Annotated in this window: 51 protein-coding genes and 1 pseudogene (2 of these 52 cut by a window edge); 29 read left to right on the top strand and 23 right to left on the bottom strand. The window is 62.3% G+C overall.

The annotated features are described in order from the left end of the window. Both F8N82_RS02170 and F8N82_RS02165 read right to left on the bottom strand, forming a co-directional pair. Positions 1–316 carry the 5' portion of a tryptophan--tRNA ligase gene (locus F8N82_RS02170; protein WP_038998845.1) on the bottom strand. It extends 1034 nt beyond the left edge of the window, so the window shows 316 of its 1350 coding nt (coding positions 1–316); it begins with the start codon at positions 314–316; the stop codon falls past the left edge of the window. A 24-nt stretch (positions 317–340) separates the two neighbouring features. Continuing rightward, a complete protein-coding gene (locus tag F8N82_RS02165) occupies positions 341–973 on the bottom strand; it encodes an alpha/beta hydrolase (RefSeq protein WP_038998844.1) in 633 nt (210 codons plus the stop codon). Between the two features lie 138 nt (positions 974–1111). On the opposite strand from F8N82_RS02165, the gene F8N82_RS02160 reads away from it, so the two are divergent. Beyond that, positions 1112–1546, top strand: coding sequence for a YhcB family protein (locus F8N82_RS02160; protein WP_038998843.1), 435 nt, complete (start codon positions 1112–1114; stop codon positions 1544–1546). An 87-nt stretch (positions 1547–1633) separates the two neighbouring features. Here the strand turns inward: F8N82_RS02160 and mdeB are convergent, their stop codons facing one another. Together mdeB and F8N82_RS02150 are read right to left on the bottom strand one after the other, a co-directional pair. Beyond that, positions 1634–4330, bottom strand: coding sequence for an alpha-ketoglutarate dehydrogenase (gene mdeB, locus F8N82_RS02155; protein ID WP_052251632.1), 2697 nt, complete (start codon positions 4328–4330; stop codon positions 1634–1636). Between the two features lie 37 nt (positions 4331–4367). Beyond that, positions 4368–5564, bottom strand: coding sequence for a methionine gamma-lyase (locus tag F8N82_RS02150; protein WP_038998841.1), 1197 nt, complete (start codon positions 5562–5564; stop codon positions 4368–4370). Positions 5565–5692: 128 nt separating this feature from the next. Here F8N82_RS02150 and F8N82_RS02145 point away from each other — a divergent pair, with 128 nt between their 5' ends. Beyond that, a complete protein-coding gene (locus F8N82_RS02145; RefSeq protein WP_038998839.1) occupies positions 5693–6172 on the top strand; it encodes an Lrp/AsnC family transcriptional regulator in 480 nt (159 codons plus the stop codon). A gap of 56 nt (positions 6173–6228) precedes the next feature. Here F8N82_RS02145 and cysN read toward each other — a convergent pair whose 3' ends face one another. From cysN to F8N82_RS02125, 4 genes and pseudogenes are all read right to left on the bottom strand, one after another. Then, entirely contained in the window at positions 6229–8130 is a 1902-nt protein-coding gene (cysN, locus tag F8N82_RS02140) for a sulfate adenylyltransferase subunit CysN (protein WP_038998838.1), read from the bottom strand. 53 nt (positions 8131–8183) lie between these two features. Further along, positions 8184–8526: pseudogene (locus F8N82_RS02135) on the bottom strand (four helix bundle protein). A gap of 101 nt (positions 8527–8627) precedes the next feature. Then, positions 8628–9545: a sulfate adenylyltransferase subunit CysD gene (gene cysD, locus F8N82_RS02130; RefSeq protein ID WP_038998836.1), complete on the bottom strand. Its 918-nt coding sequence runs from the start codon at positions 9543–9545 to the stop codon at positions 8628–8630. A 136-nt stretch (positions 9546–9681) separates the two neighbouring features. Beyond that, positions 9682–10440: a Nif3-like dinuclear metal center hexameric protein gene (locus F8N82_RS02125; RefSeq protein ID WP_038998835.1), complete on the bottom strand. Its 759-nt coding sequence runs from the start codon at positions 10438–10440 to the stop codon at positions 9682–9684. A 229-nt stretch (positions 10441–10669) separates the two neighbouring features. Between F8N82_RS02125 and algW the strand changes: the two genes are divergently transcribed. After that, a complete protein-coding gene (gene algW, locus F8N82_RS02120) occupies positions 10670–11827 on the top strand; it encodes a Do family serine endopeptidase AlgW (protein ID WP_010220741.1) in 1158 nt (385 codons plus the stop codon). Positions 11828–11868: 41 nt separating this feature from the next. On the opposite strand, the gene F8N82_RS02115 is transcribed toward algW, so the two are convergent. The 4 genes from F8N82_RS02115 to F8N82_RS02100 form a co-directional block, all read right to left on the bottom strand. Further along, positions 11869–12633, bottom strand: a complete 765-nt coding sequence (locus tag F8N82_RS02115) for an amino acid ABC transporter ATP-binding protein (RefSeq protein ID WP_010220739.1) — start codon at positions 12631–12633, stop codon at positions 11869–11871. Positions 12634–12643: 10 nt separating this feature from the next. After that, positions 12644–13741 carry an amino acid ABC transporter permease gene (locus F8N82_RS02110; protein ID WP_038998834.1) on the bottom strand — a complete coding sequence of 366 codons (1098 nt, stop codon included), beginning with the start codon at positions 13739–13741 and terminating at the stop codon, positions 12644–12646. Positions 13742–13751: 10 nt separating this feature from the next. After that, positions 13752–14930 carry an amino acid ABC transporter permease gene (locus F8N82_RS02105; protein ID WP_038998833.1) on the bottom strand — a complete coding sequence of 393 codons (1179 nt, stop codon included), beginning with the start codon at positions 14928–14930 and terminating at the stop codon, positions 13752–13754. Positions 14931–14997: 67 nt separating this feature from the next. Then, positions 14998–16026, bottom strand: coding sequence for an amino acid ABC transporter substrate-binding protein (locus tag F8N82_RS02100; protein WP_038998832.1), 1029 nt, complete (start codon positions 16024–16026; stop codon positions 14998–15000). Between the two features lie 335 nt (positions 16027–16361). Between F8N82_RS02100 and F8N82_RS02095 the strand changes: the two genes are divergently transcribed. From F8N82_RS02095 to F8N82_RS02075, 5 genes are all read left to right on the top strand, one after another. After that, positions 16362–17018, top strand: a complete 657-nt coding sequence (locus tag F8N82_RS02095) for an alpha/beta hydrolase (RefSeq protein WP_038998831.1) — start codon at positions 16362–16364, stop codon at positions 17016–17018. A 102-nt stretch (positions 17019–17120) separates the two neighbouring features. Further along, positions 17121–18560: an ATP-dependent RNA helicase RhlB gene (gene rhlB / locus F8N82_RS02090; RefSeq protein ID WP_038999722.1), complete on the top strand. Its 1440-nt coding sequence runs from the start codon at positions 17121–17123 to the stop codon at positions 18558–18560. A 145-nt stretch (positions 18561–18705) separates the two neighbouring features. Further along, positions 18706–19656: an ornithine cyclodeaminase family protein gene (locus F8N82_RS02085; RefSeq protein ID WP_038998830.1), complete on the top strand. Its 951-nt coding sequence runs from the start codon at positions 18706–18708 to the stop codon at positions 19654–19656. A 10-nt stretch (positions 19657–19666) separates the two neighbouring features. Next, entirely contained in the window at positions 19667–20797 is a 1131-nt protein-coding gene (locus F8N82_RS02080) for an NAD(P)/FAD-dependent oxidoreductase (protein ID WP_038998829.1), read from the top strand. 74 nt (positions 20798–20871) lie between these two features. Next, positions 20872–21498: a helix-turn-helix transcriptional regulator gene (locus tag F8N82_RS02075; RefSeq protein WP_038998828.1), complete on the top strand. Its 627-nt coding sequence runs from the start codon at positions 20872–20874 to the stop codon at positions 21496–21498. Positions 21499–21527: 29 nt separating this feature from the next. On the opposite strand, the gene F8N82_RS02070 is transcribed toward F8N82_RS02075, so the two are convergent. From F8N82_RS02070 to F8N82_RS02045, 6 genes are all read right to left on the bottom strand, one after another. Beyond that, the gene (locus tag F8N82_RS02070; RefSeq protein ID WP_038998827.1) at positions 21528–22304 is read right to left on the bottom strand and encodes an ABC transporter substrate-binding protein; all 777 of its coding nucleotides are present in this window, start codon (positions 22302–22304) and stop codon (positions 21528–21530) included. Between the two features lie 217 nt (positions 22305–22521). Then, positions 22522–22968: a molybdopterin synthase catalytic subunit MoaE gene (gene moaE / locus F8N82_RS02065; RefSeq protein WP_038998826.1), complete on the bottom strand. Its 447-nt coding sequence runs from the start codon at positions 22966–22968 to the stop codon at positions 22522–22524. A gap of 2 nt (positions 22969–22970) precedes the next feature. Beyond that, positions 22971–23216 (bottom strand): molybdopterin converting factor subunit 1, encoded by a 246-nt coding sequence (gene moaD / locus F8N82_RS02060; RefSeq protein WP_038998825.1) that lies wholly within the window; start codon positions 23214–23216, stop codon positions 22971–22973. Next, on the bottom strand, positions 23213–23689 hold the full coding sequence (moaC, locus tag F8N82_RS02055; RefSeq protein ID WP_010220726.1) for a cyclic pyranopterin monophosphate synthase MoaC: 477 nt from the start codon (positions 23687–23689) through the stop codon (positions 23213–23215). The genes moaD and moaC overlap by 4 nt, the downstream gene beginning before the upstream one ends. Positions 23690–23783: 94 nt before the next feature. Then, on the bottom strand, positions 23784–25178 hold the full coding sequence (locus tag F8N82_RS02050) for a PhoH family protein (RefSeq protein WP_038998824.1): 1395 nt from the start codon (positions 25176–25178) through the stop codon (positions 23784–23786). A 340-nt stretch (positions 25179–25518) separates the two neighbouring features. Further along, positions 25519–26646 carry a polysaccharide deacetylase family protein gene (locus tag F8N82_RS02045; RefSeq protein WP_038998823.1) on the bottom strand — a complete coding sequence of 376 codons (1128 nt, stop codon included), beginning with the start codon at positions 26644–26646 and terminating at the stop codon, positions 25519–25521. Between the two features lie 134 nt (positions 26647–26780). Here F8N82_RS02045 and yaaA point away from each other — a divergent pair, with 134 nt between their 5' ends. The 17 genes from yaaA (at position 26781) to F8N82_RS01960 (ending at position 47249) form a co-directional block, all read left to right on the top strand. Continuing rightward, on the top strand, positions 26781–27560 hold the full coding sequence (gene yaaA / locus F8N82_RS02040) for a peroxide stress protein YaaA (RefSeq protein WP_038998822.1): 780 nt from the start codon (positions 26781–26783) through the stop codon (positions 27558–27560). Between the two features lie 781 nt (positions 27561–28341). Continuing rightward, positions 28342–29658: a nucleotide sugar dehydrogenase gene (locus tag F8N82_RS02035; RefSeq protein WP_038998821.1), complete on the top strand. Its 1317-nt coding sequence runs from the start codon at positions 28342–28344 to the stop codon at positions 29656–29658. 63 nt (positions 29659–29721) lie between these two features. Continuing rightward, positions 29722–31212 carry a mannuronan synthase gene (gene alg8, locus F8N82_RS02030; RefSeq protein WP_176470433.1) on the top strand — a complete coding sequence of 497 codons (1491 nt, stop codon included), beginning with the start codon at positions 29722–29724 and terminating at the stop codon, positions 31210–31212. Between the two features lie 37 nt (positions 31213–31249). Then, on the top strand, positions 31250–32416 hold the full coding sequence (locus F8N82_RS02025) for an alginate biosynthesis protein Alg44 (RefSeq protein WP_038998819.1): 1167 nt from the start codon (positions 31250–31252) through the stop codon (positions 32414–32416). A 12-nt stretch (positions 32417–32428) separates the two neighbouring features. Further along, positions 32429–33832, top strand: a complete 1404-nt coding sequence (gene algK, locus F8N82_RS02020) for an alginate biosynthesis TPR repeat lipoprotein AlgK (protein WP_038998818.1) — start codon at positions 32429–32431, stop codon at positions 33830–33832. Continuing rightward, positions 33829–35310 carry an alginate export family protein gene (locus tag F8N82_RS02015; protein ID WP_038998816.1) on the top strand — a complete coding sequence of 494 codons (1482 nt, stop codon included), beginning with the start codon at positions 33829–33831 and terminating at the stop codon, positions 35308–35310. Before algK ends, F8N82_RS02015 begins: the two co-directional genes overlap by 4 nt. 18 nt (positions 35311–35328) lie before the next feature. Then, complete coding sequence (gene algG / locus F8N82_RS02010; protein ID WP_038998815.1) at positions 35329–36894, top strand: mannuronan 5-epimerase AlgG; 1566 nt, start codon at positions 35329–35331, stop codon at positions 36892–36894. 13 nt (positions 36895–36907) lie between these two features. Beyond that, positions 36908–38359, top strand: a complete 1452-nt coding sequence (locus tag F8N82_RS02005) for an alginate O-acetyltransferase (RefSeq protein ID WP_038998814.1) — start codon at positions 36908–36910, stop codon at positions 38357–38359. An 8-nt stretch (positions 38360–38367) separates the two neighbouring features. Continuing rightward, complete coding sequence (locus tag F8N82_RS02000) at positions 38368–39474, top strand: mannuronate-specific alginate lyase (protein ID WP_038998813.1); 1107 nt, start codon at positions 38368–38370, stop codon at positions 39472–39474. Between the two features lie 125 nt (positions 39475–39599). Continuing rightward, positions 39600–41057, top strand: a complete 1458-nt coding sequence (locus F8N82_RS01995; RefSeq protein ID WP_038998810.1) for an MBOAT family O-acyltransferase — start codon at positions 39600–39602, stop codon at positions 41055–41057. An 11-nt stretch (positions 41058–41068) separates the two neighbouring features. Then, positions 41069–42226: an alginate O-acetyltransferase gene (locus F8N82_RS01990; RefSeq protein WP_038998809.1), complete on the top strand. Its 1158-nt coding sequence runs from the start codon at positions 41069–41071 to the stop codon at positions 42224–42226. 13 nt (positions 42227–42239) lie between these two features. Then, a complete protein-coding gene (locus F8N82_RS01985; RefSeq protein ID WP_038998807.1) occupies positions 42240–42896 on the top strand; it encodes an alginate O-acetyltransferase AlgF in 657 nt (218 codons plus the stop codon). A gap of 33 nt (positions 42897–42929) precedes the next feature. Next, positions 42930–44381: a mannose-1-phosphate guanylyltransferase/mannose-6-phosphate isomerase gene (locus F8N82_RS01980; RefSeq protein WP_038998806.1), complete on the top strand. Its 1452-nt coding sequence runs from the start codon at positions 42930–42932 to the stop codon at positions 44379–44381. Positions 44382–44487: 106 nt separating this feature from the next. Beyond that, positions 44488–44952 carry a hypothetical protein gene (locus F8N82_RS01975; protein WP_038998804.1) on the top strand — a complete coding sequence of 155 codons (465 nt, stop codon included), beginning with the start codon at positions 44488–44490 and terminating at the stop codon, positions 44950–44952. Between the two features lie 83 nt (positions 44953–45035). Beyond that, the gene (locus F8N82_RS01970; protein WP_038998803.1) at positions 45036–45386 is read left to right on the top strand and encodes a hypothetical protein; all 351 of its coding nucleotides are present in this window, start codon (positions 45036–45038) and stop codon (positions 45384–45386) included. 46 nt (positions 45387–45432) lie between these two features. Continuing rightward, entirely contained in the window at positions 45433–46257 is an 825-nt protein-coding gene (locus F8N82_RS01965) for an SDR family oxidoreductase (protein WP_038998802.1), read from the top strand. Positions 46258–46556: 299 nt separating this feature from the next. Beyond that, positions 46557–47249, top strand: coding sequence for a TetR/AcrR family transcriptional regulator (locus F8N82_RS01960; RefSeq protein ID WP_141231051.1), 693 nt, complete (start codon positions 46557–46559; stop codon positions 47247–47249). Here the strand turns inward: F8N82_RS01960 and F8N82_RS01955 are convergent. After that, complete coding sequence (locus F8N82_RS01955; RefSeq protein WP_038998801.1) at positions 47229–48143, bottom strand: HpcH/HpaI aldolase/citrate lyase family protein; 915 nt, start codon at positions 48141–48143, stop codon at positions 47229–47231. The genes F8N82_RS01960 and F8N82_RS01955 overlap by 21 nt on opposite strands. A 41-nt stretch (positions 48144–48184) precedes the next feature. Next, positions 48185–48925, bottom strand: coding sequence for an SDR family NAD(P)-dependent oxidoreductase (locus F8N82_RS01950; protein ID WP_038998800.1), 741 nt, complete (start codon positions 48923–48925; stop codon positions 48185–48187). A 496-nt stretch (positions 48926–49421) separates the two neighbouring features. Between F8N82_RS01950 and F8N82_RS01945 the strand changes: the two genes are divergently transcribed. The 4 genes from F8N82_RS01945 (at position 49422) to F8N82_RS01930 (ending at position 54295) form a co-directional block, all read left to right on the top strand. Further along, entirely contained in the window at positions 49422–49835 is a 414-nt protein-coding gene (locus F8N82_RS01945; protein WP_038998799.1) for an acyl-CoA thioesterase, read from the top strand. A gap of 72 nt (positions 49836–49907) precedes the next feature. Further along, positions 49908–51050 carry an acyl-CoA dehydrogenase family protein gene (locus tag F8N82_RS01940; RefSeq protein ID WP_038998798.1) on the top strand — a complete coding sequence of 381 codons (1143 nt, stop codon included), beginning with the start codon at positions 49908–49910 and terminating at the stop codon, positions 51048–51050. A 190-nt stretch (positions 51051–51240) separates the two neighbouring features. Continuing rightward, a complete protein-coding gene (gene paaK, locus F8N82_RS01935) occupies positions 51241–52554 on the top strand; it encodes a phenylacetate--CoA ligase PaaK (protein ID WP_038998797.1) in 1314 nt (437 codons plus the stop codon). Between the two features lie 49 nt (positions 52555–52603). After that, positions 52604–54295, top strand: a complete 1692-nt coding sequence (locus tag F8N82_RS01930) for an alpha-keto acid decarboxylase family protein (protein ID WP_038998796.1) — start codon at positions 52604–52606, stop codon at positions 54293–54295. Between the two features lie 42 nt (positions 54296–54337). Here F8N82_RS01930 and F8N82_RS01925 read toward each other — a convergent pair whose 3' ends face one another. From F8N82_RS01925 to F8N82_RS01915, 3 genes are all read right to left on the bottom strand, one after another. Then, on the bottom strand, positions 54338–55132 hold the full coding sequence (locus F8N82_RS01925) for an SDR family NAD(P)-dependent oxidoreductase (RefSeq protein ID WP_038998794.1): 795 nt from the start codon (positions 55130–55132) through the stop codon (positions 54338–54340). Between the two features lie 102 nt (positions 55133–55234). Beyond that, entirely contained in the window at positions 55235–56701 is a 1467-nt protein-coding gene (locus tag F8N82_RS01920; RefSeq protein ID WP_038998793.1) for an efflux transporter outer membrane subunit, read from the bottom strand. After that, positions 56698–57671 carry the 3' portion of an HlyD family secretion protein gene (locus F8N82_RS01915; protein ID WP_224793706.1) on the bottom strand. 79 nt of this gene lie beyond the right edge of the window, so only the last 974 of its 1053 coding nucleotides appear in the window; its start codon lies off the right edge, out of view — the gene reads right to left on this strand; its stop codon occupies positions 56698–56700. Before F8N82_RS01915 ends, F8N82_RS01920 begins: the two co-directional genes overlap by 4 nt.

Raw genomic sequence — 57671 nt, 5'->3', positions numbered from 1 at the left:
TGAGCAGGCCCTTGGCCGCGACGCAGGTCAGCAGCCAGGTCAGCTCGGGGATTTCCGGAATGTCGGACTGGCGATAGAAGGTCACTCGTTCCGGGTCCAGGCCACCGGCCAGCCAGGTCGCGGCGATTTCCAGGCGCGAGCGCTGGATGCGCTGCGGGTCATCGCATTTGATCAGGGCGTGGTAGTCGGCCAGGAAGTAGAACGAGTCGACACCCGGTTCACGGCTGGCGAGGATCGCCGGGCGGATGGCACCGGCGTAGTTGCCCAGGTGAGGCGTGCCCGTGGTGGTGATACCGGTAAGGATGCGCGTAGTCATGGGTAATCGCTTATCAGGCTTGTATCAGTTCGAAAGGCGCGGCAGCACCAGTTCCTTGAGGTCGGTGAGCTTGCCGTGGAAAAAGTGTCCGCATTCTGCCACTTTCAGCAGCTCATGGGGGCGTGGTAGTGCGTCGGACCAATCGTAGACGATCTGCGGATCGATCACTTCGTCGGTTTCCGGCTGGATGACGCTGAGCTCGCCGCGCTGCGGCAAGGGGTTGTCACCCAGGCGCATCACCGCTGGCGCAACCATGAACAGGTGCTTGAGGTGGATGCCTTCGGCTTCGAGGCGACCGCCGAGGCTGGCGGCAACAAAGCCACCGAAGGAGAAGCCCATCAGGGTCAGGGGCAACTCGGGGTGTTGTTCACGCAGCCAGGTGACGGCCGCCTCGGCGTCGTCCACTTCACCGCTGCCCATGTCATGGCTGCCGGCACTCTGACCAACGCCGCGGTAGTTGAAACGCAGGGTGATGTAGCCAGCATCGCGGGCGGTGCGCTGCAGCATCGACACCACCTTGTTCATCATGGTGCCACCCTGCACCGGGTTGGGGTGGCACAGCAGCACAACGCCACGGGCGTCGGCGACATCGAGGTACAAGGCTTCCAGTTGGCCGACCGGGCCATCGATGAATACGGGGGTTTCGCGGATAAGCAAGGATAAACTCCGTGACCTCGGAAAGGGTCGACTCGTCTAGCTGAATGATTCTGTCTGAGATATTTGCGATCGTTCGCGGTATACAGCGCAGGTCCGAGCCGTTAACGTAAAGCAAAGCCGTTTATAGAGGAAGGACTCGTGGAACTCTCGCTCTTAGTTTGGTTGTTGCCGACCCTGGCCCTCGTCGTGGGTGTCGTCGTTGGTTTCCTGGTCGCCCGCCTGCTGCCCAATGCCGCACCGAGCAGCACCCAGCGTCAGCTGGATGACATCCAGGAACGTTTCGACAGCTACCAGAATGAGGTGGTTACTCACTTCAACAGTACGGCTGCGCTGGTCAAGAAACTGACCCAAAGTTACCAGGACGTCCAGGATCACCTGGCCGAAGGCGCCAACCGCCTGGCCCTGGACGAACTCACCCGTCAGCGCCTGCTGGCCGCCCTGCACTCCGAGGCCGTGCAGCCGGCGCGTGATCGCCTGACCCCGCCGAAGGACACCGAGGTGCCGCGCGACTACGCACCGAAAGCGCCCAACGCCCCGGGCATGCTCGATGAGCATTACGGGCTCAAGCGCTAAAAATACAAACCCCGCCAAATGGCGGGGTTTTTATTGGAGCTGCTTACCCAGCCCCTGGACTTGACCTGCGATGAGGCCAGCACAGCCTCAGCAGTACCAAGGTGCATCCCCCGCCCGGTACCCATACTTCTCCCGCGCCTCATCCAGCACCCGCCGCTGTACTCCACCCTGGCGCACCAGGCTGTGCAAGCTGGCCAGGACGATACTGAAGCGATCGACTTCGAAAAACCGGCGCAACTGCTGGCGGGTATCACTACGACCAAAACCGTCAGTCCCAAGCGTCACATAAGGCGCTTGCACATACTCGGCAATCAATTGCGGCCAGGCCCGCACGTAGTCGGTGGCAGCGATGACCGGCGCATCACCGTCCAGGCAGCGCTGCACATGGCTGAGATCACCATTGCCCTGCCCCAGCCGACCGGCGCGATCAACATCCCGCGCCTCCCGCGCCAGTTCGCTGAAGCTGGTGACACTGAACACTTCGCTTTCAATCTGCCAATCGCTGGCCAGCAGCTCGCTGGCGGCAATGGCTTCACGCAGAATCGCCCCGGAGCCCAACAGGCGCACGCGCCCCTGGGCAACGGCGACGCGCTGTTCGACATAACGGTACATGCCGCGCAGGACCTCTTCATGCACCTGCGCAGGCAGGGATGGCTGTGGGTAGTTTTCGTTCATCACCGCGACGTAGTGAAACTCGTCGCGCTGTTCGCTGAGCATGCGCCGCGCCGCGTACTCCAGGATCACCGCCAGCTCACCGGCAAAGCACGGCTCCCAGGCCCGGCAGTTGGGCACCATCGAAGCCATCACCAGGCTCGAACCGTCCTGATGCTGCAAGCCTTCCCCGCCCAGTGTCGTGCGCCCGGCAGTGGCCCCCAGCAGCAGGCCACGGGCACGCTGGTCGGCGGCCGCCCAGATCAGGTCGCCCACGCGCTGGAAACCGAACATCGAGTAATAGATGTACACCGGCAGCATCGGCTCGCCATGCACCGCGTAAGACGTTGCCGCCGCCACCCAGGAAGAAATCGCTCCGGCTTCGGTAATACCTTCCTCCAGCAGCTGGCCATCGCGCGCTTCCTTGTAAGACAGCAGCGAACCTGCGTCCTCAGGCTCGTAGCACTGCCCCTGGGGCGAATAGATACCGATCTGGCGAAACAGGCTGGCCATGCCGAAGGTGCGCGCCTCGTCGGCCACAATCGGCACCACACGCGGTCCCAGCTGCGGTGCCTTGAGCCAGGCGCTGAGCATGCGCACGGCAGCCATGGTGGTGGACATCTCCTTGCCGTCGGCTTGCAGGGCAAAGCCGCCCATGGCCTCCAGCGCCGGGACCGGCACCGGGCGTACGTCACTACGCCGCGCAGGCAGCGGCCCACCCAGGGCGGTGCGACGCTCGCGCAGGTAGCGCATCTCTGCGCTGTCTGCGGCCGGGCGATAGAACTGCAACTGCTCGACCTGCGCGTCCGACAGCGGCAAATGGAAACGATCACGGAACGCCAGCAAGGCCTGCACATCGAGCTTCTTGGCCTGGTGTGCAGTCATCCGCGATTCACCGGCGGCGCTCATGCCATAGCCTTTCTTGGTCTTGGCCAGAATAACCGTCGGCCGGCCCTTGCAGGCCTTGGCAGCGGCGAAGGCGGCGTACAGTTTGCGAAAGTCGTGGCCACCGCGCTTGAGCGCATTGATCTCGGCCGAGCTCATGTGCTCGACCAGTTTCTGCAAGGCCGGCTGCTGATTGAAAAAGTGTTCGAGGTTGTAGGCCCCGTCCTTGGCCCCGAGGTTCTGGAACTGCCCGTCGGGTGTCGCAGCCAACTGGCGCAGCAGCACATGCTCGGTATCGCGGGCGAACAGCGCGTCCCACTCCGAGCCCCAGAGCACCTTGATCACGTTCCAGCCAGCGCCACTGAACAGCGCCTCAAGCTCCTGGATGATCTGGCCATTGCCCCGCACCGGGCCATCCAGGCGCTGCAGATTGCAGTTGACCACAAAGGTCAGGTTATCCAACTGCTCGCGGGCGGCCAGAGTCAGGCCGGCGATGGACTCCGGCTCGTCCATCTCGCCATCGCCAAACACACCCCAGACGTGCCGGGTACTGGTGTCGAGCAACTGGCGATTGTGCAGGTAGCGCATGAACCGCGCCTGGTAGATGGCGTTGATCGGCCCGATGCCCATGGAGCCGGTCGGGAACTGCCAAAAGTCGGGCATCAGCCACGGGTGCGGATAGGAACACAGGCCATTGCCGGCCACTTCCTGGCGATAGCTGGCCAACTGCTCTTCGCTCAGGCGGCCTTCGAGAAACGCTCGGGCGTAAATGCCCGGTGCCGAATGCGGCTGGAAGAACACCAGGTCAGCGCTGCGTTGCTCGCCGCCGGCCTCACCACGAAAAAAGTACTGAAAACCGACTTCGAAAATTTCTGCTGCCGAGGCATAACTGGCGATGTGCCCACCGAGGTCGCCATAGGCGTGGTTAGCCCGCATGACCATGGCCAGAGCATTCCAGCGCAGGATACTGGTAATGCGTTCATCGAGCTCCAAGTCACCCGGGTAGACGCCCTGCTGCTCCACCGACAAGGTATTGCGATAGGCCGAAAAGGCCTGGACACCGCGCTCCAGGCCCAGCTCTCGGGCGTGGGCTTCAAGCTGCTCAAGCAGAAACCGCGCGCGCTCCGGACCGCAGTGCAGCAGGGTCGAATCCAGTGCGTCCAGCCACTCGGCGGTTTCTCCCGGGTCGCTGTCCTGCTGTGGATCGCCCGGGCGCCGCGGCACACCTTCACCAGGCACAAGGTTCATCATTGCCACCATTGCATTGACCTCGTCCGTGAAGGATTCAGGCGCAGGCCTTGAGCGCCTGCTGAATATCCGCCAGCAAGTCGTCGATGTCCTCAAGGCCCACCGACAGTCGTACCAGACCTTCGGAAATTCCGTACTGCGCACGTTCCTCTGGGGTATAGCTGGAGTGGGTCATGCTTGCCGGGTGCTGGGCCAGGGATTCGGCATCGCCAAGACTGACGGCACGGCTGAACAGCTGCAGGGCGTTCATGAAACGTCGACCGGCGGTGATACCGCCCTTGAGCTCGAAAGCGATCATCCCGCCCGGCATCCGCATCTGCCGCTTGGCCAGTTCGTACTGGGCAAAACCGGGTAAGCCTGGGTAATTGATCAGTTCAACTTCTGGCTGTTGCTCCAGGTATTCGGCGATGGTTTGCGCGTTGCTGCAGTGGCGCTCCATGCGCAGGGTCAGGGTTTTCATCCCGCGCATCAGCAAGGCGGCGTCATGGGGCGACATCACTGCACCGGTCATGTCCTTCAAACCTTCCAGACGCACCCTGTCCACCAATGCCTTGCGTCCGACCACCAGGCCGGCGGTGATATCGCCATGGCCGCTGAGATACTTGGTCGCCGAATGCACCACCAGGTCGGCGCCCAACTCCAGCGGCCGCTGCAGATACGGAGTGCAATAAGTGTTGTCAACCACCACACTGATATCGTGCTGGTGCGCAAGCTTGGCCACGGCGGCGATATCGGTCATGTGCATGTTGGGGTTGGCCGGGGTTTCGAAGTAGATCACCCGGGTATTGGGGGTGATCGCCGCAGCGACCGCTTGCAGGTCGCTCATGTCGACATGCCGGACCTTGACGCCAAATTCGCCGATGCCATGGTGCAAAAAGGCAAAGGTGCAGCCGTACAGGGTGCGCCCCACCATCACCTCATCGCCGGGGCGTAGCAAGGTCCATAGCGTGGCGGTAATCGCACCCATGCCCGAGGCCAGCGCCAAGCCGGCCTCCCCCCCCTCCAGCGAAGCCATGCGTTGTTCCAGGAGGGCCAGGGTGGGGTTGGAAATACGGCTGTAGAAGTATCCGCTCTCTTCCCCGGCGAAGCAGGCAGCGCCGTACTCGACGGTCGGAAAAGCAAAGGTGGCCGTCTGATAGATCGGCGGCACCAGGGCACCATTGTGCTCCAGCGGGTTGTAACCGTGATGAATGGCGCGGGTGGCAAAACCTGATTTGTTATTGGAGCCGCTCATGGCAAACAGCCTCTAGTGGTTTGTTATAAGCTTATGCCACTGAGGTGCTGATTTTTTTCCAAATGTAACCATCCCTGTGGGTGGTTATTGACATAAAAACAACAATTTCAGACCACGGAGGGTAAAAAATGCCTACGACCATTGACCGCACCGACCGCGCGTTGCTTGCGGCGCTGCAGGACAACGCCCGATTGACGGTCTCCGAACTGGCCGACCAGGTCTCGCTGACCACCTCACCGTGCTGGCGTCGAATCAAGCTGCTGGAAGAATCCGGCTACATCACCGGCTACCAGGCCATCCTCTCGCCCAAGTCCCTGGGCTTTGGCGTGACCGCTTTCGTCAGCATCATGATGGACTCGCACACCAAGGAAATGGCCCGCGCCTTCGAGCAGCGGCTGATGGAAATCCCCGAAATCGTCGCCTGTCACAACATCTCCGGGCGCTATGACTTCCTGCTGGAAATCCTTGCCCGTGACCTTGAGTCATTCGGTGAATTTGCCCGGGAAGTGCTGCAGACCTTGCCGGGGGTGAAGGAGATCTACTCGAGCTTTTCGTTCAAGGCGGTGAAGGAGAAGCGGGTGATTCCAGTATCGGAAAAGCACATTTGAGTGTGCGGCCAACAAAAAACCCCAGCGAAGTGGGGTTTTCTGTTCAGCGCTAACGCTTAGATCGCGCCACGCTTGCGCAGCAGCTCCAGCACCTGCTTGACGCCCTCTTCCAGGCTGACGCTCTGGGTGTCGATCACCAGATCCGCATCCAGCGGTACGTCAAACGGGAAGCTTTCGCCCGGGATGTTGTCGCCGCCGGCGGCATACAGGCCCTGCGGGTCACGCTCGCGGCAAGCCATAGGCGAGGCCTGGACGTAGACGGTGAGCAATCGCTCCTTGCCGATCAGCGCCTTGGCCTGTTCGCGGCCTTCGGCATCCGGGGCGACGAAGGCGGCCAGGGTCAGCAGCCCCGCTTCGTTGAACTGACGCGCAACGTGCGCAGCACGACGCCAGTTCTCGGTGCGCCCGGCACGGTCCTGCGGCAAGCCCTTGTTCAGATCGTGACGCAGGTTCTGGCCATCGAGTACATACACCGCACGACCCATGTCGAACAGCTTGCGCTCAACGGCATAGGCCAGGGTGCTTTTGCCGGCGCCCGAGAGGCCGCTGAACAGCACCGTGGCGGGCTGCTGGCCGAAGCGCAGGGCACGTTCTGCCGTGTCCACGTGGGCCAGTTTGCCGTGCTGGCCGACGGTGCCATGCGGCACTACCGGTGGCGCGATGATCATGCCGGCGCCAACGGTGCCGTTGGTCAGGCGGTCGATGACGATGAAGGCACCGGTGGTGCGGTTGCTGTCATAGCCGTCCAGCGCGATCGGAGCGTCGAGGCTGACCTTGACCTTGCCGATCTCGTTGAGCTGCAGGGCACTGGCAGCACCCTGCTCCAGGGTGTTCACATCGACCTTGTGGGCGATGCTGGCAATCGAGCCCGGCACGTAACTGGTGGCGCGCTTGATGTCGTATTTCTTGCCCGGCAACATCGGCTCTTCAGCCATCCACACCAGCATGGCGTCGAACTGGTCGGTCACCGGCGGAACGTTGTCGGCATGCACCAGCAAGTCGCCACGGGAGATGTCGATCTCGTCTTCCATGGTCAGGGTCACGGCCTGGCCGGGGCCGGCGTTTTCCAGTTCACCTTCGAAGGTGACGATGGACTTGACCCGGCTGCTCTTGCCCGACGGCAGCACGACGATTTCATCGCCCTTGTGCACCACACCGCTGGCCAGGGTACCGGCAAAGCCACGGAAGTTCAGGTTCGGGCGGTTGACGTACTGCACCGGGAAACGCAGGTCGGTGAAGTTGCGGTCGGCCGCGACTTCGACGGTTTCGAGGATTTCCATCAGCGCCGGGCCCGTGTACCACGGCGAACGCTCGCTGCGGTTGACCACGTTGTCGCCCTTGAGCGCCGACATCGGCACGAAGTGCAGGCTGCTCGGGGCCATGTTGATGGCTTCGGCGAACTTCAGGTAGTCAGCCTTGATGCTCTCGAACACGCCCTCGTCGAAGCCTTTGAGGTCCATCTTGTTGACCGCAACGACGATGTGCTTGATGCCCAGCAACGAGGCAATGTAGCTGTGCCGGCGGGTCTGGGTCTGCACGCCGTAGCGGGCATCGACGAGGATGATCGCCAGGTCGCAGGTGGACGCACCGGTAGCCATGTTGCGGGTGTACTGCTCATGGCCCGGGGTGTCGGCGATGATGAACTTGCGCTTGGCGGTAGAGAAGTAGCGGTAGGCCACATCGATGGTGATGCCCTGCTCGCGCTCGGCCTGCAGGCCGTCGACCAGCAACGCCAGGTCGATGTCGTCACCGGTGGTGCCGACTTTTTTCGAGTCGCGGGTGATGGCTTCCAGATGGTCTTCGTAGATCATCTTCGAGTCGTGCAGCAGGCGCCCGATCAGGGTGCTCTTGCCGTCATCGACGTTACCGCAGGTCAAAAAGCGCAGCAGTTCTTTACGCTCGTGCTGGGCCAGGTAGGCGAGGATGTCCTCGCTGATCAGATCAGATTGGTGGCTCATTACATTCAAGCTCCAAGCTGTAAGCTTCAAGCGGCAAGCTTGTCGGCATACAACTAGTCAGAAATTTTGTTGATCAACCCGCTCAGCATTCTTGAAAGCTCACGAGTCTCTGTAATCCACTCATTCGACAAAGGCTTTGGCAGGTAGCCTACTTCTCCCCCGATGATGATCTGCGTACACAACTCACCGCAGGACGTCTTGGCAATACACAGATAACGAACCTTTTCTTTTGCCGTTCTCCGCTCCATGCCTTCGGCGATATTCGACGGAACGGAAAGTGCCGCCCGGGTGATCTGATCCTTGAATCCAAGACTCCCGGCATACACTCTGCTGCCTGTAAATCGCTACCGCCAAATCTTTGCTTCTCTGCCAAACAGCACGCTTCTCGAAGTCCATAGTGAGCACTCTCACGCGCCCACAATGGGGCGGCAGCCGACAAAATCCAGAAGCTACGCACCTTGCTTCTAACTTGCAGCTTGCCGCTTGTAACTTGAAGCTTAGAAGTACCCTTGCCGTTTTTTGTCTTCCATGGAACCGGCGCCATCATGATCGATGACCCGGCCCTGGCGCTCGGAAGTGCGCGTCAGGAGCATTTCCTGAATGATGTCCGTGAGGCTTTCGGCCTCGGACTCCACCGCGCCCGTCAACGGGTAGCAGCCAAGGGTACGGAAACGCACCTTCTTCTTGACGATGCGGGCCTTTTCTTCCTCCGAGAGGTGCTCGAGGATGCGCGCGTCGTCGATCATGATCAGGGTGCCGTTCTTCTCGATCACTTCACGTTCGGCGGCGAAGTACAGCGGCACGATCGGGATGCCTTCGAGGTAGATGTACTGCCAGATGTCCAGTTCGGTCCAGTTCGACAACGGGAACACGCGAATCGATTCGCCCTTGTTGACCTTGCCGTTGTAGACGTTCCACAGTTCCGGGCGCTGGTTCTTCGGGTCCCAGCGGTGCTTGCTGTCACGGAACGAGTAGACCCGCTCCTTGGCCCGCGACTTCTCTTCGTCGCGGCGCGCGCCACCGAAGGCGGCATCGAAGCCGTACTTGTCGAGCGCCTGCTTGAGGCCCTCGGTCTTCATGATGTCGGTATGCTTGGCACTGCCGTGGGTGAACGGGTTGATACCCTGGGCGACGCCGTCCGGGTTGACGTGAGTGATCAGCTCCAGGCCCATTTCCTCGACCATCTTGTCGCGGAAGCTGTACATCTCCTGGAATTTCCACTGGGTGTCGACGTGCATCACCGGAAACGGCAGCTTGCCCGGGAAGAAGGCCTTACGCGCCAGGTGCAGCATCACGGCCGAGTCCTTGCCAATCGAGTACAGCATCACCGGGTTATCGAACTCGGCGGCCACCTCACGAATGATGTGGATGCTTTCCGCCTCCAACTGTTTCAAATGCGTCAGTTTGTCGACCATGGCTACTCACGGAAATACGATCTTATGGACGGCCAGCGGGCCGTGTTCGAGCGGGCCACTTTATCACAGCACCCGATTCTATTTAGGCGGCCAACTAGAACGAAACAGTATAAGAATATGCCCTGCCGTTTTAGCGTCAGATCGGGTTCGGGCAGTCGATGAACAGGTGCTCCAGGGCAAAGCGCCGGGCCAGATAATCACCCAGTGCCTGCACGCCGTAACGCTCGGTGGCATGGTGGCCGGCGGCGATGAAACTGATGCCGTTTTCGCGGGCGCTGTGGAAGGTCTGCTCGGAGGCCTCGCCACTCAGGTACAGGTCGACACCGGCGGCAATCGCCTGGTCGATGTAGCCCTGGCCGCCGCCGGTGCACCAGCCGACGCGGCGGATGATCTGCTCGCCTTCGATCAGCAGCGGCTCGCGACCCATCACCTCCTGCACCTTGCGGGCAAAATCGCGGGCCGACATCGGCTCGGCCAACGAGCCAACCAGGCCGACGATCCGCGGGTTCTGCGGGTCCAGCGGGCCTTCGACGGTGATGTCGAGCTGACGCGCCAGTTGTACGTTGTTGCCCACTTCCGGGTGCAGGTCCAGCGGCAGGTGGTAGGACAGCAGGCTCAGGTCGTTTTTCAGCAGGGTCTTCAGCCGGCGCTGCTTCATGCCGGTGATGCACGGGTTCTCACCCTTCCAGAAGTAACCGTGGTGTACCAGCACCAGGTCGGCTTCGGCCTCGACCGCCGCATCGAGCAAGGCCTGGCTTGCGGTGACGCCGCTGACGATGCGGGTCACCTGCGGACGGCCCTCGACCTGCAGGCCGTTGGGGCAGTAGTCCTGGATTTTGGCGCTGCCGAGGTAGCGCTCGGCTTCCTCGACCAGGGTGCTCAGGGCAACAGCCATGAAAAGACTCCTCAATTTCGCAGTTCAGCGCGGCCCAAGGCCCCGTATAATGAGCGTCATTATGGGCCGTCGCCGGGTTGGGGGAAACCGACGGCAGTTGCCTGGGGGCTGGTGTTGTTGGTTTTCGTGACGATTTAACAGTTCCTGCACGCGCCCGCGCGCAGTATGATCGCGCGCGTTCACGCTCCCAGCTGTCATCGGCCCTCTGCCAACTCCCAGGATTCGTTCAATGTTCAAGGCTTTGCGTTACTTTGGCTGGCCGCTGCTGGTCGGCGTGCTGATCGCCCTGTTGGTCATCCAGCGCTTTCCGCAATGGGTCGGCCTGCCCAGCCAGGACGTCAACCTGCAACAAGCCCCGCAGACCACGCGGATCATGCAGGGGCCGGTGTCCTACGCCGACGCCGTGAGCATCGCCGCCCCGGCGGTGGCCAACCTGTACACCACCAAGGTGGTCAACAAGACCGCCCACCCGCTGTTCGAAGACCCGCAGTTCCGCCGCTTTTTCGGTGACAACCTGCCCAAGCAGCGCCGTTGGGAGTCGAGCCTGGGTTCGGCAGTGATCATGAGCCCGGAAGGCTACCTGCTGACCAACAACCACGTGACCTCCGGTGCCGACCAGATCGTGGTGGCGCTCAAGGACGGCCGCGAAACCCTGGCGCGGGTCATCGGCAGCGACCCGGAAACCGACCTTGCGGTCCTCAAGATCGACCTGAAGAACCTGCCGTCGATCACTATCGGCCGCTCCGACAACATCCATATCGGCGACGTCGCCCTGGCCATCGGCAACCCCTTCGGTGTCGGCCAGACCGTGACCATGGGTATCATCAGCGCCACCGGGCGCAACCAACTGGGCCTGAACAACTACGAAGACTTCATCCAGACCGACGCCGCGATCAACCCGGGCAACTCCGGTGGCGCGCTGGTCGATGCCAACGGCAACCTGACCGGCATCAACACGGCGATCTTCTCCAAGTCCGGCGGCTCGCAAGGCATCGGCTTTGCCATCCCGACCAAGCTGGCGCTGGAGGTGATGAAGTCGATCATCGAGCACGGTCAGGTGATTCGTGGCTGGCTGGGGATCGAGGTGCAGCCGCTGAGCCAGGAGCTGGCCGAGTCGTTCGGCATGCAGGGGCGCCCGGGTATCGTCGTTGCGGGGATTTTCCGTGATGGCCCGGCGCAGAAGGCTGGCCTGGAACTGGGTGACGTGATCCTGAGCATCAATGGCGAACCGGCGGGCGATGGCCGCCGCTCGATGAACCAGGTGGCGCGGATCAAGCCCAATGACAAAGTGGCAATTCAGGTCATGCGCAACGGCAAGGAGCTCAAGCTGACGGCCGAGATTGGCTTGCGTCCACCGCCGGCACCGGCAGCCAAAGAAGAAAACTGACCTTCTGCCAAGAAGCGGGGCTGTTTCACAGCCCCAATGGGTCAATGCAGAATCTGGCTCAAGAACAGCTTGGTCCGCTCATTCTGCGGCCGGTCGAAGAAGTCGTCCGGCGCCGCCTGCTCCACAATCTCGCCTTTATCCATGAAGATCACCCGGTTCGCCACGGTGCGGGCAAAGCCCATCTCGTGGGTCACGCAGAGCATGGTCATGCCGTCTTCCGCCAGGCCCACCATGGTATCGAGCACTTCCTTGACCATCTCCGGGTCCAGCGCCGAGGTCGGTTCATCGAACAGCATGATCTTCGGCTTCATGCACAGCGCCCGGGCAATCGCTACCCGTTGCTGCTGACCACCGGACAACTGCCCCGGAAACTTGTTGGCCTGCTCCGGAATACGCACCCGCTCCAGATAGTGCATGGCGATTTCCTCGGCCTTGCGCTTGGGCATCTTGCGCACCCACATCGGCGCCAGGGTGCAGTTCTGCAGGATGGTCAGGTGCGGGAACAAGTTGAAATGCTGGAACACCATGCCGACTTCGCGGCGGATCGCTTCGATCTGCTTGAGATCGTTGGTCAGCTCCACGCCATCGACGACGATGCGCCCCTGCTGGTGCTCTTCTAGGCGGTTGAGGCAGCGGATGGTGGTCGACTTGCCCGAACCCGACGGCCCGCACAGCACAATGCGCTCGCCCTGGCGCACGTTCAGGTTGATGTCCTTGAGCACGTGGAACTGGCCGTACCACTTGTTCACGCCCTGCATCTGAATAATGCCTTCAGGGCTCACAGGCTGTTTGATCGCTTCACTCATGGGAACACTCCTAACGCTTGTGGCCTGTGTCCAGCTTGCGCTCCAGATGCATGGAGTAGCGGGACATACCGAAACAGAAAATCCAGAAAACCAGGGCGGCAAATACATAGCCCTCGGTCGCCATGCCCAGCCAGGTCGGGTCGGCAGCGGCCTGCTTGACGCTGTTGAGCAGGTCGAAGAGGCCGATGATGATCACAAGGCTGGTGTCCTTGAACAGGGCAATGAAGGTGTTGACGATGCCGGGGATCACCAGCTTCAGGGCTTGCGGCAGAATCACCAGGCCCATCGAGCGCCAGTAGCCCAGGCCCATGGCCGCAGCGGCTTCGTACTGGCCTTTGGGAATGGCCTGCAGGCCGCCACGCACCACCTCGGCGATGTACGCCGACTGGAACAGGATCACCCCGATCATGGCCCGCAGCAGCTTGTCGAAGCTCATGCCTTCAGGCAGGAACAGCGGCAGCATCACCGAAGACATGAACAGCACGGTAATCAGCGGCACGCCGCGCCAGAATTCGATGAAGGTCACGCAGACCACCTTCACCGCCGGCATGTTCGAACGCCGCCCCAACGCCAGCAAAATCCCCAGCGGCAAAGCACCGACGATACCCACGGTGGCGATCACCAGGGTCAGCATCAGCCCGCCCCACTGGTTGGTCGGTACCGTGGCCAGGCCCAAGTAGCCGCCGTGCAGCAGGGTGTAGGCGATGATCGGGTACAGCACCAGAAAGCCCAGGCCGTAAATCGCCTTGCGCGGGAAGCGCGCGATGAACAATGGCGCGGCGCCGATTACCGCCAGCCACACGGTGAGGTCGACGCGCCAGCGCAGCTCACTCGGGTAGTAGCCGTACATGAACTGACCGAAGCGCTGCTGGATGAACACCCAGCAGGCGCCCTCCTTGGTGCAGTCGGCACGGGTGGTGCCAACCCAGTTGGCGTCGAAGATCGACCACTGCAGCAGCGGCGGTACGATCAGCCACACCAGGTACGCGGCAAACAGCGTCAGCAGGGTGTTGAGCCAGCTGGAGAACAGGTTGGCGCGCATCCAGGCCATCACGCCGACGGCTTTGACCGGTGGCGGCATATCAGGTTTGAAAACATGGGTACTCATGCGCTTGTCCTCACCGCTCGATCAGCGCAATGCGCTTGTTGTACCAGTTCATCAGCAGGGAAATGCTGATGCTGATGGCCAGATAGACGCTCATGGTGATGGCGATCACCTCGATGGCCTGGCCGGTCTGGTTGAGCACGGTACCAGCGAACAGCGAGACCATTTCCGGGTAGCCAATACCGGCCGCCAGCGAAGAGTTCTTCGCCAGGTTCAGGTACTGGCTGGTCAGCGGCGGGATAATCACCCGCAGCGCCTGGGGAATGATCACCTTGCGCAGGGTCGGCCCCTCGCGCAGGCCCAGGGAGCGGGCTGCCTCGGTCTGGCCGTAGCTCACCGAACGGATACCGGAACGTACGATCTCGGCGATGAACGCCGCGGTATAGATGGTCAGCGCCAGGGTCAGCGCCAGCAGTTCGGGGATCAGCACCCAGCCGCCAACGAAGTTGAAGCCCTTGAGCTGCGGCATTTCCCAGTGCACCGGCGCGCCGAACAGCAGCACGCACAACGCCGGAATGCCGAAGAGCAGGAACAGGCCGACCCAGAATTTGTGAAACGGCTCGCCGGTGGCCTCAAAGCGTCGGTTGGCCAGACGCACCATCACCATAATGGCGAGGATCGCCAGCCCCACGGCGACGACGAATGGCCAGAATCCTTCGGCCATGGCAGCCCCGGGCATGTTCAGGCCCCGGTTGCTGATAAAGAAGGTGTCGTTGAGATTGATGCTACCCCGCGGTCCCGGCAGGGTCAGGAACACCGCGAAGTACCAGAACAGGATCTGCAGCAGCGGTGGGATGTTACGGAAAGTCTCGACATACACTGTGGCCAGCTTGCTGATCATCCAGTTCGGTGACAGTCGTGCCACACCGATGATGAAGCCCAGCAGGGTCGCGAGGATGATGCCGATGAAGGTTACCAGCAGGGTGTTGAGCAGGCCGATGACGAAGACCCGCGCATAACTGTCCTGTTCAGTATAGGGGATCAGGTGCTGGGCGATGCCGAAGCCAGCACTGCGTTCGAGAAAGTCGAAGCCCGAAGTGATCCCGCGGTGTTGCAGGTTGGTCTGGGTATTGTGAAACAAGTACCAGCCCAGACCGACCACCGCGACCACGGTGAGGATCTGGAACAGCCACGCACGCACACGTGGATCGCTCAGGGATAGTCCCTTGGGTGCGCCGATATTATTTTGCATGTAATGCCCCGAAAGGAAGGGAACCGAACAGCCTGCGGCGGCCGAATGCCGCCGCAGGCCGCAACCGTCAGCGCACCGGTGGCGCGTACTGGATGCCGCCGTTGTTCCACAGGGCGTTCAGACCGCGGTCGATTTGCAGTGGGGTTTCCTTGCCCAGGTTTTTCTCGAAGACTTCACCGTAGTTGCCGACCTGCTTGACGATCTGCACGACCCAGTCCTTCGGCAGTTTCAGGTCTTTGCCGTACTCGCCGTCGGCGCCGAGCATACGGGCCACGTCAGGGTTCTTGGTGGCCTTGGCTTCGGCTTCGACGTTTTTCGAGCTGATGCCCATCTCTTCGGCATTGAGCATGGCGAACAGGGTCCACTTGACGATGCTGAACCACTCTTCATCGCCTTTGCGCACTACCGGGCCCAGTGGCTCCTTGGAGATGGTCTCTGGCAGTACCACGTAATCGGCCGGGGCGGCCAGCTTGGAGCGCTGTGCGTAGAGCTGCGACTTGTCCGAGGTCAGCACGTCGCAACGACCGGACTCCAGCGACTTGGCGCTCTCATCGGAAGTGTCGAAGGTGATCGGGGTGTACTTCAGGCCATTGGCGCGGAAGTAGTCGGAAACGTTGAGCTCGGTGGTGGTACCGGCCTGGATGCAGATGGTTGCGCCGTCCAGTTCCTTGGCGCTGGAAACGCCGAGCTTCTTGTTGACCAGGAAACCAATGCCGTCGTAGTAGGTAACACCGGCGAACACCAGGCCCATGCCGGCGTCACGGGAGCTGGTCCAAGTGGTGTTGCGCGACAGCACGTCGACTTCGCCGGACTGCAGCGCCGTGAAGCGCTCCTTGGCGTTGAGCTGGCTGAACTTGACCTTCTTGGCGTCGCCGAACACCGCAGCGGCCACCGCGCGGCAGACGTCGGCGTCGATCCCGACGATGTTGCCCTTGGCATCCGGCACCGAGAAGCCCGGCAAACCGTCACTGACGCCACATTGAACGAATCCCTTCTTCTGTACTGCGTCCAGGGTCGCACCTGCCTGTGCGAAACCGCTGATACCCAACGCGGTAGCAGCGGTAACCACTGCCAGTGTGGATTTCAACATCTTCATTCAAACCTCCAGTTTTGCTCTTGTTGTGTGAGCCGGGATTGCACCGCACCCTTATGAGGCGCATCCGACCCGTGTTGGCTTGTTTTTGGGTCAATTGGCGCAATGCGCTGTTCTGTGACAGCCTTGGGGACCGCTAACGGGTGTTACCGTCCAAAACGTGTAACCTCGCATCAGGAGTTTCATAGCAAAGCGCGTACCACACTGAAGGGCTAAAGCGTTTCAGTTCACGTCAAGAGGGAAACTTGCAGCGTTGCGACAGGTTTTTCCCGGATTTACCCGACGCGCCTTCATTTCATGCACGCAAACAAGAGCGCGCGCACACTTTCGGAGCAGTCATGACCCACCCGCTGATTCTCGAACCACAAAAAACCGTTGATGCCTGTGTGATCTGGTTGCACGGCCTTGGGGCCGACCGTTACGACTTCATGCCGGTCGCCGAAGCCCTGCAGGAAGTGCTGCTGACCACCCGCTTTGTCATGCCCCAGGCGCCCACCCGGCCGGTGACCATCAACGGCGGCTATGCAATGCCCAGCTGGTACGACATCAAGGCCATGAGCCCGGCGCGGGCCATTAATGAAGAGCAGCTGCAGGAATCGGCCGAGCAGGTGATCGAACTGATCAAGGCCGAACAGGCAAAAGGCGTGGCCCTGTCGCGCATCATCCTCGCCGGCTTCTCCCAGGGCGGCGCGGTGGTACTGCACACGGCCTATATAAAGTGGCAAGAAGCCCTGGGCGGTGTACTGGCGCTTTCGACCTATGCCCCGACCTTCGCCCAGGAACGCGAACTGAGCGCCTGCCAGCAACGGACCCCGGCCCTGTGCCTGCACGGTGTACACGACCCGGTAGTGCTACCGGCCATGGGGCGCAGCGCCTACGAACACCTGAAGAACTGGGGCGTCAGCGCCAAGTGGGCCGAATACCCGATGGAGCACGAAGTGCTGCAGGAAGAAATTCGCGATATCGCCGTCTGGCTGGCCGAGCGCCTGCGCTAAAAGAAGCGTTCCCTGTAGTTGTCAGTGCAATCCACTACGCCGCGCCCGATTCTTGCATTACACTGCCCGGCGTACATTCCTTAACCAATTGATGAGATGACCGTGCTCAAAGCACTCAAGAAGATGTTCGGCAAGAGCGAGGTTGAGCAACTCGCCACCGAAACCGCTGCCCCCGTGAAGCAGCCGCCCGCAGCACCCCAGGCCCCTGCCCCGTCGGCTCCGCTCAAGACCGAGGCCGCAGCCCCTGCACCAGCCCCGGTCCGCGCCGAGAAACCGGCCGAGGCCAAGCCGCGCCGTGAGCGCAAGCCAAAACCTGCAGCTTCTACCTGGAAGCTGGAAGACTTCGCCGTCGAGCCCCAGGAAGGCAAGACCCGTTTCCATGACTTCAAGCTCTCGCCCGAGCTGATGCATGCGATCCACGACCTTGGCTTCCCATACTGCACGCCGATCCAGGCTCAGGTCCTGGGCTACACCCTGCGTGGCAAAGACGCCATCGGCCGGGCCCAGACCGGTACCGGCAAGACCGCGGCCTTCCTGATTTCGATCATCACCCAGTTGCAGCAGACCCCGCCGCCGAAAGAGCGCTACATGGGCGAGCCACGGGCGCTGATCATCGCCCCGACCCGCGAGCTGGTGGTGCAGATCGCCAAGGATGCCGCGGCGCTGACCAAATACACCGGCCTGAACGTCATGACCTTCGTCGGCGGCATGGACTTCGACAAGCAGCTCAAGGCCCTCGAAGCCCGCCACTGCGACATCCTGGTGGCTACCCCGGGCCGCTTGCTGGACTTCAACCAGCGCGGCGAAGCACACCTGGACATGGTCGAGGTACTGGTGCTGGACGAAGCCGACCGCATGCTCGACATGGGCTTCATCCCCCAGGTCCGGCAGATCATCCGCCAGACGCCACCCAAGAGCGAACGCCAGACCCTGCTGTTCTCGGCCACCTTCACCGAAGACGTGATGAACCTGGCCAAGCAGTGGACCACCGATCCTGCCATCGTCGAGATCGAGCCGGAGAACGTCGCCAGCGAAACCGTCGAGCAGCACGTCTATGCCGTGGCCGGCAGCGACAAGTACAAGCTGCTGTACAACCTGGTGACGGAGAACAAGTGGGAACGGGTGATGGTCTTCGCCAACCGCAAGGATGAAGTGCGGCGCATCGAAGAACGCCTGGTGCGCGACGGCGTCAACGCCGCCCAGCTGTCGGGCGACGTGCCGCAGCACAAGCGGATCAAGACCCTCGAAAGCTTCCGTGAAGGACGCATCACCGTGCTGGTCGCCACCGACGTGGCTGGCCGCGGTATCCACATCGACGGCATCAGCCACGTGATCAACTTCACCCTGCCGGAAGACCCGGACGACTACGTGCACCGCATCGGCCGTACCGGTCGTGCCGGCACCAGCGGCGTGTCGATCAGCTTTGCCGGTGAGGATGACTCGTACCAGTTGCCAGCCATCGAAGAGCTGCTGGGACGCAAGATCAGCTGCGAGATGCCGCCGACCGAGCTGCTCAAACCGGTACCGCGCAAGCATCACTGATTGCGTTGAACCTATCGCGGGGCAAGCCCGCTCCTACACAACCCTGTAGGAGCGGGCTTGCCCCGCGATGCTTTTTACACCTACCCATATTGCCCAAATAAACTAAAAGTCCATAATAGACAAAATAGTTCATTTGGAGCTTCGCATGTCTGCGCCTCTCGTCATCGATCAACAGCACGCTCGCCAACTGCTCGCCCAGGTGGATGTCCCGCAGATCCTGCGCAACCTGTTCCGTGACCTGGCGGCCGGGCAAGCGGTGCAACCGCCCCAGCAACTGGTGGAGTTCCCCGCAGGCAAAGGCGACTTCATCAACTACGGTGGCGTACTGGCCGAACAGCGTGTGTACGGGGTCAAGACCTCGCCCTACATCGTCCGCGAGCAAGGCCCGCTGGTCACTGCCTGGACCCTGCTGATGTCCATGGACAGCGGCCACCCCCTGCTGCTTTGCGATGCCGGCGAGCTGACCACCGCGCGCACCGCCGCCACCACCGCCGTGGCCGTCGACGCCCTGGCAGCCACCGACGCCCGGTGCCTGACCCTGATCGGCAGCGGCCCGATTGCCCGCGCCCACCTGCACTACGCCCGCAACCTGCGCCAATGGCAGGACATCCGCCTGTATTCGCCAAGCCTGAGCGAGCAATCCGCCGGGCAGCGCCAAGCCCTGACCGATCTCGATCCGCGCCTGGTGCTCAGCGAGAGCCTGGAGCAGGCAGTGCTGGATGCCGACGTGATTCTGCTGTGCACCTCCTCGGCCGGCCCGGTGCTCGACCCGCGCCAGTTGAGCAAACCTGCGCTGATTACCTCGATCAGCACCAATGCAGTCCGTGCCCATGAAGTGCCGCCAGCGACCCTGAGCGAGATGGACGTGTACTGCGACTACCGGGTAACCACCCCGGGCAGCGCTGGCGAGATGCGCATCGCCGCCGAGCAACATGGCTGGCAACCTGAAGCTATCGTCGGCGATCTGGCGCAATTGATCAGTGGCGCGGTGCAAAAGCCGAACTACCAGCGCCATGCGTTCTTCCGCTCCATCGGCCTGGGCCTGGAAGACATCGCCCTGGCCAATGCCCTGTACCGCCTGCAACGCGCCGACTGAGGAAACCTCCATGCAACACGCTGATTTCATCATCATCGGCGCCGGTATTGCCGGTGCCTCCACCGGTTTCTGGCTGGCCGGCCACGGGCGGGTGCTGCTGCTTGAGCGCGAGTCGCAGCCGGGTTACCACTCCACCGGCCGCTCGGCCGCGCTGTACACCGCAGCCTATGGCACACCGCAGGTCCGCGCGCTGACCCTGGCCAGCCGCGAGTTTTTCGACCATCCGCCTGCGGGCTTCGCCGAGCACCCGTTGCTCAGCCCTCGCGGGGAAATGACCGTCGACCTCAACGGCGACCCTGAAGAGCTGCAGCGCCAGTACCAGAACGCCAAGGCCTGCGTGCCTGAAGTCGAGCTGCTCAGCGCCGAGCAGGCCTGCGCGCGCCTGCCAGTGCTGCGCCGCGACAAGGTGCATGGGGCCCTGTACGACCCGAGTGCCAGCGACATCGACACCGACGCCCTGCACCAGGGCTACCTGCGCGGCATTCGTCGCCAGCAGGGTGAAGTGCACAGCGACTGCGAAGTGCAGCACCTGAGCCGCGACGCCGACGGCCTCTGGCAGGTGCAGACCAGCCGGGGCACGTTCAGCGCCCCGGTACTGATCAACGCGGCCGGTGCCTGGGCCGACAAGATCGGCGAACTGGCTGGCGCCCAGCCACTGGGCCTGCAGCCAAAACGTCGCGCCGCGTTCATCTTCGCCGGCCCCGAAGGCATCGACAGCCATGCCTGGCCAATGCTGGTGAGCCTCGATGAGTCGTTCTACATGAAACCCGACGCCGGCATGCTGCTCGGTTCACCGGCCAATGCCGACCCGGTCGAGCCTCATGACGTGCAGGCCGAAGAGCTGGACATCGCCATGGGCATCTACCAGATCGAAGAAGCCACCACCCTGAGCATTCGTCGCCCGACCCGCACTTGGGCCGGGTTGCGCAGCTTCGTTGCCGACGGCGACCTGGTAGCCGGATTCGATCCGCAGGTTCCCGGCCTGTTCTGGGTCGCCGCGCAAGGTGGCTATGGTATCCAGACCTCGCCGGCCATGGGCCAGGCCAGCGCGGCCCTGGTGCGCGGCGAAGACCTGCCCGACCCCCTCAAGGGCTTTGGCCTGAACGCCGCGATGCTGTCGCCGCGCCGCCTGCAAGGGTGACGCCCGGCCGCGATTGCGGCACACTCCCAGCGCCCTTTCGCCAAGGGCGCTGACACCGCCTGGAGCCTGCCCGAATGCCCACACCCCGCCCCGATCCAGCCCTGCACAACTACCGGGCCATCGCCGACGCCATCGCCACCCTGTTCTTCCCCCACGCCGAAGTGGTGCTGCACGATTTGCGCAGCCAGAAGATCGACTACATCGCCAACAACCTGTCCAAGCGCGAGGTTGGCGATGATGCGGCCCTGGAGGACATGTTCGAGGAAGGCACCGACGAGACCAACATCGGCCCGTACGAAAAGCTCAACTGGGACGGTCAGAAGATCCGCTCGCTGAGCACCGTGCTGCGCGACCCGGCCGGCAAGCCGCTGGCGGTGCTGTGCATCAACCTGAACATTTCCCTGTTCGAGAACGCCAAGGCGGCGCTCGACCTGTTCCTTTCGCCGAGCAAGCTGATCCCGCAGCCCGATGCACTGTTTCGCGATGACTGGCAGGAGCGCATCAACACCTTCCTCAACAGCTGGCTGCGCCAGCGGCAACTGAGCCTCAACCTGCTCAGCCGCGACCACAAGCGCGAGCTGGTGCTGGCCCTGCATGCCGAAGGCGCGTTCAAGGGCAAGAGTGCGGCCAACTATGTGGCCAATGTGCTGGGGATGGGACGGGCGACGGTGTACAAGCACCTGAAGGAACTCAAGGCCTGATCAGCGCCAGGCCTTGAGTACAACGGCGATCAGTCGCCGTAGATATCGGATTTGAAGTACCTGGCCTGGATCTTCTGGTATTCGCCGTTGGCACGGATATCGTCGATGGCCTGGTTGAGCCTGCTGACCAGCTCGCCGTTGCCCTTGCGCACGGCAATCCCGGCGCCTTCACCGACGTATTTCGGATCTTTCAGCTCTGGGCCGGTAAAGGCGTAGTCCGCACCACGTGGCATGGACAGGAAGTCTTCCAGCGGGATGGTGTCGGCAAAAATCGCATCGACCCGACCGGATGCCAGGTCCATGTAGATTTCTTCGTTGTTGCCGTAGCGCTTGACCTTGATGCCCTTGGGTTCGAACACTTCGCTGGCGTAACGATCAGTGGTGGTCGCGCGCTGCACGCCAACCGTCTTGCCCTTGAGGCTCGCGTACTGGTCATCGACCACCGCGCCTTTCTTCATCACCAGCCGCGATGAAGTGAAATAGTACTTGTGGGTGAAGTCCACGGATTTCTTGCGTTCTTCGCTGATGGTCATCGACGACAGGGCGGCGTCGATTTTCTTCACTTTCAGCGAAGGGATCAGACCGTCGAACTCGACCTCTTTCCACTCACACTTGACCTGCATCTGGGCACACAGGGCATTGCCGATGTCGTAGTCGAAACCGACGATCTGGCCCTTGTCATTCTTCGAGGCAAAGGGTGGGTAGGCGGCTTCGATGCCGATACGCAGGGTATCCCCAGCGGCGAACAGACTGCTGCTGGCCATCAGGCTCAGGGCCAGACCGCTGATCAGGGTGAACTTGTTCATGACGGGTCTCTCTCGCTCGTTGTTGGAGGTGTGTTGCAAGACAGAGGAATAGGGGCAGGCAAGGGTCGGCCTGGAATTATTTTGTACTTATAATTCCATACTGGACTTTTTTGTATAAAAACTCAATAAGCAGAAGCATCACGGGTCAAGTCGGATCGCCGCACCGCCGCTCCCACAATGAGCCTCCTGTAGGAGCGGGCTTGCCCCGCGATCAGGGTTACCAGCGCCCTGCAGCCTCTTCATCACTCTGCTTGCCTTCAACCCAGCGCGGGCCGACCCCGGTCTGTTCCTTCTTCCAGAACGGCGCGCGGGTCTTGAGGTAGTCCATGATGAAGTTGCAGGCGTCGAACGCGGCCTGGCGATGGGCACTGGCAACACCGACAAAAACGATCGGCTCACCCGGTTCAAGGCCGCCGATGCGGTGCAGCACCTCGACCTTGAGCAGTGGCCAGCGCGCCTCGGCTTCAACCACGATCTTGGCCAGGGCCTTTTCGGTCATGCCCGGGTAGTGTTCGAGGAACATCCCCGCCACTTCCTGGCCATCATTGAAGTCGCGCACATAGCCAACAAAGCCGACCACCGCACCAACGCCGACATTCGCCGCGTGCATGGCATTGACTTCGACACCCGGATCAAAGGGTTCGCTCTGGACTCGAACGCTCATGCTCAGCCTCCGGTCACGGGCGGGAAGAACGCCACTTCGTCACCGTCTTCGAGCGGCTCATCCAGCTTGCACAGCTCTTCGTTACGCGCGCACATCAGGTTCTGTTCGCTCAGCACATCATGCTTGCCGCCCTTTGCGACCAGTGCCTTGCGTACGTCATCCAGGGTAGCGAACGAACCCTCGAGCTTCTCGGCATCAACACCCAGAGCTTCCCGATAACGGGCGAAATACATCACCTTAATGCTCATTTCACTTCATCCGCCTGGTAATGGCCGCTCTTGCCGCCCAGTTTCTCCAGCACGCGCACGCCGTCGATGATCATGCCGCGGTCGACCGCCTTGCACATGTCGTAGATGGTCAGCGCCGCGACGCTGGCGGCGGTCAGGGCTTCCATTTCCACGCCGGTCTGCCCGGCCAGCTTGCAACGGGCGACGATGTAGACGGTGTCGTTGCCTTCAGCGCTGAGTTCGACCTTGACGCTGGTCAGCAGCAACGGGTGGCACAACGGGATCAGGTCGCTGGTTTTCTTTGCCGCCTGGATGCCAGCAATGCGCGCCACGGCAAACACGTCGCCCTTGGGGTGCTCGCCTTCGACGATCATCTGCAGGGTTTGCGGGAGCATGCGCACCCGCGCTTCGGCCACGGCTTCACGCGACGTCACGGCTTTATCGGTGACGTCGACCATGTTGGCGCGACCTTGGGAATCGAGATGAGTGAGCACAGCTTTCCTCCTGTTCAGGAGCAAAGAGTGTAAACCCTGGGGTCAGGTCTTCGAAGCGAAAAAAACCGGGCGGCATGACCGCCCGGTGCCTGGGTTACAGATGCGATTCGGCGTATTCGGCCAGGATCGAGCGCGGCACGCCCTGCAGGGTGATGTGTACGCCGTTGGGGAAGTCCTTGAAGCGCTCGGTCAGGTAGGTCAGGCCCGAGCTGGTGGCGGACAGGTAAGGGGTGTCGATCTGCGCCAGGTTACCCAGGCAGATCACCTTGGAACCGGTACCGGCACGGGTGATGATGGTTTTCATCTGGTGCGGGGTTAGGTTCTGGCATTCGTCGATCAGGATCAGGCTTTGCTGGAAGCTGCGACCGCGAATGTAGTTCAGCGACTTGAACTGCAGCGGCACCCGCTCAAGGATGTACTCGACACTGCCATGAGTGTTTTCATCATCCATGTGCAGGGCTTCGAGGTTGTCGGTGATTGCCCCGAGCCAGGGCTCCATTTTTTCTGCTTCAGTGCCCGGCAGGAAACCGATCTCCTGGTCCAGCCCCTGCACGCTGCGGGTGGCGATGATGCGCCGGTAGCGCTTGCTGACCATGGTCTGCTCGATGGCGGCAGCCAGGGCCAGGATGGTCTTGCCGGAGCCGGCAGCGCCGGTCAGGTTGACCAGGTGGATATCCGGGTCGAGCAAGGCGAACAGCGCCAGGCTCTGGTGAATGTCGCGAGGCTTGAGGCCCCAGGCCTCCTGGTGCAGCAGCGGCTCCTGGTGCAGGTCGAGCAGCACCAGCTCGCCGTCCTTGATGCCTTTGATCCAGCCAACGAAGCCCTGTTCGTCGATGATGAACTCGTTGATGTGCACGGCCGGCAGGTTGTCGATCATCTGTACCCGGTGCCAGGTGCGGCCATGATCCTGACGGGTCTCGACCTTGCTGACGCGGTCCCAGAATGACCCGGTGACACTGTGATACCCCTTGGACAGCAAGGAAACGTCGTCGACCAGTTGGTCGGTGCTGTAGTCCTCGGCCGCGATCCCGCAGGCGCGGGCCTTGAGGCGCATGTTGATGTCTTTGGTCACCAGCACCACGTCCAGTTCCTGGCGCCGGCTGCGCAGCTCCAGCAACTGGTTGATGATGATGTTGTCGTTGAGGTTTTCCGGCAGCAGGCGGTTGGGCTCGTTGCGCGGGCTCATGAGAATCGACAGGAAGCCTTTGGGGCCGCTCTTGCCACGCTGGATCGGCACGCCCTGCTCGACATCAGTCGGCGAGGCATCACCCAGGGTCTGGTCGATCAGACGGATCGCCTGGCGACATTCGGCGGCAATCGTCTGTTTGCCCGTCTTGAGTTTGTCGAGCTCCTCCAGCACCGTCATCGGGATGGCGACGTGGTGCTCCTCGAAGTTGAGCAAGGCGTTTGGATCGTGAATCAGTACATTGGTATCGAGCACATAAAGGATTGGCTGGTTGGAGGAATTGGTGCGTCCTTGATCATCCATACTCGGTCACCTTTGTGGAAGCCAGACGACGCAATACCTGTGCGGTGCTGCGCCGCGAAGTGGCCGCCGGTTCTCCCCAGGCCCGCGTCGTTACGGGTAGGGAGCTGCGAACAAAGAATGGGCCGTAGGACGCCACCTGTGCTGCAGGGTTCGGCGGTCTGTCTTCGTAATACCGCAAAACCCATGACCGAAAAAAGCATTTTTACGTATTTTTGAAGTTTATTTTTCGATCGGCCAATTAGCCCTTGGCGCAGGGGCAAAGCACCGCTACAGTCATAAATCCAGTCATGTGAAATGCGTGCGACGTTTTATTCCCGCTCTTCCACCGCCCCTGACCTTTTCACAGCTTTTCGCCGAAATTCCTGCAATCTTCCCAGCCAATTCCACTTTGCGCCGTTTGCTTGAGCAACCAGGCTACCGCCTCCTGCGCCTTGGGCTGGGCGTCGTGAAACTGGATCAGCCCCTTGCGCCACAGCAGCATCAAGGTCAGCACGCGCTGGGCCGACTGCTCGCCGTTCAACGCGCCCTGATCCTGGGCATCGATATCCCACAACACCACCTGCAGATGCTGGCTGGTGAAGAATGCCTGGCTGTCGGCGCGGCGCTGGCCGTAAGGCGGCCGGAACAACGGCACATACTGCTCCGGCAAGTCGCCCTGCACCCGCGCCTGGCTGCGCAACACCGAGTCCTGCCAACCCTGCCATTGCCCATGAGAGCGGTACTGCCAGCCCTGCAAGCCCACGCACTGGCCCTTGTAGAGCGCACGCAGGTCAGCCAGCGAAGTCTTGTCGCGACGGTTCTGCAGGCTGTTGCCCAGCACAAAGAAGGTCGCGCCGAGCTGTTGCCGACGTAGAAACTCGGTCAGGCCATCGGTACTGCCACCGGTCAATGAAGGACCGCCGTCGAAGGTCAGCATGAACAGCCGGTCGTTGAGTTCGTCGCCCTTGCGCTCAAGGTCCGAGAAGCGCTCGATTTCGCTTGAGGTCTGCGGGAACAGTGCGGCCTTGCGCAGTAACTCATCCAGGTAACGCTCATGGAAAGCCCGGCTCGGCTCGACCCAGCCGGCGTAGAACGAGTCGGCGGCGACTTTGAAGGTCGCCGTCTGCTTGCGAAAATCAGCCAGATCGTCAATGGCATAGCAGAACGAGGCGTCCTGCTCGCAGCTCTTCTGCGCCAGGTCGTAGTTGCGCCATAAACGCTGCCACAGGCGTTGGCGCACGATGTTCACCGACAGCAGGTTGACTTGGCGCAGGTTCAGCCGCGCCGCCAGGGCGCCCTGCTCGAGCATTTCGCTTTCGCCCAGCACCCGGGCAAAACCGAGGATTTCAGCGCGCGAGGCGACATCGAACAGCGCCGGGCTGTCGATCTGCTCCGGCCAGTGACTGCGGTCGAAGCTAGCGACCGGGGCTGGCGCGGCCTGGGCTGTGAAGCTGAACAGGCCAACCAGTAAGAGAAGGGCAATACGCACGATCGGGCTCTCCGTTTTCCTCGCCGCGCACTATAGCGCCAAGTGTCGGGATGGTCTGTGGCTATTGCCTTGATAGCTGGAGATCGCCGCCCCCGCCCCGTAGAATCGACGCCACGAATAAAGGAGCCGACCTGATGCTGACGGTGATTTCCCCCGCCAAGACCCTCGACTACGACACCCCGCCGGTGACCCCGCGCTACACCCAGCCACAGTACCTGGACGATTCCCAGGAACTGATCGTGCAACTGCGCGAGCTGTCGCCGGCGCAGATCAGCGAGCTGATGCACCTCTCCGACAAGCTCGCCGGGCTTAACGCCGCACGCTTCGGCAGCTGGACCCCGGCCTTCACTCCGGACAACGCCAAGCAGGCACTGCTGGCGTTCAAGGGCGACGTCTACACCGGGCTCGATGCGCAATCCCTCAGCGAAGACGATTTCAGCTACGCCCAGGACCACCTGCGCATGCTCTCCGGCCTGTACGGCCTGTTGCGCCCGCTGGACCTGATGCAGCCCTACCGCCTGGAGATGGGCACCAAGCTGGCCAACGCCCGTGGCAAGGACCTGTATGCCTTCTGGGGCACGCGCATCAGCGAGTGGCTGAACCAGGCCCTGGCCGAGCAAGGCGACGACCTGCTGCTGAACCTAGCCAGCAACGAGTACTTCAGCGCGGTCAAGCGCAATGCCCTCAAGGCGCGGGTGATCAACACCGAGTTCCGCGACTTCAAGAACGGCCAGTACAAGATCATCAGCTTCTACGCCAAAAAGGCCCGCGGCATGATGAGCCGCTTCGTGATCCAGGAACGCATCAACGATCCCGAGCAGCTCAAGCAGTTCGATGTGCAGGGCTATTACTACAGTGCCGAGCTGTCGAAGGCCGACAACCTGGTGTTCCTGCGCGATCACGCGGACGAGTAAAAGCTATCGCGGGGCAAGCCCGCTCCTACCCGTCGGTGTGGGAGCGGCGAGGCGGCGGCCCGACTTGTCCCGCGATAAATTCGCCACAATACTGACGCCAAAAAACCACCCCTCCAGCTTTATCGCAAAACGCCATAAGACCGTTCGTAATTTTTTGACGAATTTTGAAAAATATTTTCCGGTACTGGCACAAAAACATCCCCCCTCGAGTTCGTCCTTTATAGATAGGGACGAAACTGCCAAGTGCTATCAAAGTGAAAGTATGGCCATCAGATAAAATATTAAAAAATCTTTCACCGCCGCTGAACCGCCCCCGGAACTTATCCCCTCAGCCATCGCTCATACCACCCGTAACGATTCTCGAGCATTATGTGAGAGATGACCTACATCATTGACTGGAGCGCACAATCATTGTGCATCCAGAAAACTTTGACTTGAGTATCGGTCGCCCGACCTAGAGTTGAACCCAGGAGAAACGCGCCCCTACAAATCGTCCTTGTGGTTGATTTCAAAGGATTTTATTCACTTGAAAGAACAAGCACTGCAGTTCCGGGTAACCGATCTGCAATAAAGACGGCTACATAACAGGGCACGTCCATAATTATTGGCCTTTGGCTGCCAACTTTAAGTGCAGAAACTTTTGCACTTGATACTTATATGCCTGCACACGGTGAAGTGACATCTTTTTGCCACGCCCCCGTGTGCCCGATAACTGCTGGTTAATCAACCCGGTCTGGCTCTTGTTATTGAGCCGGCGTGATAAACACATGAGGTGAATGCGATGCGTATCAGCATCTTTGGTTTGGGTTATGTGGGTGCAGTCTGTGCTGGCTGCCTGTCGGCACGCGGCCATGAAGTAATTGGCGTCGATGTATCCACCACCAAGATCGACCTGATCAACCAAGGCAAATCGCCGATTGTCGAACCGGGCCTCGAAGCCCTGCTGCAACAGGGTATCGACAACGGCCGCCTGCGTGGCACCACCGATTTTGCCGCGGCGATTCGCGACAGCGACCTGTCGATGATCTGCGTCGGCACGCCAAGCAAGAAGAACGGTGACCTGGGCCTGGAGTACATCGAGTCGGTGTGCCGTGAAATCGGTTTCGTGCTGCGGGAAAAATCCAGCCGCCACACCATCGTGGTCCGCAGCACCGTGCTGCCGGGCACAGTGAAGAACGTGGTCATTCCGATCCTCGAAGACTGCTCGGGAAAAAAGGCCGGCGTCGACTTCGGCGTGGCGGTCAACCCGGAATTCCTGCGTGAAAGCACCGCGATCAAGGACTACGACCAACCGCCAATGACCGTCATCGGCGAACTGGACAAGACCAGCGGTGACCTTCTGCAGTCGCTGTACGAAGAACTCGACGCGCCGATCATCCGCAAGGACATCGAAGTGGCCGAGATGATCAAGTACACCTGCAACGTCTGGCACGCCACCAAGGTCACCTTCGCCAACGAGATCGGCAACATCGCCAAGGCGGTCGGCGTCGATGGTCGTGAGGTGATGGACGTGGTCTGTCAGGACAAGGCCCTGAACCTGTCGCAGTACTACATGCGTCCGGGCTTTGCCTTCGGCGGCTCGTGCCTGCCCAAGGACGTCCGCGCCCTGACCTACCGAGCCGGCAGCCTGGACGTCAAGGCACCGCTGCTCAACTCGCTGATGACCAGCAACGAGTCGCAGGTGCAGAACGCCTTCGACATCATCGAAAGCCACGACAAGCGCAAGGTCGCCCTGCTCGGCCTGAGCTTCAAGGCCGGTACCGACGACCTGCGCGAAAGCCCGCTGGTGGAGCTGGCCGAGCGCCTGATCGGCAAGGGCTACGAGCTGAACATCTACGACAGCAACGTCGAGTATGCGCGGGTCAACGGCGCCAACAAGGACTACATCGAGTCGAAGATCCCCCACGTGTCGTCGCTGCTCAATGCTGACTTCGAGCAGGTGATCAATCACGCCGACGTGATCGTCCTGGGCAACCGTGACGAGAAGTTCCGTGCCTTGGCCCAACAGGCCCCGGCCGGCAAACAGGTCATCGACCTGGTCGGTTTCATGAACAAACCATCCTGCCCGGCCAGCCGTACCGAAGGTATCTGCTGGTAACCCGCAGGTTGCGCGGGGCCGCCCGGCCCCGCGCGCCATCAACGCCCTTTCCATTCGATACGGATGCAGAACATGCAAAGGCTCAAGCACGGCCTGTTACAGGTCGCCGGTTGGCTGTTCTACGTGAGCCTGCTCATGTTGATCGCCCTGGCCTTGCCCAACTCCATTTTCGACCCCGACTCGAAGGACTTCATTTTCCTGGTCGGCGCCGTCGGTATCTGGCGCTATTCCATGGGTGCCACGCACTTTGTGCGCGGCATGCTGTTCCTCTACGTGGTCTACCCCTACCTGCGGCGCAAGGTGCGCAAGCTCGGTAGCGCGGCCGACCCGTCCCACGTGTACCTGATGGTCACCAGTTTTCGCATCGATGCCCTGACCACCGCACAAGTCTACAGCTCGGTGATCCGCGAGGCGATCGACTGCGGCTACCCGACCACTGTGGTCTGTTCGCTGGTGGAAATGTCCGACGAATTGTTAGTGAAAAGCCTGTGGGAAAAATACAACCCGCCGGAACGCGTGACTCTCGATTTCGTGCGCATCGCCGGTACCGGCAAGCGCGACGGCCTGGCCTATGGCTTCCGGGCAATCTCCCGCCACCTGCCGGATGAAAACGCCGTGGTCGCGGTGATCGATGGCGACACCGTGCTCGGCGAAGGCGTGGTCCGCAAGACCGTGCCCTGGTTCAAGCTGTTCGGCAATGTCGGCGGCCTGACCACCAACGAATTCTGTGAAGTGCGTGGCGGCTACATCATGAGCGAGTGGCACAAGCTGCGCTTCGCCCAACGCCACATCAACATGTGCTCGATGGCCCTGTCCAAGCGCGTGCTGACCATGACCGGGCGCATGTCGGTGTTCCGTGCCGCCGTGGTGACCAACCCCGAGTTCATCGCCGACGTCGAGAACGACTCGCTGCAGCACTGGCGCCTGGGCCGGTTCAAGTTCCTCACCGGCGACGACAAGTCGAGCTGGTTCAGCCTCATGCGCCTGGGCTACGACACCTTCTACGTGCCGGATGCGGCGATCAACACGGTCGAGCACCCGCCGGAAAAAAGCTTCATCAAGGCCAGCCGCAAACTGATGTACCGCTGGTATGGCAACAACCTGCGGCAGAACTCCCGCGCTCTGGGCCTGGGTATCCGCCGCCTGGGGCTGTTCACCAGCGTGGTGCTGTTCGACCAGCGCGTGTCGATGTGGACCAGCCTGCTGGGCCTGACCGTCGCAGTGATTGCCAGCCTCAAGTTCGGCCCGGCGTTCCTGCTGGTGTACCTGCTGTGGATCGGCATCACCCGGCTGATCCTGACCCTGATGCTGCTGTGCTCGGGCCACAACATCGGCCCGGCCTACCCGCTGATTCTTTATTACAACCAGATCGTCGGCGCGATCATGAAGATCTACGTGTTCTTCCGCCTCGACAAGCAGTCCTGGACCCGCCAGCCCACTGCCCTCAAACGCGATCTCGCCAGCTTTCAACAATGGTTCAACACCTGGTCCTCCCGGACCATGACCTTCTCGGCGGCTAGCATCTTCATTGCTGTGCTGTTCATGGTCGTGTGAGCCGGAACCCGATTGGATTAAACAGGAACAAATCGCCATGAATACCGCCGTGAACGTCAATGTCGTGCATGAGTCCGAAGCCCAGCGTCAGCACGCCCGGGTACGCATCCCGGCCAAGCTGCGCTACCTGGGGAGCAACCGCGAAACCCTGGAAGTGAAGGTCGATGACCTCTCCGCCGGCGGCCTGAGCTTCCATGCCAAGCACCCGTTGAAGGTTGGCGAAGTGCTGCGCGGGCGCTTGCAGTTCACCGTCGACAAGCTCGGCCTGGCCATGGATATCGAGTTCCAGGTGCGCTCTTTCGACCCCTCCAGCGGCCGCACCGGCGTGCAGTTCCAGAACCTCGAGCCGCGCGACATCGCCACCCTGCGCCACATCATCACCTCGCACCTGTCGGGTGAGCTGATCACCATCGGTGACGTACTCAGCACCTTGCAGCGCGACAACTTCACCAAGGCGCGCAAACAGAAAGACGCCAACGGCGGCATGAGCGCGTTCGGCCGCCTGCGGGCCGTGACTTTCAGCCTCGGCGTGTTCGTGGTCGGCGTGGCGGCGTTCGGTTTCATCGCCAAGTCGGTGTACGGCCTGTATTTCGTCAGCCATGCCCAGGCCGGGGTGGTCAGCGTGCCAACCAGCAACGTCACCATGCCGCGTGACGGCACCGTGCAGGGCCTGGTGGAAAGCGGCGGTCACGTCGTCAAGGGCGCGCCATTGGCCTCGTTCAGCACCAGCATGCTGGACATGCTCAAGGGCCATCTGGATGACCAGCAGCTCGAGCCGGCCAAGGTCGAGGAGTTGTTCGGCAAACAGATGAGCGGCACCCTGACCAGCCCCTGCGATTGCGTGGTCGCCCGCCAGCTGGTGGATAACGGCCAATATGCGAGCAAAGGCCAGGTGATCTTCCAGCTGGTACCGCGCACCACCATCCCCACCGTTGAAGCACGCTTCAGCTATCGCCAGTTCGACGACGTCACACCGGGCTCGCGCGTGCACTTCACCGTCGCCGGCGAAGACCAGACCCGCACCGGGCAGATCGTCAGCAGCACCAGCCTGAACAGCGAAGACCTGTCGTCGGACATCCGCGTACAGATCAAGCCAGACGAATCGCTGCCCAGCGAACTGGCCGGCCGCCCGGTGGCGGTCGACAGCAATCGTGGCCCGTCGCTGGACTGGCTGATCGATAAAGCCGTGGCCCGTGGGCTCTAAGAGGATCTGCCCATGAAAGCCTGCTCCTACAGTTTGTGCAGCCTGGCCCTGGCCATCAGCCTGACCGGTTGCGCCGGCCTGCCCGACCAGCGCCTGGCCAACGAAGCCCTCAAGCGCGGTGATACCGCCCTGGCCGAGCAGAACTACCGCCAGCTCGCCGACCTCGGTTACAGCGAAGCCCAGGTGGGCCTGGCCGATATCCAGGTGGAAACCCGCGACCCGGCCAAGCTCAAGGAAGCCGAAGCCACCTACCGCGCCGCCGCCGATATCTCGCCACGCGCCCAGGCCCGTCTCGGACGCTTGCTGGCGGCCAAGCCGGACGCCACCGAGGCCGAGCGCCAGGAAGCCGAAACCCTGCTCAAGAAAGCCTTCGCCAATGGCGAGGGCAATACCCTGATCCCGCTGGCGATGCTCTACCTGCAATACCCGCAGAGCTTCCCCGGCACCAACGCCCAGCAGCAAATCGATAAGTGGCGCGCCGCCGGCTACCCGGAAGCGGGCCTGGCGCAGATCCTCCTGTACCGCACCCAGGACAGCTACGACCAGCACCTGGACGACGTCGAGCGCATCTGCAAGGCCGCATTGACCAGCACCGACATCTGCTACGTGGAACTGGCCACCGTCTACCAGAAACGCACCCAGCCCGAGCAACAGGCGGCGCTGATCGAGCAAGTCAAAAGCGCCTACCAGCGTGGCGCGATCCCGGCCACCCGAGTCGACAGCGTCGCCCGTGTGCTGGCCGACCGCAGCCTCGGCCAGACCGACGAGAAAACCGCCCAGGCCTTGCTCGAGCAGGTGGCGCCAGTCAACCCCGGCTCCTGGGTAAGCCTGGCGCAATTGCTCTACGACTTCCCTGAGCTGGGCGACACCGACAAGCTGATGGAGTACATCGACAAGGGCCGTGCCGCCGAACAACCGCGTGCCGAGCTGCTGCTGGGCCGCCTGTACTACGAAGGCAAGACCGTGCCGGCCGATGCACAAAAGGCCGAAACCCACTTGCTCAGCGCCGCCAACGCCGGTGAAGTCAGCGCCCATTACTACCTGGGCCAGCTGTACCGGCGTGGCTACCTGGGCAGCGTCGACCCGCAAAAGGCCGTCGATCATCTGCTCAGCGCCGCCCGCGGTGGCCAGCTCAGCGCCGATTACGCCCTGGCCCAGTTGTTCAGCGAAGGCCACGGCATCCGCCAGGACCTGGTCAGCGCCTGGGTGTTCAGCCAACTGGCGCAAGCCAACCCCAGCGATCAGTCGCGCGAGCTGGCCGCCCAGCTCGACCAGCAACTCACTCCAGCGCAAAAGGCCCAGGCTCAGCGCCTGTTGCAACAAGAGCGCCAGGCCCGTGGCGCCATGGGCCCGGGCGCCAACGCCCTGGCCCTGCAGGCCCAAGCGCAACCCGAACAAGGCGAGGACTCCCTATGACACTCAATCCGTGGATGAAAGCAGGCGTAGGCCTGGGCTTCGCCCTGCTCTGGTCGTGCCCGACCCTGGCGGCGATGACCGCTGAAAAGAACTTCGGCCTGGACGTGAAGATCACCGGCCAGTCCGAAGACGACCGAGACCTGGGCACCCGCTCCGGCGGCGATGTCAACGGCCTGGGCCTGGACCTGCGCCCCTGGGTGTACGGCGAGCGCGGCAACTGGAGCGCCTTCGCCATGGGCCAGGCGGTCGCGGCCACCGACATCATCGAGACCGACACCCTGCGCCAGTCCGGCGATGAGACCGAGTCCGACAGCGGCCGCGCCAATGGCCGCGAAGCCGACAAGAGCTACCTGGCCATGCGCGAGTTCTGGGTCGGCTACAGCGGCCTGACCGCCTACCCCGGCGAGCAGCTGCGCTTCGGCCGCCAACGCCTGCGCAACGACGACGGCATGTGGCGCGACACCAATATCGAAGCGCTGAACTGGACCTTCGACACCACCCTGCTGCGCGCCAACCTGGGCGTGGCCGAGCGCTTCAGCGAGTACCGCACCGACCTCACCGAGCTGGCCCCGCAAGACAAGGATCGCCTGCACATCTACGGCGACGTCGCCACGCAGTGGACACCGGGCCACTGGGTCGGCCTGCGCGCCCACCACACCCACGACGACGGCAACCTGAAAAATCCTGGCGAAACCGTCGACGCCCTGGACAAGACCCGCACCGGCGACCTCACCTGGCTGGGCCTGGAAGCCAACAGCGATGCCTACAACTGGCGCAACCAGAACCGCGTCAACTACTGGGGCAGCATGACCTGGCTGACCGGCGATCGCGACAGCCTCAACACCACCACGGTCAACGGCGAGCAAGTGGCCAGCGGCAAGCACAGCGGCGACGTCAATGCCTGGGCCACCGACCTCGGTATCCGCCTGCGCCTTGATCCCAACTGGCAGGTCGGCGCCGCCTATGCCCGCGGCAGCGGCGGCGGTGGCAACGACGGTTCGGGCAACTACGAGCAGACCGGCCTTGAGAGCAACCGCTCGAACTTCACCGGCACCCGCTCACGCGTGCACCGTTTCGGCGAAGCCTTCCGCGGCGAGCTGGGCAACTTGCAGGCGGCGACCCTGTTCACCTCCTGGCAGTTGCGCGATGACTACGACGCCAGCCTGATCTACCACAAGTTCTGGCGTGTCGATGGCGACCAGAACATCGGCAGCAGCGGCATCAATGCCGTGGTCGAGGACAACGGCATCAACCGGCCGCTGATCCAGGGCGAGAAAGACCTCGGCCAGGAGATGGACCTGGTGGTCACCAAGTACTTCAAACAGGGCCTGTTGCCGGCCGCGCTGAGCCAGTCGATCGATGAGCCGTCGGCGCTGGTGCGCTTTCGTGGCGGCGTGTTCAAGCCCGGTGATGCCTACGGCAAGGAAGCGGACTCCTACATGCACCGCGCTTTCGTCGACGTGATCTGGCGCTTCTGACGCCTGGGGTGCAATGAAATGAGCCTTCCTCCGAACAAGCTCCATGCCCTGCTGGCCGGCACCCTGCTGCTGGCCAGCAGCATCGCCCTGGCCAACGGCCAGGTGCCGACGCCGGTGGCCAAAGAGCTGCAGCAGGCCAAGACCTACACGGTCAGCAGCGCGCCGATCGAGCCGCTGCAGATCCCGGCGCCAACCCTGCCGGACCTGACCGGCTACACCTACGATGCCGTACAGAAAAAGATCGAGCGCACGCACAAGGGCAAGGTCTCGGTGCGGCGCATGCTCCAGGAAAACAGCCTCAAGGAGTTCATCGGCGGCGACAACAAGATGGCCGAATGGGTGGCGCGCCAGCACGGCATCCCCCAGGCGATCTTCATCGACGACGGCCACGTGAACTTCACCGAGCTGAGCAAGCAAGTGCCCAGCCAGTACCTGCGCGAAACCGCACCGGGCGTGTACCTGGCGCGCCTGCCGATCGTGGTCGGGCAAAAAGGCGTGCTGGAGATCGACGGCAAGGTCAAGGAACTGCGCCTGTCCCAGGAAGGCGGCGCGTTCCTGGTCAATGACGGCAAGCTGTTCGTCAGCGACACTCAAGTAACCGGCTGGCGCGAGAAGGACAACGGCCCGGCGACCTTCCGCTCGCCCAAGGAATTCCGTCCGTTCCTGCTGTCCTGGGGCGGCACCGAGACCTACATCGTCAACAGCAAGATGGCCAGCTTCGGCTACGCCAAGAGTAAGTCCTATGGCGTGAGCATCTCCCAGTACACACCGAACATGGCCAAGCAGATGGGCCGCGCGGAACCGACCGGCTGGATCATCGGCTCCGAGTTCAGCGACATGTGGTACGGCTTCTACTGCTACGAAACCAGCGACTTCGTGGTCAAGGACAGCACCTACCGCGACAACATCGTCTATGGCATCGACCCCCACGACCGCTCGCACCGCCTGATCATCGCCGGCAACACCGTGTACGGGACCAAGAAGAAGCACGGCATCATCGTCTCGCGTGAGGTCAACGACAGCTGGATCATCAACAACAAGAGCTATGACAACAAGCTCTCGGGCGTGGTGATCGACCGTAACAGCGTCAACAACCTGATCGCCTACAACGAGATCTACCGCAACCACACCGACGGCATCACCCTGTACGAGAGCGGCGACAACCTGATCTGGGGCAACAAGCTGATCAGCAACCGCCGCCACGGCATTCGCGTGCGCAACAGCGTGAACATCCGCCTGTACGAGAACGTCGCCATGGCCAACGGCCTGGTCGGGGTCTACGGGCACATCAAGGATCTGTCCGAGACGGACCGCGACATCGCCCTCGACCCGTTCGACACCAAGGTCTCGCTGATTGTCGTTGGCGGTGAGCTGGCGGCCAACGGCAGCGGCCCGCTGTCAATCGACTCGCCGCTGAGCGTGGAGCTGTACCGGGTGTCCATGCTGGCCCCGAGCAAGGCCAGCGGCATCAGTTTCTCCGGGGTACTGGGTGAGCGTCAGGACGAGATTCTCAACCTGATGGTGCGCCAGGGCAAAGCCGTGCTGATCGATCCGGTCGAGCGCCAGACCGAAATGCTGGACTGAGGAAGCCAATCTTATGCAACCACAACTGACCAAGCTGCTGAGCCTTTCCGGCCTTGCCGCTGCCCTGCTGGCCATCAGCGCCGGCGCCTCGGCCGAGCAGACCCAGGCGCCGAACTTTACCGCCGAGCCGTGCTGCCAGCTGTGCCCGGAGGCCCACGACGCCAGCCGCTACACCACCCGCTACCAGCAGAACTTCACCACCCTGGTGCAAGCCCAGGGCGACTGGCTGTTCCGTACCCGCGAAGACCTGCGTACCGAGTTCACCACCACCCCGGCCGGCTACCGGCGCCTGCAGCAGTTGCACGATGCGTTCAAGGCCAAGGGCGTGGAGCTGGTGATCGTCTACCAGCCGACCCGCGGCCTGGTGAACCGCAACATGCTCAAGCCCGCCGACAAGGCCGCGTTCAACTACGCCAAGGCGTTGCAGAACTACCAGGGCATGCTCGGGCGCTTCAGCCAGATGGGCTACACCGTGCCCGACTTGTCGCCGCTGACCAACGAACAACTGGCGGCGGCCGACCAGGGCAAGGATTTCTACTTCCGTGGCGACCAGCACTGGACCCCGTACGGCGCCGAGCGGGCGGCAAAAATCGTCGCCGACAGCGTGCACAAGATGCCAGCCTTCGCCGACGTGCCCAAGCGTGAGTTCGAAAGCCACAAGTCCGGGCGCATGGGCAAGACCGGCACCCTGCACAACGTCGCCGGTCAGCTGTGCGGCACCAGCTACGCGGTGCAGTACATGGATCAGTTTGTCACCGAGCCCAAGGGCGAGAGCGGCAGCGACGACCTGTTCGGCGACTCCGGCAACCCGCAAATCACCCTGGTCGGCACCAGCCACAGCGGCAAGAACTACAACTTCTCGGGTTTCCTTGAGCAGTACATCGGCGCCGACGTGCTCAACGTCGCCTTCCCCGGTGGCGGCCTGGAAGGCTCGATGATCCAGTACCTGGGCAGCGAAGACTTCCAGAAGAACCCGCCGAAGATCCTCATCTGGGAATTCTCGCCGCTGTACCGCCTGGACCAGGAAACCATCTGGCGGCAGATGCTCGCCCTGATCGACAACGGCTGCGAAGGCAAGCCGGCGCAGATGAGCGCCAGCACCGCGCTCAAGCCGGGCAAGAACGAACTGATGGTCAACGGCCGTAACGGCGTGATCAAGGACCTGACCAACGGCCGTCATCAACTGGATATCCAGTTCGAGGACAAGTCGGTCAAGACCCTGCAAGCCACCCTCTGGTACATGAACGGCCGTCACGAAGACCTGAAGATCGAGAAGCCGGAAACCGCCGACACCGATGGCCGCTTTGCCTTCGAGCTGCGCGAGGATGAGGACTGGGCTGCCCAGACCTTGCTCGCCGTTGAAGTCCAGGGGCCGCAAAGCGGTAGCCAGAAAGTCGAAGCCAAACTCTGCAAACGCAACCAGATCCCCGGTACTGCGCGGCACACCGCGCAGGCCGGGTTGTGAGGCGAACCATGCATACCTTGAGCAAAATCACCGCCCCCGCCCTGCTCGCCCTGGCCCTGTTCGGCCCGGCTGCCCAGGCTGGCGGGCTGGTCCCGCCACAGGGCTACTACGCCGGGATCGAAAAACTCAAAACCGGCGACAGTGACTTCAAGTGCGAAGCCATCCCCAGGCCCTACACCGACAAGCTGCAGTTTCGCAGCAAGTACGAAGGCTCGGACAAGGCTCGCGCAACCCTGAACAAGGCCTCGGAACAGGCCTTTCGCGACTCCACCGCGAGCATCACCAGCCTTGAGCGCGGCGTCAGCAAGCAGGTCATGCAGTACATGCGCGATGGCCGTCCGCAGCAACTCGACTGCACCCTGCAATGGCTGAGCAGCTGGGCCAGCGCCGATGCGCTGATGTCCACCGACTACAACCACACCGGCAAGTCGATGCGCAAATGGGCGCTGGGCAGCCTGAGCTCGGCCTGGCTGCGCCTGAAGTTCTCCAACTCCCAGCCGCTGGCGGCGCACCAGCAACAGGCCGAACTGATCGAAAAATGGTTCGGGCGCCTGGCCGACCAGGTAGTCAAGGACTGGAGCGACCTGCCGCTGGAGAAGATCAACAACCACTCCTACTGGGCGGCCTGGTCGGTGATGGCTACCGCAGTGGCGACCGACCGCCGCGACCTGTTCGACTGGTCGATCAAGGAATACCGCGTGGCCGCCAACCAGGTCGACGCCCAGGGCTTTTTGCCCAACGAGCTCAAGCGCAAGCAGCGCGCCCTGGCCTATCACAACTATGCCCTGCCGCCGCTGGCGATGATCGCCAGCTTCGCCCAGGCCAACGGCGTCGATGTCCGTCCCGAGAACAACGGCGCCCTCAAGCGCCTGGGTGAACGGGTGCTGGCAGGGTCGAAAGACCCAAGCCCGTTCAAGAGCAAAAACGGCGAGAAACAGGATATGGACGATCTGAAGATCGACAGCAAATACGCCTGGCTCGAACCCTGGTGCAGCCTCTACAGCTGCAACAGCGATGTACTCGGGCGCAAGCACGACATGCAGCCGTTCAAGAGCTTCCGCCTGGGCGGCGACCTGACCCGGGTCTATGACCCGCAGGCCGAACAGAAGAAATGATTGGCTGAAGCAGTACCTGTGGGAGCGGGCTTGACCCGCGATGCTTTAAACACTGCCCCCCGCGTTCCGGCATGGGGGGTTTGGGGGGCTGCTGCCCCGGTTGATAACGACAAGGAGAGATCGGGATGGTGTTTTCATCCAACGTGTTCCTGTTCCTGTTCCTGCCGATCTTTCTCGGCTTGTACTACCTGAGCGGGCAACGCTATCGCAACGCCCTGTTGCTGCTGGCCAGCTACGTGTTCTATGCCTGGTGGCGGGTGGACTTCCTGGCGCTGTTCGCCGGGGTCACCCTGTGGAACTACTGGATCGGCCTCAAGGTCGGCGCCGCCGGCGTGCGCACCAAGCCGGCCCAACGCTGGCTGCTGCTGGGCGTGGCGGTCGACCTGTGCATCCTCGGCTACTTCAAGTACGCCAACTTCGGCGTCGACAGCATCAACGCGATCATGACCTCGTTCGGGCTAGAGCCGTTCATCCTCACCCATGTGCTGCTGCCGATCGGTATCTCGTTCTACATCTTCGAGTCGATCAGCTACATCATCGACGTGTACCGCGGCGACACCCCGGCGACCCGCAACCTGATCGACTTCGCCGCATTCGTAGCGATCTTCCCGCACTTGATCGCCGGCCCCGTGCTGCGCTTCAAGGACCTGGCCGACCAGTTCAACCATCGCACCCACACCCTGGACAAGTTCTCCGAAGGCTGCACGCGCTTCATGCAGGGCTTCATCAAGAAGGTATTCATCGCCGACACCCTGGCGGTGGTCGCCGACCATTGCTTCGCCCTGCAGAACCCGACTACCGGCGATGCCTGGCTTGGCGCCCTGGCCTACACCGCGCAGCTGTACTTCGACTTCTCCGGCTACAGCGACATGGCCATCGGCCTGGGCCTGATGATGGGCTTTCGCTTCATGGAGAACTTCAAGCAGCCGTACATCAGCCAGTCGATCACCGAGTTCTGGCGGCGCTGGCACATCAGCCTGTCGACCTGGCTGCGCGACTACCTGTACATCACCCTGGGTGGTAACCGCGGCGGCACCTTCGCCACCTACCGCAACCTGTTCCTGACCATGCTGCTGGGCGGCCTGTGGCACGGCGCCAACTTCACCTACATCGTCTGGGGCGCCTGGCACGGCATGTGGCTGGCGATCGAGCGGGCCTTGGGCATCAACGCCGCACCGCAGCGCTTCAACCTGGTGCGCTGGGCCTTCACCTTCCTCCTGGTGGTGATGGGCTGGGTGATCTTCCGTGCCGAGAACCTGCACGTCGCCGCACGCATGTACGGCGCCATGTTCAGCTTCAGCGACTGGCAGCTGTCGGAGCTCAACCGCGCCAGCCTCACCGGCCTGCAAGTGGCAACCCTGGTGCTGGCGTACGTGACCCTGGCGTACTTCGGCCTGCGCGACTTCTACCGCAACGCCAAGCCCGAGCCCAAGGCCAGCCCGGTGGCGGTCCATGCCGACGGCAGCCTGAGCCTGGACTGGGGCCTGTACGCCACCCGCGCGCTGGTGCTGCTGTTGTTCGTGGCCTCGATCCTCAAGCTCTCGGCGCAAAGCTACTCGCCGTTTCTCTACTTCCAGTTCTGAGTGAGCCGACCATGACCCGATCATTACGCAAACTCTACGCCCTGCTGTTCCTCGCCCTGTTGCTGGGCCTGGGCCTGTGGTCGCTGGGCGGCCTTGGCAGCTTCCAGCGCACCGCACAGATGACCGCCCTCGACGGCAAGCTGGCCAAGGCCGCCGAGACCCACTACGACGAGCAGTTCCCGCTCAAGCGCATCGGTACCAACCTGTGGGCGGCGCTGGACTTCAAGCTGTTCAACGAAGGCCGCCCGGGTGTGGTACTGGGCCGCGAACACTGGCTGTTCAGTGACGAGGAGTTCAAGCCGGTGGCCAACAGCGACCAGTTCGAACAGGAAAACCTCGCGCTGATCCGTGGTGTGCGCGACACCCTGCAGCAACGTGGCGTGCAACTGGTGCTGGCAATTGTCCCGGCCAAGGCGCGGCTGTATCCGGAGTACGTCGGCGAACAAACCCCGGCCAGCCTGCACACCGACCTGTACAACGAGTTCCATGCCCAGGCCCGCCAGGCCGGCGTGTTCGCCCCTGACCTGCTGGCGCCGCTGCAGGACGCCAAGGCCCGTGGCCAGGTGTTCCTGCGCACCGACACGCACTGGACGCCGCTGGGCGCCGAAGTGGTGGCCCAGCACCTGGCCGCCGCCGTGGCGCGCCAGACCCTGCTCAACGGCGAGCCGCAGCAGTTCGTCACCGAACAGAAGCAGAGCGCGCCGTACAAAGGCGACCTGACCAACTTCCTGCCGCTTGACCCGCTGTTCAGCAACCTCCTGCCGCCGCCGGACACCCTGCAAAAACGCAGCACCCGCCCGGCCCAGGCTGAAGGTGAAAGTGGCGATGCGCTGTTCGCCGACACTGAAATCCCGGTGGCGCTGATCGGCACCAGCTACAGCGCCAACCCCAACTGGAACTTCCTCGGTGCCCTGCAGCAGGCGCTGCGCAGCGACGTGGTCAATTACGCCGAAGACGGCCATGGCCCGCTGCTACCGATGCTCAAGTACCTGCAAACCGACGCCTTCAAGAACAGCGCGCCGCAAGTGCTGATCTGGGAGTTCCCGGAACGTTATCTGCCAATGAAAAACGACCTCAGCGCCTTCGATCCGCAGTGGATCGCCCAGCTGAAAAAAACCCGTAATGCCAATCAAGACCTGGCCCTGTCGTCCCATCGGACGGAAAACTGAAGAGGAAACGCACATGACCTTGCATACCCAAAAACACCGCATCGCCAAAGCCTGCGCCCTGGCCGCAGGTCTGAGCCTGCTCTCGCTGCAAGCTTTCGCTGGCGCCGACGCCGCGCTATACGGCCCGACCGCCCCCAAAGGCTCGACCTTCGTACGCATCTACAACGCCAGCGCTCAACCTGTCAGCGCCAGCGTCGGCAACACCCAGATCAACGAAGTGGCCGCCCAGGGCAGCAGTGACTTCAGCTTCATGCCCCAGGGCGATTACAGCGCCAAGGTCGGCAGCCAGAGCCTGCCGGTCAAGCTCGCCTCCGATCACTACTACACCCTGGTCAACAACGCCTCGGGTCAGCCACAGCTGGTCGAGGAACCACCGTTCAAGAACAAGCAGAAATCCCTGGTAAGGGTGCAGAACCTCAGTAACCAGGCCCTGACCCTGAAGACCGCCGACGGCAAGACCGAAGTGGTCAAGCCGGTGGCCGCCAAGGCTCGCGGCGAGCGCGAGATCAACCCGGTCAAGGTCAGCCTGGCGCTGTATGAAGGCGACAAGAAAGTCAGCGACCTCAAGCCTGTGGCTCTGGAGCGCGGCGAAGCAGCGGTGCTGTATGTCACCGGTTCCGGCAGCAGCCTGTCGCCGGTCTGGGTCAAGCGCCCGGTATCCACTCGTTAACCACCTGCCTATTTCTATTTTTGGAGAACACCCATGATTCCAGTCATTCTGTCCGGTGGTAGCGGTTCGCGTCTGTGGCCCCTGTCGCGCAAGCAGTTCCCCAAGCAGTTCCTGGCCCTGACCGGTGAACACACCTTGTTCCAGCAGACCCTCTCGCGCCTGGTGTTCGAGGGTATGGACGCGCCCATCGTGGTCTGCAACAAGGACCACAAGTTCATCGTCAGCGAGCAACTGCAAAGCCTGAAACTCGAAACCCAGGGCATCCTCATGGAGCCCTTCGGCCGCAACACCGCGCCGGCGGTAGCGCTGACCGCAATGAAACTGGTCAACGAAGGCCGTGACGAACTGATGCTGGTGCTCCCGGCTGACCACGTGATCGACGACCAGAAAGCCCTGCAGCGCGCCCTGGCCCTGGCCACGGTGGCCGCCGAGCGCGGCGAGATGGTGCTGTTCGGGGTACCGGCGACCAAGCCGGAAACCGGCTACGGCTACATCAAGTCGAGCCAGGACGTGCTGCTGCCCGAAGGCGTCAGCCGGGTGGCGCAGTTCGTCGAAAAACCGGACGAAAAACGCGCGGCCGAATTCGTCCGCGCCGGCGGCTACTTCTGGAACAGCGGCATGTTCCTGTTCCGCGCCAGCCGCTTCCTTGAAGAGCTGAAAAAGCACGATGCCGACATCTACGACACCTGCCTGCTGACCCTGGAGCGCAGCGAGGAAGACGGCGACAACCTGAGCATCGACGAAGCCACCTTCGCCTGCTGCCCGGACAACTCCATCGACTACGCGGTGATGGAAAAGACCCAGCGCGCCTGCGTGGTGCCGCTGTCGGCGGGCTGGAGCGATGTCGGTTGCTGGTCGTCGCTGTGGGACGTGCATGAAAAGGACCACAACGGCAACGTCACCAAGGGCGACGTGGTGGTCCAGGACAGCCACAACTGCATGATCCACGGCAACGGCAAGCTGGTGTCGGTGATCGGCCTTGAGAACATCGTCGTGGTCGAGACCAAGGACGCCATGATGATTGCCCACAAGGACAAGGTTCAGGGCGTCAAGCAACTGGTCAACACCCTCAACGAACAGGGCCGCAGCGAAACCCAGAACCACTGCGAGGTATACCGGCCATGGGGCTCGTATGACTCGGTGGACATGGGCGGGCGGTTCCAGGTCAAGCACATCACCGTCAAACCCGGCGCCAGCCTGTCGCTGCAGATGCACCACCACCGCGCCGAACACTGGATCGTGGTGTCCGGCACCGCCGAGGTGACCTGCGACGAGAACGTGTTCCTGCTCACCGAAAACCAGTCCACCTACATCCCGATCGCCTCGGTGCACCGCCTGCGCAACCCGGGCAAGATCCCGCTGGAGATCATCGAAGTGCAGTCCGGCAGCTACCTGGGCGAAGACGATATCGAGCGTTTTGAAGATATCTACGGGCGCTCGACGCCGATCGAACGCGGGATCTCGATCAAGACCATCGCGCAGTAAAACCCCAATCGCGGGGCAAGCCCGCTCCTACACATTGTGGGAGCGGGCTTGCCCCGCGATGCTTTTTGGTTAGGATGAAAGAATACCCGCACACAAGGTTCGCTCCATGTTCATCGGCGCCCTGCTCATCCTCACCTGGCTGGTCCTGTTGCTGCGCTACCCGGCCAAGGCCCTGCCGATTTCCCTGGCGGCGCTGTTCGGCCTGGGGCTGGTGGCGTTGTGGGTGGTGTGGCTGGACAACCGCGAAGCCAGGCAACTGGCCCGCCTGGAGCTGCGCCTGACTTACGCCCCCGAGCAATGCCCGGCCGATCGCCCGCTGCTAGTGCACATCAACAACGGCAACTCGGTGCCACTGGTGGAACTGCGCTGGCGAGTAGCGGCCTATGCCCCGGGCGACACCGTCAACCTGGCCGAAAACACCTACGCCGCCCCGCGCTACCGCGGCCCCGGCGAGCTGCAACCCGGCGCCAGCTGGCAGGAGTGCCTGCCGTTGCCACCGCTGCGTTCCGGCTACCGGCCACAAAGCGTCGACTACCGCGCCGAGCACCTGCAGGGCAGCTTCTCCGACTGATCACCTGGTATTTTTGTCAGGTTACGCCGGCCGGCAAAAGGCGTTGAATAGTGCCCGGACACTCAGCATTGCCGAGGCACGCCATGGTCGATACATCCGATGCGGTACAAGACGAATTTGCGCAGGTGGTGCAGCGCCTCAAGCGCAAGCAACGCTTGCTCAGGCCTCTGGTCATCTGGGTCCACGAGGAAGGTTGCCCAGCCTGCACTACCGGCAAAGACAACCTCATTGCTCTGGCTAAAAGTGGCTACAGCGCTCAGGTCGATTTTTATCTAACAACTTTCCATACCTTTCGCAGCCTGATGCCGCGACGCAAAGTAGAGGTGGTTCCCACGCAATTGCTCTTCAACACCCGGGGAGTACGCAAGCTACTGGCCACCGGCGCCAGCGTCGAGCAACTGAAAAAAGCCCTGGATGAACTTGTACAGCGATGACGTATGATCCTTGGCTGCCCCCCTCGCAGCTCAAGGACAGCACAACATGCCCAACGTCTTGATCACCGGTTGCTCCAGCGGTATCGGCCTGGCCCTGGCCGACGTTTTCAACAATGCGGGCTTTGAAGTCTGGGCCACCGCGCGCAAGGCTGAAGATGTTCAGCGCCTGGCAGACATGGGCTTCACCGCCCGCCAGCTGGACGTCAACGACCCGGCCGCATTGAGCCAACTGGCGGGTGAGCTGGAACAGCACGGCCATGGCCTCGATGTGCTGATCAACAATGCCGGTTACGGTGCCATGGGCCCACTGCTCGACGGCGGCGTCGAGGCCATGCGCCGGCAATTCGAGACCAACGTCTTCGCCCCAGTGGGCGTCACTGGTGCACTGTTTGCCTTACTGCGGCGCAATCGGGGCCTGGTGGTGAACATTGGCAGCGTCTCCGGGGTGCTGGTGACTCCGTTCGCCGGCGCCTATTGCGCCTCCAAAGCCGCAGTCCATGCGCTGAGCGACGCCCTGCGCCTGGAGCTGGCACCTTTTGGCGTACGGGTCATGGAGGTGCAGCCGGGGGCAATCGCCTCGCAGTTCGCCAGTAATGCCGGGCGCGAGGCCGAGCAATTGCTCGACCAAACCTCGCCCTGGTGGCCGCTGCGCGAAGGCATCCGCGCCCGCGCCCGCGCCTCCCAGGACAACCCGACACCGGCCGCCGAGTTCGCCAAAGGCGTGCTTGCGGCCGTGCAGAAAAACCCGTCGCCTGCGCTGGTGCGCCTGGGCAATGGCAGCCGGGCATTGCCGCTACTGGCCAGCTGGCTGCCCAACGGTATGCTGCAAAAGGTCCTGAAAAAACGTTTCGGCTTGAACCGGATGCTGTGATCTTCCCGGTTTTCGGGGACGCGAGCCTGCGATAGCTGACCCTATCGCTAACTATAAATTGCACGCCAGAGCATTTTCCAAAGCGTCGCCAAGGCGAAGAATCCCTACCGTATTTGAACGACTGCGCCAGCCAGCTGTGTTCTTGCCCGCCCTTGAGTCAGGGCTTGCATAGCCCATGTGTGGGCGGAGAAACACAGCCGGCTCAAAGACATTCAGGGAAAAACCTCCAGGATCGGAGCCCCGTGGTCTGGCTGGCAGTCTTTCTCACAAATGCGATCAGGTAAATTCTGGAGTCATTCGTGAAACAAGCTCAACTTCCCCGCAAGATACCCACACAAGCACGCTCGAGGATGATGGTCGAGACCATCCTCAAAACTACCGCCACCGTCGTGGTCAAGCACGGCTACGCCGGTACCAACACCAACCTGGTGGCCCAGCGCGCCGGGGTCAGTGTCGGCTCGGTGTACCAGTACTTCCCGAACAAGGATGCGCTGATCGCCGCCCTCTACGAACGCCACGCGCAGTCGGTCAACCGGGTAATCCTCGATGTCGCCGGCCAGTACGAAGTGGCCGACCTGCAGGCGCACATCAAGCTGCTGGTACGCGCCCTGTTGCACTTGCACCTGCAGGAACCGGAGCTGCATCGGCTGCTCGACAAGGATTTCGCCTTCCTCAGCAATGAATCCAGCGAACACCAGTACAAAGCGCGCATTTCCCAGTCGATCGAGTGCCTGCTGCAGCGCTGGAGCCACCAATTGGCGCACTCCAACCTGCAGTCGGCCGCCTGGCTGACGGCACAGATGATCACCTCGATGGTCAAGGCTTACATCCTCGATGCACCGCAAATCAGCCAGGTGGAAATCGAACAGGCCATCAGTTGCTCGGTAACCGGGCTGCTGTGCTCAAGCCCGAACCCGGTCTTCACCCTGCGCCCGTACTTGCTCGACAGCGCCAACAGCACTCTGGCCCATTCACGCATTCCCGCCGCGTGAAACCTGCACTCGCTGCAACTGCTCGTAGCGTTCCAGCAAACGCCGTGATTGCAGGTAGCTAGGCACTTCCACCACCAGGCCATCGACTTCGGCGCGCACACTGCCGGTACTGGCCGCTTGTTCGAACGCCTCGATCTGCCGCTGTGCCAACTCGGCCTCTGCGGCTGTCGGTGTCAGGTAGCGGTTGGCGACAGCCACATGGGCCGGATTGACCACGCCCTTGGCCTGGTAGCCGATGGATCGGGCAAATTGCATATCCGCCTCGGCGCCGGTGTCATCGGCAAAGGTGTACGGCGAGTCGATGGCCAGTACCCCCGCCGCCGCACATTCGAGCAAAAACCGCGAACGCGGGTAGTAGAGTTCGGTACCGGCGCGGCTGCGCCCGGCGCCCAGGTCGGCGACCATGTCTTCGGTGGCGACCAGCATTGCCTTGATCCGCGGGCTGGAGTGCGCAATCTCGATGGCCCGGACCACCCCCAGTGCGGTTTCGATGTTCGGCACGATCAAGGTCGACCCGGGTTCAATCGCGTAGTGTGCTTCCAGGCGAGTGATCTGCTTGTCCAGCTCGATCATCTGCTCGCACGCCTCGACCTTGGACATCATCACCACTTGCGGACGCGCGGCCATGACCGCTTCGAGGTCTTCGTAGCCGCAGGTTTCGAACGGGTTGATGCGCACCGAGCTGATTCGCCCGCACTCACGCCAGTGCTGCATGATGCGCACCGATAGCGCTCGCGCTTCGGCGCGACGGGAGACCGGGGTGAAATCTTCCAGTTCCTGGACCAGCACGTCGCCGCCACCGTTGAGCGCATCGAGCAGTGCCGCTTCGTCGGCGCCCGGAATGAAGAAGAAGGTGCGGCAAAGCGCCAGGGGATTGTCCTTGGAAACAGCCATGATTACGTCCTGTATGGGAAAAAGAAAAAACAGCGGAAAAATTAGAGCATCGCCAGGCCGCCATCGACGGCGATAGTGGTACCGCTGACGAAGGAAGCCTTGCCCGATAGCAACCAGCAGATCACTTCGGCGGCTTCCTCGGCGCTACCTTCACGGCGCAGGGCCGTCATGCCGTGCAGTTGTTCAAGTTTGCCGGCGTCACGGGTGGTGTCATCGAGCATCGGCGTGCGAATCACGGCCGGGGCGACGCAGTTGACGTTGATACCGCGCGGCCCGAGTTCACGCGCCAGGCCTTTGCTCAGGGTAATGACCGCGCCCTTGCTGGTGGCATAACCCAGGGTGCCGGCCAAGCCGCCACCGCGAATGCCGGCGACACTGGCTACGGTGCAGACACGTCCGCCTGCCGGCATGAGGCGTACGGCCTGCTGCACCACGGCGAAGGTGCCGATCAGGTTGATATCCAGCAACTGGCGCAGCCGCGCAACGCTCAATTGATCGAAAGGCGCGGTATCAACGATGCCGGCGCAGGTCGCCAGGACATCGACGCGGCCCTGCCAGTGTTCGATTTCGCTGAACGCCGCGGCCACCGCCTGCTCATCACACAAGTCCAGGGTGAAGCTGCGATGCTGCGGGCCGATTGCCGCCAGCGTAGTTGCCAGCCCGGCGCCATCGAGGTCCAGGCAGGCCACTCGATAACCCTCGCCAGCCAACTGTCGGGCTGTTGCCGCGCCGATGCCGCTAGCGCCGCCGGTCACCACGGCAACCTTGATTTGTTCCAACATATCAACAGCACTCCTTGAGGCAAACCGTGAACCTTTGATTACCAGCTCACGCCTGTTCGACATGCTAAAAGAATGTCGCCACAACAACTACTCGCTTACTTGACCCTGACAATAACGGGGCCACGCCGCAGCGCGCGCATATTCAACTCGCATTTAACAAACCGCCTAAATATTCGCTGCCTTGACTCGTTATCGCCGAGGAAATGCGAGCAACTTGCAAATCCATTTTATTTTCATCGCGGCAAATCGACGCAGCGCCCCATAACGAACCATAAGGTTCATTTAAAATCCAGCAAGCCCGCGTATTTCCTGCACTGCACCTGGGTAATCACGCAGCAGCGCAGTCGGTTATTTGAATGCGAGTAGCCATAAGATGGCAACTTGCCTAGGATACGAAACAAATTGAAACGTTGTTAAAAGTGACACTTCCCCCATCAACAATGTTTCAAATTTTTTGCAATCTTCAGCCCCACAAATCAATAAAAGGACGTTCACGATGAGCAACAAGGGTTTTGACACCGTCATTGAAATCAAATACCGCGACACCGACTCGATGGGTCATGTCAGCAGCCCGATTTATTATGACTACATGCAACACGCCTACCTCTGCTACATGCACGATCTGCTGAAACTGCCCAAGAGCGAAAAGCTTCCGCACATCATGGTCCGCAGCGAATGCGACTACATCAAGCAAGCCATGTACGGCGAAACCCTGGTGGTCACCAGCGAAGTCGTGAAGTTCGGCACCAAGAGCTTTGAAATCGAACACACCATGCGCCGTCACGACGACAGCAAGGAAGTGGTCGCCAAGGCCAAGTCCTACCACGTCATGTTCGACTACGACAAACAATCCACCATCCCTGTACCGCAAGCATTCAAGGATCAGGTCCTGGCGTTCCAGGAAGGCTGAGCAGCCGCTCAAGGATGACGGTTTCGCCGGGCGCCTTGCGGCCGGCGAACAGACTGCAAAGGTAACCTAGCAATGAAACTCTCCTGGACTCCGCAGCAACATGAGTTGCTGGTGAAATATCGGGAAATCGGTGCCGAGCTGGCCACCGCCCGCAAAACCGCAGCGCCCGGTTTCGATCATTACGGCTGGCAACGCCTGTGCGATGCCGGCCTCTGGCAATTGGTGATTCCGGCCAGCCACGGCGGCCTGGGCGAGGACTGGTGGGGCTTTACCGCCGCCCTCGAAGGCCTGGCCTCGTCGATCCGCACCCCGGAACTGCTGCTCTCGGTGATCGCCCAGGCCGGCATGGTTCGCGCGCTGATGCTGTACGGCAGTGACGAACAGAAAGACCGCTACCTGACCGCGATCCTCAACGGCGCACTGAGTGCCACCGGCATTGCCGAACCGGGTACCGGTACCGATGTGCGCAGCATCCACAGCCTGCTGACGCCGGTCGCCGACGGTTATCGCCTGAATGGCAGCAAGTTCAATATCGCCCACGCGCCAGTGGCCGATTTCATGCTGATCGTGACCAAGCTGGACACCGACGCCAAAGCCAACATCGCCCTGGTCATGATCGACAAGGACACCCCGGGCCTGACCCGCGGCGAACCCGACGACAAGCTCGGCAACAAGCACCTGCCCACCGGTCCCCTGCACTTTGACAACCTGGCCATCCCGGCGTCGCAGGTCCTCGGCCAGCCGGGTCGCGGGCTGCAGCAGTTGATCAAGATCATTTCCCTGGGGCGCTTGTACTACGGCCTGGTCGCCGCCAACCTGCCGACGCCGTTCCTGACCGAGGCCATGCAGTACGCGGCGCAGCGGCAAAGTTTCAACAGCGCCATCGACAACCACCAGTACGTGCAAAAGCGCCTGGTGGATCTGGCCATGGGCATGGAGCGCAATCGCTGGATGGTGTACGCCGCCCTCGATCAACTGCTCAATGACCATCCACAGGCGTTGATGAGCTGCTCGATCGCCAAGCTCGGCGCGGCACAGGACTTCATCAACAGCGCCATCAGCCTGCTCAAGCTGTATGGCAGCCTGGGTTACCACGAAGGCGACATCGCCAACCTGGTCAAGGATGCATTGGGCTTCGCCAGCGTCGGCGGCACCGAAGAAATGCACCAGAAGAACATCTTCAACCAGCTGCTACGCCTGACACAGGCCGCCTGAAGCGGTCGAGCCAGCAGCCCGCAAGCCTTTTTTCGCAACCCCTGCCACCACGCCGGCCAGGCACCCTACGGTCCTGCCCGGTGTGGCACGGCGGCGGGATTCTGCCTGCCTTTTACTCCGCCCATCCATGAAGAGAGCAGATCGGATGCCAACCAAATCGATACCCCTGCACAGAACCCCCGTCGCCCAGATGCCTGCTGCCTTTGCTCAGCCCGTCGACGACCGCTACGAACACGCCAGCCTCGATGAACTGCGCGCGCATCAGTTGCTGCGCCTGCGCCAGAGCCTGGCCCACGCCTACAACAACGTGCCGTGGTACCGCGAGCAGTTCCATGCCCGCGACGTGCACCCCTATGACCTGGAGTCTCTCGAAGACCTGGCCCGCTTCCCGCTGACCAGCAAGGCTGAACTGCGCGAGCATTACCCCTTCGGCCTGTTCGCCGTGCCCATGGACCAGGTGTCACGCCTGCACGCCTCCAGCGGCACCACCGGCAAACCGACCGTGGTCGGCTACACCCGCAACGACATCGAGGTCTGGTCCGCGCTGGTGGCCCGCTCGATCCGCGCCGCCGGCGGCAAGCGCGGCGACCGGATCCATATCGCCTATGGCTACGGCCTGTTCACTGGTGGCCTGGGCGCCCACTACGGCGCCGAGAAACTCGGCTGCACGGTGATCCCGATGTCCGGCGGCCAAACGGCACGCCAGGTGCAACTGCTCAAGGACTTCCAGCCCGACATCATCATGGTCACCCCTTCGTACATGCTCAACATCGCCGAAGAAATCGAGCGCCAGGGCATCAACCCCCACGAGCTGTCGCTGCGGGTCGGGATCTTCGGGGCCGAGCCCTGGGGCCAGCAGATGCGTACCGAGCTTGAGCAACGCCTGGGTATTCAGGCCCTGGATATCTACGGCCTGTCGGAAGTCATGGGCCCGGGCGTGGCCATGGAGCACCTGGACACCAAGGATGGACCGACCCTCTGGGAAGACCATTTCTACCCGGAAATCATCGACCCGCAAACCGGCGAAGTGCTGCCCGACGGCCAGTTCGGCGAACTGGTCCTGACCACCCTGAGCAAGGAAGCACTGCCGATGGTGCGCTACCGCACCCGTGACCTTACCCGCCTGCTGCCGGGCAATGGCCGGGCCATGCGGCGGCTGGACAAGATCACCGGGCGCAGCGACGACATGCTGATCATCCGCGGCGTGAATGTGTTCCCCAGCCAGATCGAGGAACAACTGCTCAACCTGTTCATCTTCAGCCCTGTGCATGAGCTGCAGGTCAGTCGCGAGGGCAACCTCGACTCGTTGACGGTCCAGGTCGAGATGCGCCCGGAACACAGCCGTCTGAGTACCGAGGAGCAGCTTGCTGCCTGCCAGCAGCTCAGCCACCAGATCAAGGTGCACGTGGGCATCAGCACGCGAATCGTCCTGCAGCCGTGCAACACCCTCAAGCGCTCTGAAGGCAAGGCCGGAAAAGTCATCGATCTGCGCGGCAAACGCTAAAGGCCTGTTGCCCGTCCCCCCTCAAAGGACTCACGAGGTTGACCCCATCATGGATATGACCATTGGCGATTTTCTCCTGCGTCGCCTGCAGGAATTCGGCATCCGCCATCTGTTCGGCGTGCCCGGCGACTACAACCTGACCCTGCTCGAACAGGTCGAAGCCCTGCCCGAGCTGCGCTTCATTGGCAACTGCAACGAACTCAACGCCGCCTATGCCGCCGACGGCTACGCCCGCACCCAGGGCTTTGGCGCGGTACTGACCACCTACGGGGTTGGCGACTTGAGCGCCCTCAACGGCATTGCCGGCGCCTATGCCGAGCGGGTCCCGGTGATCATGATTTCCGGCATGCCGCCCTTGCACGCGATCATCGACCGCGCCCTGATGCACCACACCCTGTGCGACGGCAACTACGACAACATCATGGTCACCTTGCGCCAGTTCACCGTGGCCCAGGCGCGCATTACCGTGGAAAACGCCGCCCAGGAAATCGACCGGGTGCTGCAGACCTGTTTCCGCGAACGCCGCCCGGTGTACCTGCAACTGCCGTCGGACCTGGCCTGCCTGCACATCGAAGTGCCCGACACGCCGCTGCAGCTGAGCGAGACCCGCAGCGAGCCCGGCCAACTGCACAGCGTGGTCAGCCAACTGCAGCAGCGCCTGGCCAGTGCCAGAAACCCGGTATTGCTGGTGGACATCGATGTCGAGCGTTTCGGCCTGAGCGCACAGGTGCTCGAACTGATCGAGCGCCTCGATCTGCCCTTTGCCAATCTGCCGCCAGCCAAGGCCATGCTGCCCGAGTCGCATCCGCTGTTCCTCGGCACCTATGCCGGTGCGGGCTCGGCACCGAGCGTGCGCGAAGCCATCGAGCAAGCCGATTGCGTGATCAGCATCGGCGCCCGCTTCACCGACACCAGCACCGCGCTGTTCTCGCAAAAATTCAAAGACGGCGCGCTGATCCAGTTGCAGCCGTATGCCGCCTCGCTGGGCAAAGTGCACTACAACGCGGTGAGCATGCGCCAGGTGCTGGAGAAACTCGTTCAGCAACCGCCGACACTTCGCGCCACACCGCGGCAGATTCCACCGTTCAGCGCACCGCCAGCCGTGCGCGCCTTGCCTGAGCAACCGCTCAGCCAGTTGCGCTTCTGGCAGCGCATGGCGCACCTGATCAAGGGCGACGAGCTGATCATTGCTGAAAGCGGGACGTCTTCGGCGGGGCTCAACGGCCTGCGCATGCCCAGCGGCGTGACCTACATCACCCAGCCTATCTGGGGCTCGATCGGCTACACCCTGCCGGCCCTGCTCGGCAGCCTGCTGGCCCAACCGGAACGGCGGCAGATGCTGTTCATTGGTGACGGCTCGTTGCAGATGACCGTGCAAGAGCTGTCGACCATCCTCGCCCACCAGCTCAAGCCGGTGATCTTCCTGATCAACAACGATGGCTACACCATCGAGCGTCTGATCCTCGGCGAGAATTCCAGTTACAACGACATCAACCCCTGGCGCTACGCGCAACTGCCGCAGGTGCTCGATACCCGCGATCGCTCGCGGCACTTCACCGTGCATACCGAAGATCAGTTGGAAGCCGCCCTGGTCGAAGCTGAAGGCGCTGACAGCCTGGTGTTCATTGAAGTGGTGATGGAACGCATGGACGCGCCGGAATCACTCAAGCGCTTCGCCCGCCTGTTTGCCGAGTTCGACTACGGCCTGCAACCGCTCACCCAGCCGGCAATCGCCAGCTGAAACCCGGGCCTGGGCGACCGCAGTCGCCCAGGCCGCGGGTGATCAGGCAATCGAGCGGACCACCCCGCCATCCACGCGCATGGCCGCACCGGTCGTGGCACTGGCCTGACGTGAGGCCAGGTAGACCACCAGGCTGGCAACTTCCTCGACCGTCGCCAGACGCTTGATGATCGAGCTGGAACGATGCTCGGCGATGAAGTTGGCTTCCAGCTCCTCGACAGGCACACCCTGCTCTTCGGCCATCTGGCTGAAGAAGCCACCGACGCCTTCCGAGCGGGTCGGCCCCGGCAACACCGCGTTGACAGTCACCCCGGTACCGGCCAGGGTTTCCGCCAGGCCGCGGGACACCGCCAGCAAGGCGGTCTTGGTGGTGCCGTAATGAACCATCTCGGTCGGGATCTGCAACGCCGATTCACTCGACAGGAACAACACCCGGCCCCATTCACGCTCGGCCATGGCCGGGGCATAGTGACGCGACAGGCGCACCGCGCTCATCACGTTGACCTCGAAGAAACGCCGCCAGTCATCGTCGCTGATGTCAAAGAAGCCCTTGGGTTCGAAGATCCCCAGGTTATTCACCAGAATGTCGGTATCCGGCACCTTGGCAAACAGCGTCTCGGCCCCCTCGACAGTTCCCAGGTCGGCCGTCACACCGGTCACTCGCGCGCCCGGCAACTTGCGCTGGATCTGTTCGATCGCGCGGGTCACCCGTGCCTTGCTGCGCCCGTTGATCACTACCTCAGCGCCCGCTTCGGCCAAGCCGAAGGCAATGGCAAAGCCGATACCGGCCGTGGAGCCGCTGACGATCGCACGTTTGCCGTGCAAGGAAATATTCATACCTGCGTCCTTATATGGATGAAATGTGAGCCCACAAACAGCACGCCGCCAACAGCCCCACAGGCTGTTGGCCACGGCCTCATGGCTGTTTGACCACTGCCTTCATTCAAGTTCGGCAGTGGCCTGGAGCGAAGGCGCAAAAGATTGCCAACCGCCGCCCAGGGATTTGTACAACCCGACCATCGCCAGCGAGGTCGCCGCGCTGCTTTCGACCCACTGCTCCTGGTTGGCCAGCAGCGTGCCCTGCACGGTCAACACGTTGAGAAAGTCCACCGCGCCTTCCACGTACTGGCGCTGCGCGGTATCCAGGGCCACCCGGCTCTGGCGCACGGCTTCGTCAAGCAAGTCACGACGCAACTGGCTGGCGTTGTACAAGCGCAGCACATCGTCGATTTCGTGCCAGGCGCGCAATACCACCTGCTGGTACTGCAACGCTGCCTCCTGCTGTTGCGCCTCGCGCAGCTTGAGTACGCCCTTGAGCTGCCCGCCTTCAAAGATCGGCAGGCTCAACTGCGGGCCAATGGCAAAACGGCGGGAACTCCAGTTACCGAAGTCCGAGAGCTGCAGCGACTGGAAGCCGGCGCTGCCGGACAGGCGGATACTCGGGTAGAAATTGGCCTTGGCCACGCCGATGCTGGCCGTGGCCGCATGCAACTGGGCCTGGGCCTGCCGGATGTCCGGTCGGCGCTCGGCCAGTTCCGATGGCAAGCCCATGGCAAAGCGCTGGGCCGTGCGCGGCAACTCGACCGGCGCGAGCAATTCGTTCTGCAGGCTGCGCGGCGGTTCGGCCAGCAGCAGGCTCAAGGCGTTGATCAATTGCGCCTGGCGGTCTTCCAGGGCGGGCACCCGTGCCTCGATCGAAGCCACTTGGGCGGCGGCCTGGGCGACATCCAGGTTGGTCGCCACGCCATCGTTCAGGCGCATCTGCGACAGGCGCAAACTGTGCCGGGAAACATCCAGGTTCTCGCGCACCACCGCCAGCGTGCTCTGCACCGCACGCAACTGAATGTAGTCACGCGCGGTTTCGGCCAGCAACGACAACAGCACACCCTGGCGATCGTTTTCGGCCACTTCGACGCTGGCGTCAGCGGCCTCCACTTCGCGGCGCACGCGGCCCCACAGGTCCAGTTCCCAGGAGGCGGTGAAGTCGCCGTTCCAGAGGTTGAAGGCCGACTTGCCGCCCTTGCCGGACGGGTCGTTGAGCCCTTCGGCACTGTTGCGCGCGCGGCTGTAGCCGGCGTTGAGGTCCACCGCCGGGTACTTGTCGGAGGCGATGCTCATGCGCACCGCGCGGCTTTGCATCAGCCGCGAGGTGGCAATCTGCAGGTCGATGTTGCGCTCCACTGCGCGCTGGATCAGCGCCGACAATTGCCGGTCGTTGAAGGTTTCCCACCAGCGCGCCTCCAGCGGCGCTTGCACGGGCTGGCTGGGCGCCGGCTGCTCTTGCAGCGTCGGCCAGGCCGAAGGCGCGCTGGATTTCGGCGCTTCGAAATCCGGGCCGACGGTACAGGCACTCAAGGTCAGCGTGGCGCCAAGCACCAGGGGCGAAGCCGTGTATGCAATTCTCATCGAACACTGACCTCGTTACCCGCCTCGGCCTTGGCCTTGGCCTTGCTCTGGGTGTCGATCTTCGCCACCACCGACATGCCCACCCGCAGGCGTTCGAGCAGCGGCTGGTCGGCATCGAAGACGATCTTCACCGGAATGCGCTGCACCACCTTGGTGAAGTTGCCGGTGGCGTTGTCCGGCTTGACCGCCGCAAAGGTCAGGCCGGTGGCCGGGGCGACACTCTGCACGCGACCGCGCAGGCGTTCGCCGGCAAAGGTATCGACGCTGACCTCGACGATTTGCCCGGGCATCACGTGGGTCAATTGGGTTTCCTGGAAGTTACCGATCACATAGGCCCGCTCCAGCGGCACCACCGAGAGCATCCGCGCCCCCGGATTGACGTAGGCCCCCACGCGTACCGCACGCTCGCCGACCATGCCGTCGATCGGCGCGACGATGGTGGTGTAGGACAGGTCCAGGCGGGCACGATCAAGCGCCGCCTCGGCATGCTTGAGGCCGCCCTGGGCCGCATCGACCTGGGCGGTGAGGATATCGATCTGCTTGCGTGCCGCCGCCAGCGCCGCACTGGAGTTGGCCAGCCGGGCACGGGCCTGGTCGACCCGGCTGCGCGCCTGCTGGGCGTTCTGCACGGTGCCGGCGCCCTGCTCGGCCAGGCGGCTATGGCGGGTCAGTTCGTGGTTGGCGAAGGCCAGCTCCGCTTCGTCGGCCGACACGGTCGCCTGGGCCTGGGAAATCAAAGATGCCTGACGTTCCAGGGTGGCCTTGGCGTTCTGCGCCTGGGCCTTGGACATCAGCAACTGCGCTTCGGCCGCAGCCAGCGCGGCCTGAAAATCGCGATCATCGATCACTGCCAGGGTCTGCCCGGCCTTGACCCGCTGGTTGTCCTCGACCAGCACCTGCTTGATGAAACCTGAAACTTTCGGCGCGACCACGGTGTAGTCGGCCGAGACATAGGCATCGTTGGTCGATT

Origin of the sequence: Pseudomonas fluorescens (genome assembly GCF_902497775.2) — a bacterium.
Lineage (GTDB): Bacteria > Pseudomonadota > Gammaproteobacteria > Pseudomonadales > Pseudomonadaceae > Aquipseudomonas > Aquipseudomonas putida_F.
The sequence above is the reverse complement of the archived record's forward strand: the minus strand, read 5'-3'. Positions and strand labels throughout refer to the sequence as shown.

Coding starts and splice junctions, on each gene's coding strand:
- mdeB (WP_052251632.1), bottom strand. CDS start 4,330: ATGAACCTTGTGCCTGGTGAAGGTGTGCCGCGGCGCCCGGGCGATCCA.
- F8N82_RS02150 (WP_038998841.1), bottom strand. CDS start 5,564: ATGAGCGGCTCCAATAACAAATCAGGTTTTGCCACCCGCGCCATTCAT.
- F8N82_RS02145 (WP_038998839.1), top strand. CDS start 5,693: ATGCCTACGACCATTGACCGCACCGACCGCGCGTTGCTTGCGGCGCTG.
- cysN (WP_038998838.1), bottom strand. CDS start 8,130: ATGAGCCACCAATCTGATCTGATCAGCGAGGACATCCTCGCCTACCTG.
- cysD (WP_038998836.1), bottom strand. CDS start 9,545: ATGGTCGACAAACTGACGCATTTGAAACAGTTGGAGGCGGAAAGCATC.
- F8N82_RS02125 (WP_038998835.1), bottom strand. CDS start 10,440: ATGGCTGTTGCCCTGAGCACCCTGGTCGAGGAAGCCGAGCGCTACCTC.
- algW (WP_010220741.1), top strand. CDS start 10,670: ATGTTCAAGGCTTTGCGTTACTTTGGCTGGCCGCTGCTGGTCGGCGTG.
- F8N82_RS02115 (WP_010220739.1), bottom strand. CDS start 12,633: ATGAGTGAAGCGATCAAACAGCCTGTGAGCCCTGAAGGCATTATTCAG.
- F8N82_RS02110 (WP_038998834.1), bottom strand. CDS start 13,741: ATGAGTACCCATGTTTTCAAACCTGATATGCCGCCACCGGTCAAAGCC.
- F8N82_RS02105 (WP_038998833.1), bottom strand. CDS start 14,930: ATGCAAAATAATATCGGCGCACCCAAGGGACTATCCCTGAGCGATCCA.
- F8N82_RS02100 (WP_038998832.1), bottom strand. CDS start 16,026: ATGAAGATGTTGAAATCCACACTGGCAGTGGTTACCGCTGCTACCGCG.
- F8N82_RS02095 (WP_038998831.1), top strand. CDS start 16,362: ATGACCCACCCGCTGATTCTCGAACCACAAAAAACCGTTGATGCCTGT.
- F8N82_RS02085 (WP_038998830.1), top strand. CDS start 18,706: ATGTCTGCGCCTCTCGTCATCGATCAACAGCACGCTCGCCAACTGCTC.
- F8N82_RS02080 (WP_038998829.1), top strand. CDS start 19,667: ATGCAACACGCTGATTTCATCATCATCGGCGCCGGTATTGCCGGTGCC.
- F8N82_RS02075 (WP_038998828.1), top strand. CDS start 20,872: ATGCCCACACCCCGCCCCGATCCAGCCCTGCACAACTACCGGGCCATC.
- F8N82_RS02070 (WP_038998827.1), bottom strand. CDS start 22,304: ATGAACAAGTTCACCCTGATCAGCGGTCTGGCCCTGAGCCTGATGGCC.
- moaE (WP_038998826.1), bottom strand. CDS start 22,968: ATGAGCGTTCGAGTCCAGAGCGAACCCTTTGATCCGGGTGTCGAAGTC.
- moaD (WP_038998825.1), bottom strand. CDS start 23,216: ATGAGCATTAAGGTGATGTATTTCGCCCGTTATCGGGAAGCTCTGGGT.
- F8N82_RS02050 (WP_038998824.1), bottom strand. CDS start 25,178: ATGGATGATCAAGGACGCACCAATTCCTCCAACCAGCCAATCCTTTAT.
- yaaA (WP_038998822.1), top strand. CDS start 26,781: ATGCTGACGGTGATTTCCCCCGCCAAGACCCTCGACTACGACACCCCG.
- F8N82_RS02035 (WP_038998821.1), top strand. CDS start 28,342: ATGCGTATCAGCATCTTTGGTTTGGGTTATGTGGGTGCAGTCTGTGCT.
- alg8 (WP_176470433.1), top strand. CDS start 29,722: ATGCAGAACATGCAAAGGCTCAAGCACGGCCTGTTACAGGTCGCCGGT.
- F8N82_RS02025 (WP_038998819.1), top strand. CDS start 31,250: ATGAATACCGCCGTGAACGTCAATGTCGTGCATGAGTCCGAAGCCCAG.
- algK (WP_038998818.1), top strand. CDS start 32,429: ATGAAAGCCTGCTCCTACAGTTTGTGCAGCCTGGCCCTGGCCATCAGC.
- F8N82_RS02015 (WP_038998816.1), top strand. CDS start 33,829: ATGACACTCAATCCGTGGATGAAAGCAGGCGTAGGCCTGGGCTTCGCC.
- algG (WP_038998815.1), top strand. CDS start 35,329: ATGAGCCTTCCTCCGAACAAGCTCCATGCCCTGCTGGCCGGCACCCTG.
- F8N82_RS02005 (WP_038998814.1), top strand. CDS start 36,908: ATGCAACCACAACTGACCAAGCTGCTGAGCCTTTCCGGCCTTGCCGCT.
- F8N82_RS02000 (WP_038998813.1), top strand. CDS start 38,368: ATGCATACCTTGAGCAAAATCACCGCCCCCGCCCTGCTCGCCCTGGCC.
- F8N82_RS01995 (WP_038998810.1), top strand. CDS start 39,600: ATGGTGTTTTCATCCAACGTGTTCCTGTTCCTGTTCCTGCCGATCTTT.
- F8N82_RS01990 (WP_038998809.1), top strand. CDS start 41,069: ATGACCCGATCATTACGCAAACTCTACGCCCTGCTGTTCCTCGCCCTG.
- F8N82_RS01985 (WP_038998807.1), top strand. CDS start 42,240: ATGACCTTGCATACCCAAAAACACCGCATCGCCAAAGCCTGCGCCCTG.
- F8N82_RS01980 (WP_038998806.1), top strand. CDS start 42,930: ATGATTCCAGTCATTCTGTCCGGTGGTAGCGGTTCGCGTCTGTGGCCC.
- F8N82_RS01975 (WP_038998804.1), top strand. CDS start 44,488: ATGTTCATCGGCGCCCTGCTCATCCTCACCTGGCTGGTCCTGTTGCTG.
- F8N82_RS01970 (WP_038998803.1), top strand. CDS start 45,036: ATGGTCGATACATCCGATGCGGTACAAGACGAATTTGCGCAGGTGGTG.
- F8N82_RS01965 (WP_038998802.1), top strand. CDS start 45,433: ATGCCCAACGTCTTGATCACCGGTTGCTCCAGCGGTATCGGCCTGGCC.
- F8N82_RS01955 (WP_038998801.1), bottom strand. CDS start 48,143: ATGGCTGTTTCCAAGGACAATCCCCTGGCGCTTTGCCGCACCTTCTTC.
- F8N82_RS01950 (WP_038998800.1), bottom strand. CDS start 48,925: ATGTTGGAACAAATCAAGGTTGCCGTGGTGACCGGCGGCGCTAGCGGC.
- F8N82_RS01945 (WP_038998799.1), top strand. CDS start 49,422: ATGAGCAACAAGGGTTTTGACACCGTCATTGAAATCAAATACCGCGAC.
- F8N82_RS01940 (WP_038998798.1), top strand. CDS start 49,908: ATGAAACTCTCCTGGACTCCGCAGCAACATGAGTTGCTGGTGAAATAT.
- paaK (WP_038998797.1), top strand. CDS start 51,241: ATGCCTGCTGCCTTTGCTCAGCCCGTCGACGACCGCTACGAACACGCC.
- F8N82_RS01930 (WP_038998796.1), top strand. CDS start 52,604: ATGGATATGACCATTGGCGATTTTCTCCTGCGTCGCCTGCAGGAATTC.
- F8N82_RS01925 (WP_038998794.1), bottom strand. CDS start 55,132: ATGAATATTTCCTTGCACGGCAAACGTGCGATCGTCAGCGGCTCCACG.
- F8N82_RS01920 (WP_038998793.1), bottom strand. CDS start 56,701: ATGAGAATTGCATACACGGCTTCGCCCCTGGTGCTTGGCGCCACGCTG.